Origin of the sequence: Brotomerdimonas butyrica (assembly GCF_025567305.1) — a bacterium.
GTDB classification, from domain to species: Bacteria; Bacillota; Clostridia; order Peptostreptococcales; family Anaerovoracaceae; genus Lentihominibacter; species Lentihominibacter butyricus.
On record NZ_JAOQJP010000009.1, the window covers coordinates 57,672 to 115,342 of the forward strand.

The 57,671-nt window shown below is 47.8% G+C and carries 52 protein-coding genes, 7 tRNA genes and 1 pseudogene (2 of these 60 cut by a window edge); 52 read left to right on the plus strand and 8 right to left on the minus strand.

Features of this window, described 5'->3' with window-relative positions; genetic code table 11:
- From OCV59_RS07540 to OCV59_RS07560, 5 genes are all read left to right on the plus strand, one after another.
- Nucleotides 1–84, plus strand: the 3' end of a protein-coding gene (locus tag OCV59_RS07540) for a cysteine desulfurase family protein (protein WP_147593883.1). It extends 1,080 nt beyond the left edge of the window; the window shows 84 of its 1,164 coding nt (coding positions 1,081–1,164); the start codon falls outside the window, past its left edge; the stop codon is at nucleotides 82–84.
- A gap of 72 nt (nucleotides 85–156) precedes the next feature.
- A complete protein-coding gene (gene thiI, locus OCV59_RS07545; protein ID WP_147593884.1) occupies nucleotides 157–1,341 on the plus strand; it encodes a tRNA uracil 4-sulfurtransferase ThiI in 1,185 nt (394 codons plus the stop codon).
- 101 nt (nucleotides 1,342–1,442) lie between these two features.
- Complete coding sequence (locus OCV59_RS07550) at nucleotides 1,443–1,808, plus strand: STAS domain-containing protein (protein WP_262584216.1); 366 nt, start codon at nucleotides 1,443–1,445, stop codon at nucleotides 1,806–1,808.
- Nucleotides 1,809–1,811: 3 nt separating this feature from the next.
- Nucleotides 1,812–2,258 (plus strand): anti-sigma F factor, encoded by a 447-nt coding sequence (spoIIAB, locus tag OCV59_RS07555; protein WP_147593886.1) that lies wholly within the window; start codon nucleotides 1,812–1,814, stop codon nucleotides 2,256–2,258.
- Complete coding sequence (locus OCV59_RS07560; protein WP_147593887.1) at nucleotides 2,248–2,988, plus strand: sigma-70 family RNA polymerase sigma factor; 741 nt, start codon at nucleotides 2,248–2,250, stop codon at nucleotides 2,986–2,988. Before spoIIAB ends, OCV59_RS07560 begins: the two co-directional genes overlap by 11 nt.
- A 433-nt stretch (nucleotides 2,989–3,421) precedes the next feature.
- On the opposite strand, the gene OCV59_RS07565 is transcribed toward OCV59_RS07560, so the two are convergent.
- Nucleotides 3,422–3,498, minus strand: a tRNA-Arg gene (locus OCV59_RS07565).
- 1,382 nt (nucleotides 3,499–4,880) lie between these two features.
- Between OCV59_RS07565 and OCV59_RS07570 the strand changes: the two genes are divergently transcribed.
- The 7 genes from OCV59_RS07570 to OCV59_RS07600 all read left to right on the plus strand — a co-directional run bounded on the left by OCV59_RS07570 (nucleotide 4,881) and on the right by OCV59_RS07600 (nucleotide 10,836).
- The gene (locus tag OCV59_RS07570) at nucleotides 4,881–5,408 is read left to right on the plus strand and encodes a CarD family transcriptional regulator (RefSeq protein ID WP_262584217.1); all 528 of its coding nucleotides are present in this window, start codon (nucleotides 4,881–4,883) and stop codon (nucleotides 5,406–5,408) included.
- A gap of 137 nt (nucleotides 5,409–5,545) precedes the next feature.
- The gene (locus OCV59_RS07575; protein WP_147593890.1) at nucleotides 5,546–6,067 is read left to right on the plus strand and encodes a hypothetical protein; all 522 of its coding nucleotides are present in this window, start codon (nucleotides 5,546–5,548) and stop codon (nucleotides 6,065–6,067) included.
- Between the two features lie 172 nt (nucleotides 6,068–6,239).
- Nucleotides 6,240–6,671, plus strand: a complete 432-nt coding sequence (locus OCV59_RS07580; protein ID WP_262584218.1) for a transcriptional repressor — start codon at nucleotides 6,240–6,242, stop codon at nucleotides 6,669–6,671.
- 367 nt (nucleotides 6,672–7,038) lie between these two features.
- A complete protein-coding gene (locus tag OCV59_RS07585; RefSeq protein WP_147593891.1) occupies nucleotides 7,039–7,344 on the plus strand; it encodes a DUF6110 family protein in 306 nt (101 codons plus the stop codon).
- Nucleotides 7,345–7,416: 72 nt separating this feature from the next.
- The gene (locus tag OCV59_RS07590) at nucleotides 7,417–9,492 is read left to right on the plus strand and encodes a heavy metal translocating P-type ATPase (protein WP_147593892.1); all 2,076 of its coding nucleotides are present in this window, start codon (nucleotides 7,417–7,419) and stop codon (nucleotides 9,490–9,492) included.
- A 327-nt stretch (nucleotides 9,493–9,819) separates the two neighbouring features.
- Nucleotides 9,820–10,371: a DUF3793 family protein gene (locus OCV59_RS07595; protein ID WP_147593893.1), complete on the plus strand. Its 552-nt coding sequence runs from the start codon at nucleotides 9,820–9,822 to the stop codon at nucleotides 10,369–10,371.
- Nucleotides 10,372–10,413: 42 nt separating this feature from the next.
- Nucleotides 10,414–10,836 carry a flavodoxin gene (locus OCV59_RS07600; protein WP_147593894.1) on the plus strand — a complete coding sequence of 141 codons (423 nt, stop codon included), beginning with the start codon at nucleotides 10,414–10,416 and terminating at the stop codon, nucleotides 10,834–10,836.
- On the opposite strand, the gene feoB is transcribed toward OCV59_RS07600, so the two are convergent.
- Nucleotides 10,833–12,638 (minus strand): ferrous iron transporter B, encoded by a 1,806-nt coding sequence (feoB, locus tag OCV59_RS07605; RefSeq protein ID WP_147593895.1) that lies wholly within the window; start codon nucleotides 12,636–12,638, stop codon nucleotides 10,833–10,835. The genes OCV59_RS07600 and feoB overlap by 4 nt on opposite strands.
- Nucleotides 12,639–12,802: 164 nt before the next feature.
- Nucleotides 12,803–13,051: a ferrous iron transport protein A gene (locus OCV59_RS07610; protein WP_147593896.1), complete on the minus strand. Its 249-nt coding sequence runs from the start codon at nucleotides 13,049–13,051 to the stop codon at nucleotides 12,803–12,805.
- 159 nt (nucleotides 13,052–13,210) lie between these two features.
- Here OCV59_RS07610 and OCV59_RS07615 point away from each other — a divergent pair.
- From OCV59_RS07615 to bsh, 15 genes are all read left to right on the plus strand, one after another.
- Nucleotides 13,211–13,287: transfer RNA gene (locus OCV59_RS07615), tRNA-Met, on the plus strand.
- 9 nt (nucleotides 13,288–13,296) lie between these two features.
- Nucleotides 13,297–13,372, plus strand: a tRNA-Val gene (locus tag OCV59_RS07620).
- 3 nt (nucleotides 13,373–13,375) lie between these two features.
- Nucleotides 13,376–13,452, plus strand: a tRNA-Asp gene (locus OCV59_RS07625).
- Nucleotides 13,453–13,480: 28 nt separating this feature from the next.
- Nucleotides 13,481–13,555 (plus strand) — tRNA-Cys (locus OCV59_RS07630).
- Nucleotides 13,556–13,588: 33 nt separating this feature from the next.
- Nucleotides 13,589–13,664 (plus strand) — tRNA-His (locus OCV59_RS07635).
- A 34-nt stretch (nucleotides 13,665–13,698) separates the two neighbouring features.
- Nucleotides 13,699–13,773 (plus strand) — tRNA-Gln (locus OCV59_RS07640).
- A 376-nt stretch (nucleotides 13,774–14,149) separates the two neighbouring features.
- Nucleotides 14,150–14,422, plus strand: coding sequence for a DUF6809 family protein (locus tag OCV59_RS07645; protein WP_147593897.1), 273 nt, complete (start codon nucleotides 14,150–14,152; stop codon nucleotides 14,420–14,422).
- A gap of 319 nt (nucleotides 14,423–14,741) precedes the next feature.
- The gene (locus OCV59_RS07650; protein WP_147593898.1) at nucleotides 14,742–15,260 is read left to right on the plus strand and encodes a ClbS/DfsB family four-helix bundle protein; all 519 of its coding nucleotides are present in this window, start codon (nucleotides 14,742–14,744) and stop codon (nucleotides 15,258–15,260) included.
- 313 nt (nucleotides 15,261–15,573) lie between these two features.
- Nucleotides 15,574–16,170 carry a transcriptional repressor LexA gene (gene lexA, locus OCV59_RS07655; protein WP_147593899.1) on the plus strand — a complete coding sequence of 199 codons (597 nt, stop codon included), beginning with the start codon at nucleotides 15,574–15,576 and terminating at the stop codon, nucleotides 16,168–16,170.
- A 245-nt stretch (nucleotides 16,171–16,415) separates the two neighbouring features.
- Nucleotides 16,416–16,997: a TetR/AcrR family transcriptional regulator gene (locus tag OCV59_RS07660; RefSeq protein WP_147593900.1), complete on the plus strand. Its 582-nt coding sequence runs from the start codon at nucleotides 16,416–16,418 to the stop codon at nucleotides 16,995–16,997.
- A complete protein-coding gene (hypB, locus tag OCV59_RS07665) occupies nucleotides 16,990–17,661 on the plus strand; it encodes a hydrogenase nickel incorporation protein HypB (RefSeq protein WP_147593901.1) in 672 nt (223 codons plus the stop codon). Before OCV59_RS07660 ends, hypB begins: the two co-directional genes overlap by 8 nt.
- Nucleotides 17,662–17,675: 14 nt before the next feature.
- A complete protein-coding gene (locus tag OCV59_RS07670; protein WP_147593902.1) occupies nucleotides 17,676–20,468 on the plus strand; it encodes an FAD-dependent oxidoreductase in 2,793 nt (930 codons plus the stop codon).
- Nucleotides 20,469–20,492: 24 nt separating this feature from the next.
- Complete coding sequence (locus tag OCV59_RS07675) at nucleotides 20,493–20,837, plus strand: hydrogenase maturation nickel metallochaperone HypA (protein WP_147593903.1); 345 nt, start codon at nucleotides 20,493–20,495, stop codon at nucleotides 20,835–20,837.
- Nucleotides 20,838–20,848: 11 nt separating this feature from the next.
- Nucleotides 20,849–21,883, plus strand: coding sequence for a DUF5692 family protein (locus OCV59_RS07680; protein WP_147593904.1), 1,035 nt, complete (start codon nucleotides 20,849–20,851; stop codon nucleotides 21,881–21,883).
- Between the two features lie 352 nt (nucleotides 21,884–22,235).
- On the plus strand, nucleotides 22,236–23,225 hold the full coding sequence (gene bsh, locus OCV59_RS07685; RefSeq protein ID WP_147593905.1) for a choloylglycine hydrolase: 990 nt from the start codon (nucleotides 22,236–22,238) through the stop codon (nucleotides 23,223–23,225).
- An 83-nt stretch (nucleotides 23,226–23,308) separates the two neighbouring features.
- Here bsh and OCV59_RS07690 read toward each other — a convergent pair.
- Nucleotides 23,309–23,422, minus strand: a pseudogene (locus OCV59_RS07690) (aminomethyltransferase beta-barrel domain-containing protein); the annotation flags it as partial.
- Between the two features lie 280 nt (nucleotides 23,423–23,702).
- Here OCV59_RS07690 and OCV59_RS07695 point away from each other — a divergent pair.
- The 7 genes from OCV59_RS07695 (at nucleotide 23,703) to OCV59_RS07725 (ending at nucleotide 32,195) form a co-directional block, all read left to right on the plus strand.
- The gene (locus OCV59_RS07695) at nucleotides 23,703–24,140 is read left to right on the plus strand and encodes an RrF2 family transcriptional regulator (protein WP_147593907.1); all 438 of its coding nucleotides are present in this window, start codon (nucleotides 23,703–23,705) and stop codon (nucleotides 24,138–24,140) included.
- 202 nt (nucleotides 24,141–24,342) lie between these two features.
- The gene (locus tag OCV59_RS07700; protein ID WP_147593908.1) at nucleotides 24,343–26,010 is read left to right on the plus strand and encodes a [Fe-Fe] hydrogenase large subunit C-terminal domain-containing protein; all 1,668 of its coding nucleotides are present in this window, start codon (nucleotides 24,343–24,345) and stop codon (nucleotides 26,008–26,010) included.
- Complete coding sequence (locus tag OCV59_RS07705; RefSeq protein ID WP_147593909.1) at nucleotides 26,003–27,190, plus strand: SpoIIE family protein phosphatase; 1,188 nt, start codon at nucleotides 26,003–26,005, stop codon at nucleotides 27,188–27,190. Before OCV59_RS07700 ends, OCV59_RS07705 begins: the two co-directional genes overlap by 8 nt.
- Nucleotides 27,191–27,649: 459 nt before the next feature.
- Nucleotides 27,650–28,939, plus strand: a complete 1,290-nt coding sequence (locus OCV59_RS07710; RefSeq protein WP_147593910.1) for an O-acetylhomoserine aminocarboxypropyltransferase/cysteine synthase family protein — start codon at nucleotides 27,650–27,652, stop codon at nucleotides 28,937–28,939.
- Between the two features lie 37 nt (nucleotides 28,940–28,976).
- Nucleotides 28,977–29,909 carry a cysteine synthase A gene (gene cysK / locus OCV59_RS07715; RefSeq protein WP_147593911.1) on the plus strand — a complete coding sequence of 311 codons (933 nt, stop codon included), beginning with the start codon at nucleotides 28,977–28,979 and terminating at the stop codon, nucleotides 29,907–29,909.
- A gap of 208 nt (nucleotides 29,910–30,117) precedes the next feature.
- Complete coding sequence (locus tag OCV59_RS07720) at nucleotides 30,118–31,500, plus strand: Mur ligase family protein (RefSeq protein ID WP_262584219.1); 1,383 nt, start codon at nucleotides 30,118–30,120, stop codon at nucleotides 31,498–31,500.
- A complete protein-coding gene (locus OCV59_RS07725; protein ID WP_147593913.1) occupies nucleotides 31,497–32,195 on the plus strand; it encodes a hypothetical protein in 699 nt (232 codons plus the stop codon). Before OCV59_RS07720 ends, OCV59_RS07725 begins: the two co-directional genes overlap by 4 nt.
- A 76-nt stretch (nucleotides 32,196–32,271) precedes the next feature.
- Here the strand turns inward: OCV59_RS07725 and OCV59_RS07730 are convergent, their stop codons facing one another.
- The gene (locus tag OCV59_RS07730) at nucleotides 32,272–33,261 is read right to left on the minus strand and encodes a sugar-transfer associated ATP-grasp domain-containing protein (RefSeq protein WP_147593914.1); all 990 of its coding nucleotides are present in this window, start codon (nucleotides 33,259–33,261) and stop codon (nucleotides 32,272–32,274) included.
- Between the two features lie 366 nt (nucleotides 33,262–33,627).
- On the opposite strand from OCV59_RS07730, the gene OCV59_RS07735 reads away from it, so the two are divergent.
- The 3 genes from OCV59_RS07735 (at nucleotide 33,628) to pyk (ending at nucleotide 37,288) form a co-directional block, all read left to right on the plus strand.
- Complete coding sequence (locus tag OCV59_RS07735; protein WP_262584220.1) at nucleotides 33,628–35,010, plus strand: Mur ligase family protein; 1,383 nt, start codon at nucleotides 33,628–33,630, stop codon at nucleotides 35,008–35,010.
- Complete coding sequence (locus OCV59_RS07740) at nucleotides 35,007–35,753, plus strand: hypothetical protein (protein ID WP_147593916.1); 747 nt, start codon at nucleotides 35,007–35,009, stop codon at nucleotides 35,751–35,753. Before OCV59_RS07735 ends, OCV59_RS07740 begins: the two co-directional genes overlap by 4 nt.
- Nucleotides 35,754–35,863: 110 nt before the next feature.
- On the plus strand, nucleotides 35,864–37,288 hold the full coding sequence (gene pyk / locus OCV59_RS07745) for a pyruvate kinase (RefSeq protein ID WP_147593917.1): 1,425 nt from the start codon (nucleotides 35,864–35,866) through the stop codon (nucleotides 37,286–37,288).
- A gap of 87 nt (nucleotides 37,289–37,375) precedes the next feature.
- Here pyk and spoVG read toward each other — a convergent pair whose 3' ends face one another.
- Together spoVG and purR are read right to left on the minus strand one after the other, a co-directional pair.
- Entirely contained in the window at nucleotides 37,376–37,669 is a 294-nt protein-coding gene (gene spoVG, locus OCV59_RS07750) for a septation regulator SpoVG (RefSeq protein ID WP_147593918.1), read from the minus strand.
- A gap of 90 nt (nucleotides 37,670–37,759) precedes the next feature.
- A complete protein-coding gene (purR, locus tag OCV59_RS07755; protein ID WP_147593919.1) occupies nucleotides 37,760–38,569 on the minus strand; it encodes a pur operon repressor in 810 nt (269 codons plus the stop codon).
- A 161-nt stretch (nucleotides 38,570–38,730) separates the two neighbouring features.
- Between purR and murC the strand changes: the two genes are divergently transcribed.
- From murC to OCV59_RS07820, 13 genes are all read left to right on the plus strand, one after another.
- A complete protein-coding gene (murC, locus tag OCV59_RS07760) occupies nucleotides 38,731–40,119 on the plus strand; it encodes a UDP-N-acetylmuramate--L-alanine ligase (RefSeq protein ID WP_147593920.1) in 1,389 nt (462 codons plus the stop codon).
- A 12-nt stretch (nucleotides 40,120–40,131) separates the two neighbouring features.
- Nucleotides 40,132–40,824 carry a DapH/DapD/GlmU-related protein gene (locus OCV59_RS07765; protein ID WP_147593921.1) on the plus strand — a complete coding sequence of 231 codons (693 nt, stop codon included), beginning with the start codon at nucleotides 40,132–40,134 and terminating at the stop codon, nucleotides 40,822–40,824.
- Nucleotides 40,825–40,861: 37 nt separating this feature from the next.
- Nucleotides 40,862–41,812 carry a ribose-phosphate diphosphokinase gene (locus OCV59_RS07770; RefSeq protein WP_147593922.1) on the plus strand — a complete coding sequence of 317 codons (951 nt, stop codon included), beginning with the start codon at nucleotides 40,862–40,864 and terminating at the stop codon, nucleotides 41,810–41,812.
- A 46-nt stretch (nucleotides 41,813–41,858) separates the two neighbouring features.
- Entirely contained in the window at nucleotides 41,859–42,449 is a 591-nt protein-coding gene (gene pth, locus OCV59_RS07775; protein WP_147593923.1) for an aminoacyl-tRNA hydrolase, read from the plus strand.
- Between the two features lie 43 nt (nucleotides 42,450–42,492).
- Nucleotides 42,493–45,906, plus strand: a complete 3,414-nt coding sequence (mfd, locus tag OCV59_RS07780) for a transcription-repair coupling factor (RefSeq protein ID WP_147593924.1) — start codon at nucleotides 42,493–42,495, stop codon at nucleotides 45,904–45,906.
- 86 nt (nucleotides 45,907–45,992) lie between these two features.
- A complete protein-coding gene (gene dapB, locus OCV59_RS07785) occupies nucleotides 45,993–46,745 on the plus strand; it encodes a 4-hydroxy-tetrahydrodipicolinate reductase (RefSeq protein ID WP_147593954.1) in 753 nt (250 codons plus the stop codon).
- Nucleotides 46,746–46,803: 58 nt separating this feature from the next.
- Nucleotides 46,804–47,277, plus strand: a complete 474-nt coding sequence (locus OCV59_RS07790; protein WP_147593925.1) for a PaaI family thioesterase — start codon at nucleotides 46,804–46,806, stop codon at nucleotides 47,275–47,277.
- 176 nt (nucleotides 47,278–47,453) lie between these two features.
- Nucleotides 47,454–48,557, plus strand: coding sequence for a glutamine-hydrolyzing carbamoyl-phosphate synthase small subunit (gene carA / locus OCV59_RS07795; protein WP_147593955.1), 1,104 nt, complete (start codon nucleotides 47,454–47,456; stop codon nucleotides 48,555–48,557).
- A complete protein-coding gene (carB, locus tag OCV59_RS07800) occupies nucleotides 48,550–51,750 on the plus strand; it encodes a carbamoyl-phosphate synthase (glutamine-hydrolyzing) large subunit (protein WP_147593926.1) in 3,201 nt (1,066 codons plus the stop codon). The genes carA and carB overlap by 8 nt, the downstream gene beginning before the upstream one ends.
- 129 nt (nucleotides 51,751–51,879) lie before the next feature.
- On the plus strand, nucleotides 51,880–52,068 hold the full coding sequence (locus OCV59_RS07805; RefSeq protein WP_147593927.1) for a hypothetical protein: 189 nt from the start codon (nucleotides 51,880–51,882) through the stop codon (nucleotides 52,066–52,068).
- Between the two features lie 124 nt (nucleotides 52,069–52,192).
- Nucleotides 52,193–53,827 carry an amidohydrolase gene (locus tag OCV59_RS07810; protein ID WP_147593928.1) on the plus strand — a complete coding sequence of 545 codons (1,635 nt, stop codon included), beginning with the start codon at nucleotides 52,193–52,195 and terminating at the stop codon, nucleotides 53,825–53,827.
- Between the two features lie 85 nt (nucleotides 53,828–53,912).
- A complete protein-coding gene (locus tag OCV59_RS07815; RefSeq protein ID WP_262584222.1) occupies nucleotides 53,913–55,286 on the plus strand; it encodes a Na+/H+ antiporter NhaC family protein in 1,374 nt (457 codons plus the stop codon).
- Between the two features lie 240 nt (nucleotides 55,287–55,526).
- Nucleotides 55,527–56,360 carry a TerC/Alx family metal homeostasis membrane protein gene (locus tag OCV59_RS07820; protein WP_262584223.1) on the plus strand — a complete coding sequence of 278 codons (834 nt, stop codon included), beginning with the start codon at nucleotides 55,527–55,529 and terminating at the stop codon, nucleotides 56,358–56,360.
- Nucleotides 56,361–56,508: 148 nt separating this feature from the next.
- On the opposite strand, the gene OCV59_RS07825 is transcribed toward OCV59_RS07820, so the two are convergent.
- Nucleotides 56,509–57,057: a metallophosphoesterase gene (locus OCV59_RS07825; protein WP_147593931.1), complete on the minus strand. Its 549-nt coding sequence runs from the start codon at nucleotides 57,055–57,057 to the stop codon at nucleotides 56,509–56,511.
- A gap of 92 nt (nucleotides 57,058–57,149) precedes the next feature.
- Between OCV59_RS07825 and OCV59_RS07830 the strand changes: the two genes are divergently transcribed.
- Together OCV59_RS07830 and OCV59_RS07835 are read left to right on the plus strand one after the other, a co-directional pair.
- On the plus strand, nucleotides 57,150–57,578 hold the full coding sequence (locus OCV59_RS07830) for a radical SAM protein (protein WP_147593932.1): 429 nt from the start codon (nucleotides 57,150–57,152) through the stop codon (nucleotides 57,576–57,578).
- 10 nt (nucleotides 57,579–57,588) lie between these two features.
- On the plus strand, nucleotides 57,589–57,671 hold the 5' end (the start) of the coding sequence (locus OCV59_RS07835; RefSeq protein WP_147593933.1) for a Fic family protein. Its footprint extends 661 nt past the window's final position; only the first 83 of its 744 coding nucleotides appear in the window; its start codon is at nucleotides 57,589–57,591; its stop codon lies off the right edge, out of view.

A 57,671-nucleotide genomic window follows, 5' to 3' on the forward strand; every position in this document is an offset into this window, starting at 1 on the left:
AATTCGATAGAAGAGATCGACATTGCAGCGGATAAAGTCGCTGCTGCGGTGAAACGCTTCCGCAGGCTGGGCAGCTTCAGATAGAAGAGACGTGAAAGCGCAGCCGGCCGGCCGGCCGCTAACGTGAGGATATCAATAGTAAAGGTGGTCAGATAAGTGAATAATGAACATATTTTTATAGTCAGATGCGGCGAAGTAGCACTGAAGGGAATGAATAAACCCTATTTCGAAAGGATGCTTGTTGAACGTATCAAGAAGCTTCTCAAAAAATTCGACGGCGTGAGCGTAAAGCGCCACGAAGGTCTTATCTTCGTGAGAGCAGACAAAAGCCTCGACAAGCAGGCGATAATAAAGGAGATCTCGAAGGTGTTCGGAGTAGCGTCCATCAGCCCTGCGGTGGAGTGCGAAAGCACGATGGAAGCTATCGGAAAGGCTGCAGTCGAGTACATGCTGGAGGCTATCGACGAGCGCGGTATCAAGACGTTCAAGGTGGAAGCGAAGAGAGCCGACAAGAACTTTCCTGTAAAGTCGCCGGATATCGGCAGGCTGATAGGCGCAGAAGTACTCAAGGGCTGCAAGGTGCTGAAAGTCGACGTACATCACCCGGACTGCCTGCTTTTCGTAGATGTGAGACGTGAAAAATCATATATATATCAGGACAAGATCGCAGGATTCGGCGGACTGCCGCTCGGAACGAACGGTAAGGGACTTTCGCTGCTTTCAGGAGGTATAGATTCGCCGGTCGCTACATGGATGATGGCAAAGCGCGGGATGATGATAGAAGCCGTGCATTTCCATTCATATCCGTATACGAGCCAGAGAGCGCAGGAAAAGGTCGAAGACCTGGCAGCAATCGTTGCCACTTACTGCGGCAGGTTCAAGATGCATGTGATAAACCTGCTGCCGATACAGGAGCAGATAGTGCAGAACTGTCCAGAAGAGGAAACGACGATACTCGTCAGACGTTTCATGATGAGGGTCGCTCAGAAGATCGCGGAGAATACAGGCTGCGGCATGCTGATAACGGGAGAAAACCTCGGTCAGGTGGCAAGCCAGACGGCAGAGGCGCTCGTTGTTACGGATTCATGCGTGACGATGCCGGTCATGAGACCGCTGATCGCGATGGACAAAGTCGACATCATGGACAAGGCTCAGGAGATAGGTACGTACGAAACGTCTATCCAGCCTTATGAAGACTGCTGCACAGTATTCCTGCCGAAGCACCCTGTGACAAAGCCTAAGCTCGACAGGATCCTTGCGTCGGAAAGCAGGCTTGACTGCGAGGCGCTCATAGATGCTGCGGTGGCCTCTGAAGAAATCATCGATATTTTTCCGCGATAGCCGACAAAATTAGTGGAAATCAGATATTTTCTCTTAAGGACAACCTCCTTATGCAAAGATTATAATTGTTGTATGATCTTTTGCATAAAGGAGGTTTTTTAGTGGAAGTGATTTTTAGGATTTCCGGAAAAGTGCTGATATCCTGCATCCGAGGAGATGTGGATCATCACAGTGCGCTGCCTCTCAGGCAGGCGATAGATAAATCGATGAAAGCTTTTGACTGCAGCGATCTTGTAATGGATTTCAGTGGTGTCGACTTTATGGACAGTTCGGGTATAGGGGTAGTGCTGGGACGCTATAAAAAGCTGCACAAAAACGGCCGCAGGGTGTGTATCGCGGGGTGCAGTGAATACGTGAGAAAGCTGCTGGATATGGCAGGCGTTTTTTCTCTCGTGCCCGAGGCTGCAGATTTTGATGCGGCAGTCGCACTGATAAACGGGCAGGAACAAATGAGCATGGAGGTTTGATGTATGAACAATGTGATGAAAACAGAGTTTAGCGCGCTTGCGGAAAACGAGGCCTTTGCCAGAGCCCTGGCGGCGGCTTTCGTGATGCCTCTGGATCCTACGGTCGAGGAGCTGACGGAGATAAAGACTGCAGTATCCGAAGCCGTGAGCAACAGTATCATACACGGATACAGAGACTGCGAGGACAGGACTGCGGCTAAGGTTTCCATGGAGTGTGCGATGTATGACGGCGGCAAAATCGTGATAACGGTCGAGGATCAGGGCATAGGGATAAAAGATGTGAAACAGGCGATGGAGCCGATGTTTTCCACGGGTGACAGTGAGGAACGATCGGGAATGGGATTCACTGTGATGGAGAGTTTTACCGACAAGCTGAAAGTGAGATCGGAAGAAGGCAGGGGGACTACCGTGATCATGATAAAATATCTGGATGTAGTAAGTGGCATATAAATACACTCCGGCAGCAAAAGAGGATACATACAGGCTTATTGCAAAGGCGCAGAGTGGCGACCGCGCGGCGCGCGAGCAGGTCGTCGCGCAGAATATAGGTCTTGTAAAGAATCTGGCTCTCAAGTACACGTCGGCATATTATGAGACGGAAGATCTCATACAGGTCGGTTTTGTCGGTCTCGTAAAGGCGATAGACCGGTTCGATCCGGAATTCGGCGTGATGTTTTCGACCTATGCGGTCCCCATGATATTAGGTGAGATAAAACGGTTTTTGAGAGATGACGGGAAGATAAAGCTGAGCCGGCAGCTGAAGACTGAAATGAGGAACCTGAAGGCTTTCCAGCAGGAATATTACAACAGATACGGGAAAAGCCCGAAGATCAGTTATCTTGCGCAGAAAATGGGCATTTCAAGGGAACGTGTTATGGAGGTGCTGGAAGCGATCGATTCGCTTTCGAGCATCGAAAGCCTGGATAATGAGCTGATACCGGAAGGCATGCATGGCGGGAACTACGTGGATGAGGAGCAGCAGAATGTGGAACTGCTGGATCTGAAAGCAGCTATCAGAGACCTGGCGGACAGGGAGCGTCAGATAATAGTGCTGCGATATTTTCGCGATATGACGCAGCAGCAGATCGCGTCCGTGCTGGGGATATCGCAGGTGCAGGTGTCAAGGATCGAGAAAAAAGTCCTCGGCCGCATGCGCGAAAAAATGCAGAAAATAGAGTGATATGCATGCAAATCAAAAACACTCACCTTTCGATGAGTGTTTTTGATTTGGCGCGCCATGAGGGACTTTCCCGTATGCTACGCATCCGGCCTTCTGCACATGCTACGCATGTTTGGAGACGCTGCTGTTCGAATGTCCATTGGACATTCTCTCTGATGCAGCAGCCCTTTCGGGTTCGAGTCCCTGCTCGTTTGACATATACACAAATAAAAATAGTTCCTCTTTCGAAGAACTATTTTTATTGGCGCGCCATGAGGGACTTTTCCGTATGCTGTGCATCCGGCCTCCTGCACATGCTTCGCATGTTTGGAGACGCTGCTGTTCTAATGTCCAGCGGACATTCTCACGACGCAGCGGCCCTTTCGGGTTCGAGTCCCTACTGATTTGATATGCTTGCAATAAAAATAGCTCTTCTGTCGAAGAACTATTTTATTGGCGCGCCATGAGGGACTCGAACCCCCAACCTTCGCATTCGTAGTGCGCGACTCTATCCAATTGAGCTAATGGCGCTTGCTAAATTAACAATAATGATTATACACTATTTGATTGTGCTGTGTCAAAGCATATTTCTGCTTTTTATCAGTTTATCACTCTCAGTGCCATGAATGGAGACCCGATCTTTTTTTGTTTTCTTGCAGGGCGATAAGTGTATGCTGGATATGAGAATGCACGTGAAATACGATAAACCTGACGTATCTGCTTTGTCCTAAGGAGTGCCTTTTTTTCCTGTGATGTGCTCTAAGTCGATGACAAATGTCGCGACATCATCCCAGGAAGACTGCATGTATTTACGGCCGCCTTCCCTGAAGCTGCTTGACTGGGCGTTCAGAAACGATGTGTATATCATTGAAGATGATTATGACAGCGAGCTTCGGTATCATACCGCACCGGTGTCGGGGGATATAAGCTGCTTTTGTTTGGATCCCTGGTGGGCACATATTTGTGTAGAAAAAGGATTTTTCGGGCGTGGATACACATCAGTATGATTTTTTGTGCAAATTAGAGTGAAAATGCTTTTTATCTACACAAGGATTTTGCCGTAAAAGCAAAAAATTACGATTTACAGGCGATTTTGCGGCAAAAATCACAATTTATGGAAAATCGTTGTGCATTATTTTTTTACCTTCACATTGATCTGCACTTTTTATAGATCGTTTGTGTATGATTATCGCTCATGCTCAAATCTTACACAACTGCGCAATAGCAATACGGATACTTCGGGAGAAGATAATTTTATGAGATCGGCCGATTGGCCATATAAATATTTTATGAACACAATGCTGCGAGAGCAGCCATACTCAAGTGGATTTCTCGGTTCTGATAAAGATGTTGATATGGAGAAGAACACTAAAAAATAAAAGTTTTTTGTGCATTCGCATAAAAAACACAAAACTATCATAAAAAATCGATGACAAACAGCAAGATTGGTGATACTATGTATATAAACAAGAACAAAAGTAGCAGAGAGAAAAGAGGGATATACTATGGAAAGTGCTACAAAAACTATTGCTAACGGAGTTGACTCGGTCAAAAAGACTATAAGAGAGTGCGCAGATATGATAAATGAACTGGTGCACATGGGTCAGCTGTAGCAGGATACTTGTGACAGTATAATAACGAAAGAAAAAACAAATATTAAATTATTTTTCGGCAGGTCAAAAGCCTGCCGTTTTTCATTGCGTGAAACCGGATAAAACTTCGTTTTTTAGTAAAACTTAAACCCGGGAGTCTCCGTGGTGAAGGCCTTTCCATAAAGTCAGAAAAAAGCCGCGATTTGAAAAAATACTGATTTTTTGCTATAATATATAAGGTGCATCGCCTGTAAGCGTTGCAAATGCAGGGCTGTGATGCATGGTTTTATCGCCTGTCATAATGTGGAAGAAGGTGTTTTGATGGATGACAGTAGGTTTTCAAGGGGCGATTATGTGGTATACGGTACCAGCGGGATCTGTATGATAGAAGATATCAGGCTGATGAAGTTTGCGATGGACAGTGAGAAGAGCACTTATTATGTGCTCAAACCTGAGAGCAGCGATTCGTCGGTCGTGTATGTTCCGGCAAAAAATGAAAAACTCATGAGCAAGATGCGTGAGGTGATGACTAAGGATGAGATAGATTCGCTTCTCCTCGGGATGAAAGACAAGGAGATCGGATGGGAAAAAGACAGACGTATACGTTCGGAGATTTTTCACGATATCCTGGTGAAAGGCGTCACTCAGAAGCTTTTGCTGATGATCCGCTGCTTATACATGAAAAAAAGGGAACTCATACCTTTAGGTAAAAAGCTGCCGACGACGGATGAAAATACGCTCAAGTCAGCGGAAAAGCTTGTCGAAGAGGAATTCTCGCATGTTCTGGGTATACCCGGGACTGAAGTGAGCGGATATATCAGGTCGCTGCTGAATGTTTCGGAGCATTAAGTAAATGCGCAGATCCTGCGGAAAAAACTGAGAAGATGTAAATGCAGGACGTTATGTGCCGGATGTTGTATCACGGTAGCCGTTGCTGCGGGCTGGCAGTTAAAGTATCCTTTTCTCAGGAGAGGGGGGAAGGATACATGGACAAGATCTCAGTTATATTGATTTCCGGTATAGTCGCACTTGTATTGACAAGTGCGATCATCATATACGATACGTGGGTATCTGATGATATCAGCACGATCAGCGCAGAGACACTGACGGAGGAGTCGCAGGATGAAGAACTGATTTTCGGCGATGATACCTCTGTCAGGAACAATTCTCTGAAAAAGCTGTGGATACGGGCAAAACCGGTTTTTGACGAAAACAGCGATCCTGATGCGTATACGATAATTTCGGCCGCTGTCGACTGCGGCAAATGGAGCATAGGTGCAGAAAACTGGTACTATTATGAGCGCCCGATAGAATTCGCGCAGGAGACAGAACCGCTTGTGGACAAACTCCTTTACAACGGCGAAGAGATATCAGCCGGAAGAGGAGGATTCAGGATAAAAGTCGAAGCGGTCGATGAAGAGTGGTTCGTGGCAAAGCCGGACAGCGGATCAGAAGCGTTTGAGTTTTTCGAGGAAAGCATGGCGATACCGGACGGTGAGCTGCTATGAGATATAAAAACGCATATTCCTGCGATTTGCATCAACGTGCGTAAAGAACAGTGAACTTTTACATGATGAGTCACCAACTTTTCTTGTTGACAAAAAAAGATAATTAGTATAAACTAACTAGTGAAGAAATATATTTTGCATTAAAGAAATTTTAAATGAGAGAAATATGTTTATGGAATATACTAGAACTCAGATGCGCAAGGAACTGATACTGCGCAAACTGAAGGACAAAGGATTCAGGATAACGAAACAGAGACTTATCCTGCTGGATATAATACTGAGTGAAAAGTGCACGTGCTGTAAAGAAATATACTACAGAGCGGTAGAGCAGGACCCGGGCATAGGAGTGTCCACGGTTTACAGGCTCGTGAATTCTCTGGAGGAGATAGGCGCGATAAGTCGCAGCGACATTTACAAGATAAGATGTGATTCCGATGGAGAAAGAGCTGCTGATTATACAGTGGAGCTCGACGACGGGACGTGCCGCAGTTTTTCAGAAAAATCGTTCAATGCGATACTGCTGGCAGGACTGAAAGCCGGCGGTTTTGTAAATGAACAGAAAATCGAAAAAGTATCATTGAGCAGCCAGGCCAGTGCAAGCTGAGCCGGCTGTTTTTACGTAGGAAATATCGCTTTCGATATTTTCGGAATATCAACAAAAGTTTCATATGAAAATATTTGGCGAAGCCACTTTTGCTCTATAAAGATCCCGTGCGTCCATAGGTTGGGCGTCTGCATACATTGAAAACAGCATGAAAAAATTGTCGAAAAATGAAAAAAAATATCAACAGTAAAAGATTAGAAAACTATAACCGGGGGGTGCGTGATATAATACGCTCATACAAAAGAGGTGCAATGACGGGAAAGGAGGCTCTTGAATGAAACAACACAAATTTTGGGCATGGGCGATGGTGACCTGCCTGGCAATGACGATCTATACCGGTTATAAACACAAATAGGAGGAATAAACTATGAAGGCTTTAAAGAAAGTTGATGCTAAAAAATCAGGAATTTTTGCAGCAGGAGTACTGTTTGGAACCGCAGGGATCAAGGTACTGACAAGCAAGGATGCTAAAAAAGTTTATACATGCTGTACAGCAGCAGTGCTCAGAGCTAAGGACTGCATCATGAACGTAGCAGCAAAGGCGCAGGACAACGCAGGTGATATATATGCGGAAGCGCAGCAGATAAATGAGAAGAGAGCGGAAGCTGAATGCGTATGCGGTGATGAATGCGGCTGCCAGGAAGCTGAAGCGGCAGCAGAGACTGCAGAATAGTAAATAAGCAGGAAAAACCGGCACCTGTGGGAAACCACAGGTGTTTTACAAGTGTGACAGAGAGAAAATGATATGAAATTTAGAATAAAACATGAAATAGAAGGACGTATCCGCATAGAAGCCGTGCAGAACAGGATGACCTTTGAACAGGCGGATACGCTGCAGTATTATCTTGACGATCTGCCGTTTGTAAAATCTGCAAGTGTGCAGGAGCGCACACAGAGTGTTACGGTCTGCTATGACGGCGACAGAGAACAGGTGCTGGAGGCACTCAAAGCTTTCAGCTACGAAGATGTAAAGGTGCCGGAAGCATATTTTCAGAGTTCAGGCAGAAAACTCAACCGGGAATACTGGGAGAAGCTCGTGAGCCATGTCACATGGCGAGGGATACAGGTGTTTTTCATACCGTATCCGATAAGAGGCATCATCACAGCTGTGAAATCCGTGAAGTACATAAAACTCGGCATCATGACTCTGGCTAAGAGAAAAATAGAAGTTCCAGTACTCGATGCGACGGCGATAGCAGTATCGATGATCCGCGGAGATCTCAAGACGGCAGGCAGCATAATGTTCCTGCTGGGTATAGGTGAGATACTCGAAGAGTGGACTCACAAGAAATCCGTTGACGATCTGGCAAGAAGCATGTCGCTCAATGTAGGGAACGTATGGCTCTGCCGCGATGGTGAGGAAGATATCATGGTCCCATCTTCAGATGTAGAAGAAGGCGACCTTGTCAGAGTTTATATGGGTACGGTAGTGCCTTTTGACGGTACTGTAGTAAGCGGAGAAGCTATGGTGAACCAGGCTTCGCTTACGGGTGAATCGCTCGCGGTAAGGAGAGCCGAGGGCGCATCTGTTTACGCGGGAACCATCATCGAAGAAGGAGAGCTTGTTATCCGTGTAAACGAAACGAGCGGCGGCAGCAAGTACGAGAAGATAGCTGCCATGATAGAAGAAACTGAAAAACTGAAGTCATCTGTTGAGGGAAAGGCAGCACATCTGGCTGACAAGCTGGTGCCGTACACGCTGCTGGGAACCGTACTCGTATGGGCTCTCACCAGAAATGTGACGAAGGCTCTTTCGGTGCTGATGGTCGATTTTTCGTGTGCGCTCAAGCTGGCGATGCCGATCTCTGTGCTTTCCGCGATGAGAGAAGCAGGAAACCACAATATCACTGTAAAGGGCGGCAAGTATATGGAAGCCATGGCTGAGGCTGATACCATAATATTCGACAAGACGGGAACTCTTACGAAAGCCAGACCTGTAGTTGCAGATGTCATTTCTTTCGGCGACAGAGAGCCGGATGAACTGCTTCGCATAGCTGCATGTCTTGAGGAGCATTTTCCTCATTCGATGGCGAAGGCGGTAGTCAATGCAGCGAAGGAGAAAGGCCTGGAGCACGAAGAGCTCCATTCGGATGTCGAGTATATAGTAGCGCACGGTATATCTACGATGATAAACGGCAAGAAGGCTATAATCGGAAGCTACCACTTCATATTCGATGATGAAGAGTGCATCGTCGATGAACGATTTGAAGGGCGCTTTGATTCGCTTTCATCAGAATACTCGCATCTTTACATGGCGATAGAAGGAAAGCTCGAAGCTGTCATCTGCATACATGATCCTCTTCGCGAAGAGGCTGCGGAGACCATCAGAAACCTGAAAGCCGCAGGCATAAAGAAAGTCGTTATGATGACGGGAGACAGCGACAAGACAGCCAGAGCGATAGCTGCGAAGGCAGGAGTGGATGAGTATTACGCTGAAGTCCTTCCTGAAGACAAAGCGAGATTTGTAGAGCAGGAAAAGCAGAACGGAAGCAAAGTGATAATGATCGGAGACGGTATCAACGATTCACCTGCGCTTTCAGCTGCGGACGTAGGCATCGCGATAAGCGACGGCGCCGAGATCGCAAGAGAGATCGCAGATATCACGATCGCTGCGGATGATCTTGGTGAGATAGTAGTGCTCAAGGAGCTCAGTGTCAAGCTGATGGAAAGGATACACAGGAACTACAGAAGGATCGTCGGCATCAACGGCGGGCTGATCCTGCTGGGAGTGAGCGGTGTCGTACAGCCTACGACGTCGGCTCTGATACATAACATTTCCACATTGGGGATAAGTCTCAAGAGCATGGAAAATCTGCTGTAATGCTGTTGCAGCACTTCTGCAGCGGCCTGTATGTCGTGCTGCATGCGTGGCGCCGGCTGCGGAGAGAATAAATAAGAAAAAATATGGATATATCCGGGATATACGTCCTGAGTGTCAGTGAGATCTGATACCGGCAGCGTATATTCCGGATATTTGTTTGTTGAGAAAATTGATCGTTTATGGATGTTGACAGTCCAAATGAGTTAGTGTATACTAATCGCATGAAGTTAGGAAAAACTAACCTAACGATGATCCGGATGATCCGGATGAAACGGCGCAGGTACAGTCGGGATTATCTCGAAGGTTACTGATGAAATGAGGTGCACTATGCTTGAAATGTCACTTATAAAGCACTGCTCTCCGACACTGGCTTCTCTTAAAACGGCGAATCTGTTCAGCTACAGCTATTCGACGGAAAGAGACCTGAGGAAGAGCATCAGATACTGGAATAAGCAGATGTCATGCAAAGGCATACGTCTTACGGTCATGAAAAAGAAAGATCATAGAGCGCTGATTTATGTGTGTCGTGTTTCGAAGCTTGAAAGTGTACTGGCAGGCGCAGACGTGGCAGCCTTCCTTAAAAAATACGGATATGACGGCATGGGTGTGGACGGCGCACTGAGACGTCTGAAAAAGAGACTGCGCAGTAGCGGGGAGTTCCCTCATGAGATCGGAATATTCCTGGGTTATCCGCTCGAGGATGTGACGGGCTTTATAGAGAACGAAGGAAAGGGGTTCGTTGAAGTAGGGTTCTGGAAGGTCTACGGAGATAAGGAAAATGCAGAAAAGACATTTTGCAAATACAGGAAATGCACGGATATATACACGCGTTTGTGGGAATGTGGAAAGAGTGTCTGGCAGCTCACAGTAGCGGCCTGATATAAATCAAGAAATCAAAAATACTAGGAGGTATAGAGTAAAATGAGTAAAGTAGCAGTAGTTTATTGGAGCGGTACAGGTAATACAAAAACTATGGCGGCGGCAGTCGCTGAAGGTGCAAGAGAAAAGGGCGCAGAAGTAAGCCTTCTGACAAGCGCAGAATTCAACGGAGATATGGTGGGAGACTATGACGCGATCGCTTTCGGATGCCCTTCGATGGGAGACGAAGTTCTGGAAGAAAGTGAATTCGAGCCTATGTTCGATACCTGCAAACCGAAACTCGGCGGCAAGAAGATCGCGCTGTTCGGATCATACGGCTGGGGAGACGGCGAATGGATGAGAAACTGGGATGAAGAATGCTCGAATCTCGGTGCAGATATGGCATGCGACTACGTGATCTGCAATGAAACACCTGATGATGACGGCATCGCAGACTGCAAAGCCCTCGGCGCTGCATTAGTTTAAAACAGTATATTTATAACCATACACAGCATTATGCCGGTGAGAGTCGGCAGCAGAAAGGCGCAGGCGGTCCATTTGAGGCTGCCTGTTTCTTTTTTTACCGTGAGACATGTGGTGCCGCACGGGAAGTGAAAAAGGCACAGTATCGCCACGCACAGGGCTGTCCGGAAGGTCCAGCCGCATCCTGCGAGTATGTCCTGGAGCTGTGATAGGCTGCTGTAGTCTGTCAGTACGCCTGACGACATGTAGCTCATCAGCATCACGGGTATCACGATCTCATTTGCGGGAAATCCGAGGATAAAAGCCATGACGATCACGCCGTCAACTCCGATGAGCCTGCCGAACGGATCGAGAAAATCCGTGCAGTGGTCGAGGATCGAAACGCTGCCGATCTTTATATTGGCGAGGATCCATATCACGATACCGAACGGTGCGGCGACGGCGATAGCTCTGCCGAGAACGAAGACTGTCCTGTCTCTGATGGATCGTATTATCACGCTGCCGGCCTTCGGCACTCTGTACGGAGGCAGTTCAAGTATGAATGAGGACGGTATCCCTTTCAATATCGTTGAGGAAAGCAGCTTTGACATCAGCAGAGTGACGATTATCCCGAGCAGTATGAAGCCTGTCAGAACGGCGCCGGCTGCCAGCGTGCGCACGGGTGAAGCGGCGGGTATGAAAAAGATCAGGATCATGGCCATCAGAGTTGGGAATCTGCCGTTGCAGGGGACAAAGCTGTTGGTGAGTATGGCGATGAGACGTTCTCTGGGTGATTCTATGATCCGGCAGCCTGTGACTCCGCAGGCATTGCATCCAAAACCCATGCACATCGTCAGCGACTGCTTTCCATGAGCGCCGCAACGCCTGAATGCTTCGTCGAGATTGAACGCGACTCTCGGCAGATAACCGAAGTCCTCCAGGAGGGTGAACAGCGGGAAAAAGATCGCCATAGGCGGAAGCATCACTGCGATCACCCAGGTGACAGTCTTGTAAAGGCCGTCCATCGTGACTGCCGTGAAAAGTCCAGGCATTTCTGCATTTGACATCATGAGCCGGAGCTTCGAGTCAAGCGCGCTGAAAAGCGCCGTCAGGGCTTCTGACGGGTAGTTCGCGCCGACCATGGTGATCCAGAAGATCAGCAGCAGGAGAAGAAGCATCACAGGGATGCCGGCTGTTTTTGACGTGAGTATCCTGTCTAGCTTACGGTCAAAGCTGCACGGTTCTTTTTTCCGGAAGCTCACGCACTGTCTGTAGATACTGCTTATGTCCACAGGATGGCTGCTGTCTGCGGGCCTTTCTGATGCAAAGCTGCCGGGGGCGAAGCTGTAAAGTACTTCGATGAGTTCGTCGAGCCCTTCTTCTGAGCGTGCGGATGCAGGGATTACGGGGATCCCGAGAAGCTCCTGCAGTTTTCCGATGTCGGGAATGATGCCTTTTTTTCGGGCTTCATCCATCAGGTTCACGCAAAGCACGGCGTCGTGTGTGATATCGAGGATGTCTTTTACGAGCAGGAGGTTCCGTTCCAGGCATGTGGCGTCGGCGACGATAAGTATTATGTCGGCTTTTCCGGATCTTATGTATTCGCCGGTCACGGCCTCGTCGGGCGACAGCGAGTCGAGGGAATATGCTCCGGGCAGATCGATGAAGTCAAAGGTGGCATCCTTGTATTTCATGTTCCCGGCTGCGTTCGTGACGGTTTTTCCGGGCCAGTTGCCGGTGTGCTGGTGCATTCCCGTGAGTGCGTTGAAAACAGTGCTTTTGCCCACGTTGGGGTTGCCGGCCAGCGCTATCGTTTTGTTTTTCATAAAAACACCTCCCTGGAAAGTATATGAAAGCTTTTGCAGAGAGGTGAATGTACGATGCCCCTGATCGGCTGAACTTTACATGTGCTGTTTGCGATGTCTGTTGAGTGTGGTTGAGTGTGGCGTGCCGGCCATGTTCGATGATCCGGGTCAGGATGTCTGTCGTATCAGTGATTATCGGCAGGCACCACGCTGATGTTTTCTGAGGTTTCCTTTCTGAGAGCTATGACTGTTCCCATGATCTCATAAGCGGAAAGTGTGCCGGCAGGGCTGCTGAAAAGTTTTTTTATCTTTGAACCGGGGAATATCCCGTACCCCCGAAGTCCGGAAACGGCGGATGATATATGATCAACGGAATGTATCATGTATTCGCTGTCATAAACTGCATCGGAAAGTGATATTATTGTGAAATTCATGGTTGACCTCCGCATGAAAATAGTGTAATATTATACGTGCTCGACTGTATATGAAATGTATTAAAAACTTATTAATAATATCATATAAAAAGTCTTGACAAGAAGTTCTTAAAATGATAAGATATTTCTCGCAGCGATTGAGAGTTTGCTGCAAGGTGTGGCGGTGTAGCTTAGTTGGCTAGAGCGTCCGGTTCATACCCGGAAGGTCGGTGGTTCGACTCCACTCGCCGCTACCATATTAATAAGGGCGCTTAGCTCAGCTGGGAGAGCACCTGCCTTACAAGCAGGGGGTCATAGGTTCGAGCCCTATAGCGCCCACCAAATGGTCCGGTAGTTCAGTTGGTTAGAATGCCAGCCTGTCACGCTGGAGGTCGACGGTTCGAGCCCGTTCCGGATCGCCAAATTTTATTGGGAGGCAACTCCCCTTGAGGCGACATAGCCAAGTGGTAAGGCAGAGGTCTGCAAAACCTTTATTCCCCGGTTCAAATCCGGGTGTCGCCTCCAAATCAAAAGAACAAATCCTTTGTTCATCATATGGTGGGTATAGTCAAGTGGTTAAGACAGCGGGTTGTGGCTCCGTTATGCGTGGGTTCGAATCCCACTATCCACCCCATTTGATCTTATAGATCAGGCTTACAATTGAATGTTGGGGTATCGCCAAGCGGTAAGGCAATGGATTCTGATTCCATCATGCGCAGGTTCGAATCCTGCTACCCTAGCCAATTAAAAGACTCGAAGCGAAAGCTTCGGGTCTTTTGCTGTTTCAAGGGGTCCAAGTGATTGCAACGTTTTCGGCGATTTTACGCCAGTGCATGTGAGTGCAGTCAGGTGCACTCAGTTGCCAATAAATACGGTTTATGTCCAACGCGGCTGGACATGGCGAGCCTGTGCGGAGTATGCATGAAGAAGATACTGAGGGAGCTGAAAGAAGCTGTGAAAGCAAACAAAGTACTCTCTTTTCTGAGTGGTGAGCATGAGAAAAGAGAATAAGGGTGATCTAATATATAGTCCGGTGCAAAAGCCGGATATTACATACTGGCAGCTTCTATGAAAAGAATGTATGTTCGATACATATACAGAACACAGGAGGAACAACAGATGAAAGAATCGATCATACGTGAACTTTACGAAGACTCATTATCAAGGTCAGAACTGATCATGCCGGAAGGGATCAGGTATCAGACCTGCAGTGAAAGAAAAGAAGAAGCAGAGCAGCAGCTCAAAGAAACGCTTTCAGCTCCACAAAGAGAACTCTTCGAAAAATTCCTGACAGCACAGCATGACGTTCGGAGCATAGAAGATGAGGAGACATACAGACAGGGGGTATCGCTGGGAGTAAGGATAACGGCAGAAGCATTTGTGGCAGAATAAATAGCGGATAGAAGAGCTTATTGTGATATAATATATACGATCCTGAATTTGCAGATATCGCTGGATGATACAAATGAGATGGGCGGATCATTCGAAAATATATTAGCCAAAAGTGAAAAACGATCAAATATGGACAATATCCGTTACTTCTTTAGAAGATGATTTTGTTCAGAGACAAGCAGATGAGGAGATAGAAAGTTTTTTAAAATCGGAGTGCATAGGGGGATTGAAGCTGTGATTCTTGGAGTAGTTCTCTGCATTAATAGAGAAAAGAGAATGAACAACATCGAGGACACACCGTGATTTAAGGAGAAAGATAATGAGAACATACGAAAATAAAGATGAATTAAAAAGAGAGATAAATAAAAGTTTTGAAAAATATATTTCTGAATTTGATGATATCCCGGAATCCTTAAAAGATGTAAGCGTTGAGGAAGTCGACAGGACTCCTGCAGAAAATCTTGCTTATCAGGTAGGCTGGACAACTTTAGTTCTTAAGTGGGAAGAAGATGAAAGAAACGGACTTCAAGTAAAAACGCCTTCAGATGATTTTAAATGGAATCAGCTTGGCGATTTATATCAATGGTTCAATGATATCTACGCTCATCTGTCTCTTCAGGAGCTGAAAGAAATATTGAATGATAATATCGATTCCATTTATGCAATGATCGATTCTCTGAGCGAGGAAGAATTATTCAAACCACATATGAGAAAATGGGCTGATGAAGCGACTAAAACAGCAGTCTGGGAAGTATATAAGTTCATTCATGTCAACACAGTTGCTCCTTTCGGAACATTTAGAACAAAAATCAGGAAATGGAAAAAGATCGCACTATAACTTACCGTTTGTGCGTTACATGAAGAATAATTTCAAAATGGGTTTCCAGGTATCTGATATATGGCTGCATCAATTTTGATTTGCCGGATCGGCGGATACCTGCGATGATCTTGATATCAAAGATCGTATCTTTTACAGGATCAAAGACGCCTCAAATGGGATCATTACAAAACCAGATATAATCAACATAATACAGGCTGGGAAATCAGTTCCTCAGCTTTTTTGTTTTTTGAACTTTTTATTTCACGGCGGCTGATTTAATGTATAATGAACATATCGAAAGCGAGTTGCTTTTGATAGAAAAGGAGGAGATATGAGAACAAAAGATCCTGAACTTATGAAACAGATCCTGGAATATATCGAGGACTATTACATCGATCACAATGCTTCTCCGTCAACGACACAGATAGCGGAGCAGATGGGGATCGCCAGAGGGACCGTACATAAATATCTTGTCGAGATGGACGAGCGAGGGATGCTTTCCTATCAGGGCAGGAATATCACGACAGAGAGGACGGAGAAGATGCATACATCGACTTTCAGGGCGGCAGTCGTGGGAGATATATCATGTGGTCTTCCCGATATCGCAGAAGAGCATATCGAAGAGTATGTATCTCTTCCGGAGTCAATGTTCGGAAGCGGCGAATTCTATATCTTTCGTATACGGGATGAGTCCATGATCGAAGCGGGTGTAGATCCCGGTGACCTGGTAGTGATCCGCAGGCAGGAGACTGCTGAGAATGGACAGATCGCAGTTGTGCTTGTAGATGAAGAAGCGACGATGAAGAGATTCTATATAGAGGATGACAGAGTAAGACTGCATCCTGAAAACAGTGAAATTGAAGATTTTTATGTGGATAACTGTATCATCCAGGGTGTTGCCGTAAAGGTGATAAAGGATTTGAGATAGAGCTTTTTTGAGTACAGGAGCAGATTTGCAGTGAACTTTAAAAACAACCGGAAGACAGTAAGCTGTCGGCAGCTAAGATGGCAGAAAAGTCAGGTGTTGCAGGGCGAAACATAAAAACCCTGATAAAATATAAAATCTAAAAGAATTTTGTTGACGGTGTGACGTTTCGGTGATAATATCAAGAAAACGGGAAACCTGAATTGCTTTTTGGGTTTCCGACGGGTTTTGTAAAGAAGAATACTTATATGGAAAATGATATGACGACAGAATTGAAAGAACGGATCATAGATGTTGCCATCGAGGAATTCACACTGATGGGACTTAAATTTACTATGAACGATATTGCCCGTAAACTGGGAATAAGCAAGAAAACGATATACACGATCTTTGACAGTAAACGGGATGTGCTTGTCGGGATAGCTGACAGATATTCTGACGATTTCAGGAGCATGCAGGAAGAGATCGAACGTAATCCGGATCTGGATGCTGAACAGAAATTCGAAAGGATCCTTCTGGCACTTCCTGAGAAGTATTACAATATCGGTCTCAATCGTATATATGAGCTTTCGTTCAAGTATCCTAGGCAGTACGACTATCTTATGGCATCAGTCAATATGGGATGGCAGATTGCAGAGAATTATCTCAGGGAAGGGATCAGGAACGGAGCGTTCGATGATGTTTCGATCCCGGTGTTCATGTCAATGGTCAAGGGCACAGTAAGCTGTTTTATGCGGACAAGTGTGCTATATGATAATGACATGACATATGAACAGGGAAAACTCGAAATGGTGAGAATACTGATGAAAGGAATAAAGTCAGATGAGTGAGGTTCGGATCATTGAAATCAAAGAAAGTGTTTTTGCAGATAACGACAGGTATGCTGATGAGTTGAGAAGCAGACTCAGAGCGGATAAGGTTTTTCTTATGAATCTCATGTCTTCGCCGGGATCTGGAAAGACGACGCTTTTGAAAGGAACGATAGGTTTGCTTAAGGACAGACTGAAGATCGGTGTGATGGAAGCTGATATCGACTCCGATGTTGATGCGAAAGCCATTGCAGAAACAGGAGTCAAGGCGATCCAGCTCCATACCGGCGGGATGTGCCACCTTGATGCTGAGATGACAAGGCAGGGTCTTAATGCACTTGGTACAGATGATCTTGATCTTGCGATCCTGGAGAATGTTGGCAATCTTGTATGTCCTGCAGAGTTTGATACAGGAGCTTCTGCTAATGTCATGATACTCTCTGTTCCTGAGGGTCATGACAAACCGCTTAAATATCCGCTGATGTTTGAAATATGCGATGCAGTGCTTATAAACAAGGTCGATGTGCTGCCATATTTTGATTTTGATATGGAGCTTGTAGAGGAATATATCCATATGAGAAATCCTGATGCGGTGATTTTTCCTGTTAGTGCCAGGACTGGCGAGGGAATGGATGCATGGACTGACTGGCTTGAGGACAGAGTCAATGATTGGAATGATAAATAGAGGAGGAGAGAATCATGAGCAGAGAACTGGACAGGGAGTTATTCCCGGACTATGAGTATCCTGAATATACGCCGGATCATAACGAACCGTTCCGTGAGCCGATCGCGAAGCTTGGTAAGCTGATCACTGACAGAGTTCCACAGAAGCTCGGGCTCAGGAAGATCACGAGAGATGACCCTGAATACTGGGGGCTTGCAAGTGTGCTTTCGGACGAGGAAGCTGAGCTCGCACTGAAGCTTGGAGTCAGAAAGCCTAAGACGCTTCCTGAAATCGTTGAGCTCAGTGGTCTTGGGGAAGCAAAGTGCGAAGCTATGCTTGAGGAGATGGCACGCAAGGGACTTCTCGAATATAACTGGGAGAACGACAGGCACGAGAAACAGTACGTTCTGCCGATGTACGTACCGGGCTGTGCGGAATTCTTTAACATGAATGCAGAGCTTCTCGACTCGAATCCTGAGATAGGTATCTTCTTTGAGCACATGTCGCGTCTGCCTCTTGGCAAGATCACACCTTTTGTACCGGAAGGCGGTGCAGGCATAGGGATGCATGTGATACCTGTCGAGAAGGCGATAGAGATGGAGAATGAGTCTGTCGATCTTGAGCATATATCATACTGGCTCGACAAGTACGAGGGAAAATACGCTGCGAGTCCATGTTCTTGCAGACGTTCAAGAATGAAGTTCGATGAGGGATGCGCAGACGATCCAGAAGGCTGGTGCATCGCTGTCGGTGACATGGCTGACTACGTAGTTGAGACACAGAAGGGCGGACGCTATATCACAAGGGAGGAAACACTGGAGATCCTGAAACAGGCAGAAGATAACGGATTCGTGCATCAGATCACAAATATCGACGGAAAGAACAAAATCTTTGCGATCTGTAACTGCAACGTGAATGTGTGCTATGCGCTTCGTACTTCGCAGCTTTTTAATACTCCTAATATGTCTCGTTCAGCATATATAGCGAAGGTCGACAAGAGCAGCTGTGTTGCCTGCGGAAAGTGCGTTGAGAGCTGCCCGGCCGGTGCTGTAAAGCTCGGACAGAAGCTTTGCGACAAGGAAGGCTGCGAGATCAGATATCCGAAGCATCCGCTTCCAGGCGATATGCCTTGGGGCGAGCACATGTGGACACACAATTATAGAGATGTGAACAGGATCAATTGCTACGACACGGGCACGGCTCCATGCAAGACTGCATGTCCTGCCCATATCGCAGTACAGGGCTACCTGCAGCTGGCCGGAGAGGGGCGTTACGATGAAGCCCTTGCTCTCATCAAGAAGGACAATCCGCTTCCTGCGGTATGTGGACATGTCTGTAACAGAAGATGTGAGGATGCGTGTACAAGAGGAACTATCGATGAAGCTGTTGCGATCGATGAGGTAAAAAGATTCATTGCGGAAAGAGATCTAAGTTTAGATACAAGATATATCCCTGAGCCGATCGTTCCATCGCTTCGCGGAGGTTTCGATGAAAAGATCGCTATCATAGGTGCGGGGCCGGCGGGTCTGAGCTGTGCGTATTTCCTTGCCATGACAGGATATAAGCCGACGATCTTTGAGAAAAATGACGAACCGGGCGGGATGCTTCGATACGGGATACCATCATATAAGCTCGAGAAAAAACTTCTGGATGCAGAGATCGATGTGATTCGCGAGATGGGTGTCGAGATAAAATGTGGTGTTGAGATCGGTAAGGAACTCACGATCGAAGAGCTTAGGGAGCAGGGCTACAAGGGCTTCTACATTGCGATCGGATGCCAGAAGGGAAGGATGCCGGGCGTTCCCGGACAGGATGCAGTTGGCGCTTACACAGCTGTTGATTTCCTTAGAGAGGCGAGTGAGCGTGAAGACTTTGATTTTGAGGGTGATGTTGTCGTTGTCGGTGGAGGAAATGTAGCTATCGATGCTGCAAGGGTAGGCAGCAGATGTACAGACAACAAAATTTCGATGTTCTGTCTCGAGCAGAGAGACGAGATGCCTGCAAGCAGGGACGAGATTTCGGAGGCTCTAGAGGAAGGGATCGAGCTGAACCCTGGCTGGGGAATGAAAGAGATCCTCGAGGAGAACGGACACGTTTCAGGCGTTGTATTCAAAAGGTGCATAAGAGTATTTAACGACGAAGGCGGATTCTCGCCGGAATACGATGAGAATGACACAGTAACAGTGTCGTGTCGCCACGTTGTTTTCTCAGTAGGACAGATGGCCGACTGGGGTGGGACCCTTGAGAACATGAACATCGAGCTTAAGCCTAATGGGAATGCGATGGCAAACAGGCTGACATATCAGACATCTGAGGCTGATATTTTCGTCGGAGGAGATATATATACAGGTCCGAAATTTGCGATCGATGCGATCGCAGCCGGAAGAGAGGGTGCGGTATCACTTCACAGATATGTACACGATCATTGTACTCTTACGATAGGGAGAAACCGTCGCGACTTTATAGAGCTAAACAAGGATAATATCAGAGTCGATACATATGATGACTCGAAGCGTCAGATCCCGCCGGGGGCGGATGCGGCAATGCAGGCAGAGACTTTCAGAGACCTGTCTCACAGTCTCACAGAGGAGCAGGTCAAGGCAGAGACTTCGAGATGCCTGTCATGCGGTGCATCGGTAGTCGATCCTAACAAATGCATAGGCTGTGGAGTCTGCACAACGAAATGCGTATTTGACGCGATCCACCTTAACAGAGAGCTCCCGGGCGCATCGGTAATGCACTCATCAGAGGAGAAGCTTAAATATATCCTTCCTAATATGCTTAAGCAGAACATCAAAGTCAAGTTCAGGAAAAAGCCAAGAGATTAGGTTTCGTAGAAAAGGAGAGTCATAATGCATGAGCTTGGAGTAACATTTCATATCCTGGATCACGTTGAGGGCGTCGCTGCTGCAAACAATGTGACCAGAGTCAGTAAAGTCGTGCTTGAGCTTGGTGAGGTCTCGACCGTGATCGGGTCATATCTTCACAGCTGCTGGAAGTGGGCTGCGTCCAAAAGACCACTTTTCGAAGACTGTGAACTTGAGGTGGAGAAGCTCTCGGCCATAACATTCTGTGAGAACTGCGGGAAGACCTATGGAACGGTGGAGTATGGAAAGATTTGTCCGTACTGTGGGAGTGAGAAGACATTTCTGCTGCAGGGCAATGAATTCAATATAAAAGAAATAGAGGTAGAATAGGAGGAAAAGTTATGTTTTTTGATATTTATGGAGAGACAGCCGGATGGCAGCTTCTGGGCTGGCTGATGGTATTTGTCGGTCTTGTTGTAATGAATGAGATCGCAAGACGCTCAAAGGCAGGCGGAATTGCGTGTTTTGTGGTATTGCCTGCTGCTCTGACAGTGTACTTCATCGCGATTTATATCGGCGCTGCCAAAGGTGCTGAATGGGCACTTGATAACGATACCTATGTACATATGAACAGCTGGTTCCATTATGCCAAGCTGTACGCTGCAACTGCAGGCTGCGTAGGCTTCATGATCCTCAAGTATCACTGGGGAAAGCTCGGTAAATCACATGCTTTCAAAGTATTCCCTTTTGTGATCGTAGCTATCAATATTCTGATCGCTGTTGCCTCTGACTTTGAGTCAGCAATCCGTGCAGGTTCACTTGCAGGCGGATGGTGGCTGTCATCAGAAGGTGTATGGCTTTATGGCGGATGGTGGAATGTCCTTAACGGGATAGCCGGGCTGTTCAACATATTCTGTATGACAGGCTGGTGGGGGATATACTCATCAAAGAACAGGCAGGATATGCTCTGGCCTGATATGATCTGGGTTTTTATACTGGCATATGATATATGGAACTTTGAGTACACATATCTCAATCTGCCGACACATTCATGGTACTGTGGTCTTGCACTTCTGCTCGCTCCGACTTTTGCTGCGGCACTGTGGAACAAGGGTGGATGGATCCAGAATCGTGCTAATACTCTGGCACTGTGGTGCATGTTTGCTCAGGTATTTCCGCTCTTCCAGGATGCAAGCAGATTCACGACTGTTACATCTGTATACGGTGAGGGCGGCATTGCTGCAGCAATGGGTGAAAGTATGCCTGTTGCAGCAGATCCGCTGGCACAGGGTCTTATCGCAGTTCTGTCGATAGCTGTAAATGTGTTCGCATTTGCATATATTCTCAGGAGAGCGAAGTCTCAGAACAAGAATCCTTGGAAGAATGAAATCTTTACGGATACCAGAGATTACATCGAGGCAATGGAACGTGCATAATGACTGATCTGATAACTTAAAAATGATGAATCAAGACAAAAGCTCCTGCCGGAAGCACAGATGCTGCTGCGGCAGGAGTTTTGTGTTTCAAGGGATCTCCATGATGGCAATGCTTCCGGACATGTACAATGCAGCCGGACATAAAAATATGAATGATACATAGCCGCATGATATGCATGAAGAATGATTCAATATAACAGGCAGAAATTCCAGAGTTTTTTATATTTAAATAAAAACGTTTATTTTTTGTTTGTTTTGATATAATAAAGATACCAAAACAGGAATGGAGGTTCAGCAGATAAAAGAGAACCCTTATTTTACAGAGGATTTTAATGAAAAGAGAGATAACGATATGTGTACAGCATCAACTTACAAAACAAAAGATTTTTATATAGGGAGAACTCTGGACTACGAGTTCTCTTACGGTGAGGAGGTGACCGTGACGCCTAGAAACTGCGAATTCGACTTCAGGCATGCAGGGAAGCTGGAGTCACACTACGCGATCATCGGGATGGCATTCGTTGCGGACGGATATCCTCTTTATTACGATGGAGTGAATGAAAAGGGCCTGGGAATGGCAGGGCTCAATTTTGTCGGCAATGCGGCATATGAAGATGCTGTTCCTGTCGGCGAGACCGATGATGTCCAGGTGGCGCAGTTTGAGTTTGTTCCGTGGATACTTGGTCAGTGCGGATCGGTCGCGGAGGCAAGAGTAAGGATTGCCGGAATGAGACTTACAGGCACACCGTTCAGCGATCAGTTTCCCCCGGCGCAGCTGCACTGGATGATAGCCGATAAGAATGAATGCATCGTGGTGGAATCCACGGAGGATGGACTGAATGTGTATGATGACCCTGTCGGAGTGCTCACGAACAACCCGCCGTTTCCTGTGCAGCTTTTTGCACTGAACAACTATGCAGGCGTTTCTCGAAAGCAGCCGGAAAATACCTTTGCAGGAACACTGAAGCTAGATGCATACAGCAGAGGAATGGGTGCGATGGGGATACCGGGAGATCTTTCGAGCCAGTCGAGATTCGTAAAGGCGGCATTCACTAAGCTGAGCTCGGTATCAGGAGACAGCGAAAAAGAGAGTGTGAGTCAGTTCTTTCATATCCTGGGGTCAGTCGACCAGCAGCGCGGATGCTGCGAAGTGGGCGACGGCAAATATGAGATAACCATATATACGTCGTGCTGCAACGCTGATAAAGGAATCTATTACTATACGACATACGATAATCATCAGATAACAGCAGTGGATATGCATGCGGAGGATCTGGATTCAGATCAGCTTATCCGATACCCGATAATAACAGACGGGGAAGTCAGATGGCATAATAAATGAAAGAGTAAAGCGGGACGGTTCATATGATCATACATATGAGAACGTCCCGCTTCGTTTTTCGCCATAGCACCGATATTCAATATTCAGCATATAGTCCCGCCGCCCACGACGGTGTCGCCGTCATAGAGGACGAGCGCCTGGCCTTTGGTCACTGCCCGTTGCGGTTCATCGAACTCAGCCTTTATAGTGTTCTCATCTGTCTGTACGGAGGCGTTATCGGCATATATGATGTTTTCAGCCTTTAGACCTTGCATAATTTTCTCCTTTGTGGTTAAATATATACAAAACATATGTGTTTAATAAGGTAAGAATAACAAGGAGCTGCACATGTGTCAAGGAATCATATGAAAGTTCGAGCTGACAGGGTTTTATTACCGATGTATCACGGGCATCATATACTTATTGCAGGTCACTATAAACTCATCAGCTTGATAAACTACTTTACATATAATATAATAGGGAATAGGAGGTGCTGTTATGAAAGTATCAACAAAAGGTCGCTATGCGCTCAGAGTCATGCTTGACCTGGCGATAAACAATACAGGTGAATATATTCCGCTTAAAGAAGTTTCGAGGAGACAGGGCATAACGCTCAAATATCTGGAGCAGATAATACCGCAGCTCAAAAAAGCCGGATTTCTCAGGAGCACGCGCGGAAACAGCGGCGGATACAGGCTGGCTAAGGAGCCTCGGGAGTACGTGGTAGGCGATATACTCCGCACGATGGAGGGAAGCCTGGCTCCGGTATCATGTCTTGAGGACGAGGAAAATCTGTGTGAGATGAGCGATGTGTGTACTACGCTCAGTTTCTGGCAGGGACTTGAGAAAGTGATAACCGACTATGTCGACAGTGTGACGCTTCAGGATCTGCTGGATCACCATAATTCCATGCTGGGCAGCGATTATTCGATATAGACCGGAAAGGACATTGCGCGGGCAGTGTTCTTTTTTTATGCTGTAAAGAAAAACAGTCACTGATCCCAGGGCTTTTTTTGAAAAAATCATGCCATCGTGCAAAGGGCGGGTTTTTGCGGTTGTAATTCAAATGCACGTCTGATAACATGATTTTAAGACTTGATATCAGATATGTCAGAAGGCGAGAAGAAGAGGAGTTCATATGAGAGAAATACTCGGATTGAAAAAGACAAACTGCAAGAGCTGTCACAAATGCATCAGAAACTGCGCTGTAAAGTCCATAAGATTCACAGCGGGACAGGCGCATATCGTGGAAGACGAATGCATACTGTGCGGGCGCTGTTTTGCCGTCTGTCCGCAGGATGCGAAAGTCATCGCAAGCGATATGGAAAAAGTCAGGATCATGCTGCAGACGGGCACCGTTTACGCGAGCATCGCTCCGTCTTTTGCAGCCAGCTACCCCGGAGTCGGCATAGATGCGCTGGAAGACGCGCTGAAAAAGCTGGGATTTGCGGGAGCGGAAGAGACTGCGGTAGGCGCTACCATAGTGAAAAAAGAATACGAGAGGATACTGGATGAGGAAAAGCCTAACATCCTCGTGTCTTCGTGCTGTTCCAGCATAAATCTGATGCTGAGAAAATATTATCCGGAGGCACTGTTCACGCTGGCGCCGGTGATCACGCCGATGCAGGCGCACTGCAGAGATATAAAGCGCAGACATCCTGAAGCGAAGACCGTTTTCATAGGGCCGTGCATTTCCAAGAAATCAGAGGCGGCAGAAGAGGATGCGGTAGATGCGGTCCTGATGTTCGACGAGTTCAACAGATGGCTCAGGGAAGAAGGGATAGAGCTCGGCAGGCGAGAGGATATCAGAAAAGGCGGTCGGGCGAGGGTGTTCCCGACTGCTGGGGGTATTATCGAGACGATGGATAAAAATCCGGAGTATACATATGTTGCCGTGGACGGAGTGAAAAAGTGCATGGACGTTCTCGACGAAATAAAGGAGGGAAGACTGCACAACTGCTTTATAGAAATGTCCGCGTGTGAGGGAAGCTGTGCAGACGGGCCGATTCTGGACAAGATGAAGAACACACCTGCGCAGAATTACCTGCAGGTCGTGCGTTATGCGGAAAAAGAGGATTTTGCAGTAGAAAAGTATGCGAAGGAAGAGATAGCAGCCGTTTACGAACCTTCCGAGCTTGAAGCGGAGCAGCCGTCAGAGGCGGAGATAAAAGCGATGCTTTTAAAGATGAACAAGCTGTCGAAGGAAGACGAGCTGAACTGCGGCTCATGCGGATACTGCACGTGCAGAGAAAAAGCCATCGCGATAATCCAGGGGAAAGCTGAGATCTCGATGTGCCTGCCGTACATGCTGAGCCAGATGGAAAATCTGTCTGATTCTGTAGTGGCGAATTTCCCGGATGCGATACTGGTGCTCAATGACGAGCTGGAGATCCAGAAGATCAATCCGAAGGCGAAGAAGATCCTGCGCATCCGTGATGAAAGTGATGTCATGGGTGAGCATATCGGCAGGCTGCTCGATCCGGAGCCGTTTGAAATGGTGATGCTCAAAAAGAAGGATCTCATGTATGAGCAGCTGTATCTAGCCGAGTACGAATGCTACGTGGAACAGACGATAATATACAACCGCGAGGGCCACCAGTTCATCTGCATTTTGTGCGATATAACTGCAGACATGGCGCTTAGAGAGAAGAAGCTTGCGAATCAGAACCAGGCGTTCGAGATCGCAAACGATATGGCGAAAAAGCAGCTCAAGATCGTTCAGAGCATCGCGTCGCTGCTGGGAGAGACGACTGCTGATACGCTTATCGCACTGGAGCACCTGAAGGAGACGATTGCTGATGATTGAGACGATTTATGCAGATATAGGATACGCGAGCCTGACAAAAGACGGTCAGATGATATGCGGTGACCATGTTGAAAAGGTGCAGTGCGAGGACGGGTCGATCGTGGCGGTGCTTGCCGACGGGCTCGGCAGCGGAGTGAAAGCCTGTATACTGTCGACGCTGACAGCGACGATAATCTCGAGGATGATCGCGGAAAATCTGCCGATCGCGAACTGCGTGAATGCTGTTGCCGAGGCGCTGCCTGTGTGCTCCGTCAGGCACCTGGCATACTCGACATTTACGGTGCTGCACATATCGACGTCAGGCATGCTCAGTATATTCCAGTACGACAATCCGTCGACGATACTGCTCAGAGACGGCGCCGAGGTTGAGATACCGTTTTCTTCGACCGTGATAGACGACAAGACGATAGAATCGGCGAAGATACAGCTTCAGAAGGATGACGTCGTGATCGCGATCAGCGACGGCGTGGAAAACGCAGGTGTTGCTTTCGGCGGAGCCAGCTATGAGAACAAGTGGGGCCGCGCTGCGATCGTCGACTATATGGAGCCTTTTAGCGTGGTAGGGTTTTCTGCGAAGACGATCAACACGATCCTGCTCGACGAGTGTTTCAAACGTTACGTGGCAGAGCCTGGCGACGATACGACAGCGCTGACGCTTTGCATAAAAGAACGGGAGCAGGTGAACGTCCTGGTAGGGCCGCCTGCAAATGTCGCAGACACGCACAAGATGATGTCGCTGTTCTTTTCTAAAAAGGGCAGACATGTGGTCTGCGGGGGAACTACGGCAAAGATCGCGGCAGACTATCTGGGAAAGAAGATCGTCGATGATCCTTACATACAGAACGATCCGGATATTCCGGCAATGGGAAAGATCGAAGGCGTGGATCTGACTACTGAAGGCGTGCTGACGCTGAGCAGGGTGCTGGAATACGCAGAAGATTACCTGCAGGACAACAGGACGTATGTGCAGTGGTGCTACAGCAGAGACAGTGCGTCGCTGATGGCGCGCATGCTGTTTGAAGAGGCGACAGATATCAATATTTTCGTGGGGAGTGCGGTCAACCCGGCTCACCAGGGAGCTGAAAAATCGATATCGTTCGCGACAAAAATGAAAATAATCAATGATCTGAAAGACCGGCTTGAAGATATGGGCAAGCAGGTCAGGAGTACTTATTTCTGAGTTTTGCAGGCAGGCTGTGCGGCATGGTTTATGCGCATGAGCCTGCCGTTTCTGTATTTTAGATGTCGGCGTGTAAAGCAGCCGCGTACTGCCTTTTACAAGGGTACGGGCAAGGTGCCGGAGGTGCGCCCCCACCCGGGGATAAAAGCGGATACCAAATAACTTTAAAAAATTTTAAAATACCTATTGACAGATCGGAAAAGAAGTGATATCTTAAATCCATACTAAACAGATAGGAATACACGAAAAACTGAAAAACGTTAAAATTCAGATGTTTCGCAGAAGGGAGGCGACATATTCAATGAGTATCAGTTTCATAGTGCATGTAAGGAGAGATGACCGAATGTGTCGCTGTTGAACACGAGTAAGTCTTTAAATCAAAACACAGAACATCCGGGAAAGACCCGGAACAGAAAACGAAATCTAACATCATTAAATAGAAAGAAAGAGGAAAATAAAATGGCAGATAGAAATTTAAAGTTTGAGACAAGACAGTTACACGTTGGACAGGAGCAGGCAGATCCTACAACAGATGCGAGAGCAGTTCCGATCTATGCGACAACATCTTACGTTTTCCATGATTCACAGCATGCGGCAGACCGCTTCGGTCTCAGAGACGCAGGCAACATATACGGCAGACTGACAAATCCTACGCAGGACATTTTCGAACAGAGGATCGCATCGCTCGAAGGCGGCGTTGCAGCACTGGCAACGGCATCCGGGGCAGCAGCGATCACTTACACGATACAGGCACTGGCAAGACAGGGAGAGCACATCGTAGCAGCGAAGACGATATACGGCGGTACTTACAACCTGCTGGCGCATACACTCGAACTTCAGGGGATCACGACTACATTCGTTGATCCGGCAGAAGACGGTGCGTTCGAAGCGGCAATACAGCCTAACACAAAAGCGATATTCATCGAGAGCTTAGGCAATCCGAACTCGAACATCATCGACATCGAAGCGCTGGCTGAGACTGCACACAAGCACAACATTCCGTTAGTTGTGGATTCGACATTCGCTACACCTTACCTGCTCAGACCGCTCGAACACGGCGCAGACATCGTAGTCCACTCGGCAACAAAGTTCATCGGAGGACATGGTACTGCGATCGGCGGTGTGATCATAGACGGAGGAAGCTTCGACTGGAAAGCATCAGGTGCATATCCTTGGATCTCAGAACCGAATCCTAGCTACCACGGAATCTCGTTCGCAGAAGCGGCAGGTCCTGCAGCATTCGTGACATACATCAGAGCTATCCTGCTCAGAGACACAGGAGCAACACTTTCACCGTTCCACGCATTCATCTTCCTGCAGGGACTTGAAACACTTTCACTCAGAGTTGAGAGACACGTTGAGAACGCACTGAAGATAGTACAGTTCCTCGACAAGCATCCGCAGGTAGAGGCAGTACACCATCCATCGCTCGAAAACGATCCTAGCCACGCTTTATATGAGAAGTACTTCCCTAACGGAGGCGGTTCGATATTCACATTCGAGATAAAGGGCGATGCGAAGACAGCTCAGAAATTCATAGATAATCTCGCTATATTCTCACTGCTTGCAAATGTTGCAGACGTGAAGTCGCTGGCTATCCACCCTGCAAGCACTACGCACTCGCAGCTGACAGGCGAGGAGCTCGAAGAGCAGGGAATCAAAGAGAACACTATCAGACTTTCGATAGGTATCGAACACATAGACGATCTTATCGCAGCACTTGAAGATGCATTTGAAGCTGTAAAGTAAGCGGGAACGCGAATAATGGAAAGAAGGTTGAACCAAAATGGCAAATATAAATAAAGGTATACTGAATCTTATAGGAAACACTCCACTCGTAGAGGTAACAAATATCGAGAAAAATCATGATCTGGACGCGACCGTTCTCGTGAAGCTGGAATATCTGAATCCGGCAGGCAGTGTAAAGGACAGGATTGCCAAGGCGATGATTGAAGGCGCTGAAGCAAAGGGCATCCTGAAGGAAGGTTCTGTGATAATCGAGCCGACATCGGGAAATACAGGTATCGGTCTGGCTGCGATCGCTACAGCCAAGGGGTATCGTGCGATACTCACGATGCCTGAGACGATGAGTGTGGAAAGAAGAAACATACTCAAGGCTTACGGTGCAGAGATCGTGCTGACAGAAGGCGCAAAAGGCATGAAAGGAGCTATTGCAAAGGCTGAGGAGCTTGCAAAAGAGATAGAAAACAGTTTCATCCCGGGACAGTTCGTAAATCCTGCAAACCCGAAGGTGCACAGAGAGACTACAGGTCCTGAGATCTGGAACGATACAGACGGCAAGGTGGACATCTTCGTTGCCGGAGTAGGTACAGGCGGCACGCTTACAGGAGTCGGCGAATATCTGAAGTCACAGAACCCTGATGTAAAGATCGTGGCTGTGGAACCGTCGACATCGCCGGTACTTTCCGAAGGAAAAGCCGGAGTGCACAAGATCCAGGGAATCGGAGCAGGTTTCGTACCTGATGTACTGAACACAGGTATCTACGATGAGATAATCAGGATCGATAACGACGATGCTTTCGATACAGGAAAAGAGATCGCAAGAACAGAAGGAATACTCGTAGGTATCTCATCCGGGGCAGCTCTGAATGCAGCGCTGCAGCTGGCAAAGCGTCCTGAGAACAAGGGGAAGACGATCGTTGCACTGCTTCCTGACAGCGGAGACAGATACTATACGACGCCGCTCTTTGGAGAATAGAGAATAAACGAGACAAGTAATACAGTCAACCTCAATAAATACAATATATAGTAACAATGGGCTGATCGCACCGGCAAAACATCCTCCGGTGCGGCCGGTCTTTTTTGTACAGATGCGATTGGTCTTTTTAGGGTGTGGAATTATCTTCGCAAACGTGGTACAATAAAAAAGCTTATTTGCGATGAATACGACATACGGAGGACAATATATGTTTAGATTTTATATCGCTTTATGGATCTCAAAAATAGTAGCGTTCATTTTCAAAAAGAGAGGAAACGAACGTGACGACTGGCCGGGCCTTCTGGCATACAAGATCTGCCCGCAGTTCCTGAAATATATAAACAAGCCCAAGCTTGTGATCGCGATAACGGGAACGAACGGCAAGACGACGACGTCAGCGCTGATCAACAACAAGCTGGTCGCAGACGGCTACAGAGTCAGCTTCAACGACTGGGGCGCGAACCTGCAGGCCGGATACGGTCTCAACCTGATGAGATGTGTGGACTTTCTCAACAGACCTGTCAAGATGGATGCTGCGGTGCTAGAGGCTGACGAGAAGACTCTCGATGATACGATGACTCTTATAGAGCCGCACTATATACTCGTGACGAACATCTGCAAGGACTCGCTTAGAAGAAACGGACACCCTGAATTCATTTTCGATCACGTGGAGAGGACATTCAATGTTCTCGGGGACAAGACTGTGGCGATCCTTAACGCGAACGACCCTATAAGCTCACAGCTTGCTGCACATTCAGGCGCCAGACGAGTGTTTTACGGTATGGCAGATATCGGAGCGGATCCGTTTGAGAATACTGTAAAAGATATATCGGTTTGTCCTGAATGTGGACATGATATACATTATCATTACAGACTTTACAGACATATCGGCGATTTTTACTGTGACTCATGTGATTTCAGGACACCTGATGCAAAATATTTTGCTGAGGCTGTCGATTATGACACTAAGGAAATGACAGTGCGGGAGGAAGGTGAGGCTACCGCATATCCTCTCATATCAGATACTGTGTTCAATGCGTTCAACGTGCTGTCATACATCGCGCTGATGAGAGAGCTGGGCTTTGCAAAACAGGAGCTCGTCGATTTCCTGAAGACTCAGCGCGTGACGAAGATAAGAGAAACGAGCGTGAAATTCAACGGTATAGAATATCTGACGTATGCGGCAAAGAGCCAGAATGTCAGCGCAGCGTCGACCGTGTTCGAATATATGGCAAAGGAACCGTCGATAAAGGAAGTAGTGCTGCTGCTCGACGAGGTGCAGGACAGGAATCACCCGTCGGAGACTGTGACATGGCTGTACGAGACGGACTATGAATTCCTGAACAGCCCTAATATAAAGAAGATAATAGTCGGCGGTCATATGTATCTCAACCATAAGCTGAGACTGCTGCTTGCCGGCATAGATGAGAGCAGGATCGTGTGCGTCGAGGATGAGGCTGACATAGTGGATCACGTTGACAGAAGCGGCATAGAAAAAGTGTATGTGCTGTTCGAGATAGACTATGTGACTAAAGCGAGAAACATGAGAGACAGGATCGTTGAGAGAGCAAAGGAGGAGGCGGCAAAATGAAAAAGGTAGAATTACTCTTTCCGGAACTCTGTAATATTTACGGGGAAAGCTACAATGTGGAATATCTGAGGCGGTGCAGCGACGAGATCGAAGTCATAAACACCAACCACATGGATACGCCGGCTTTCGTAAACGAGGATGTCGACATGATATATCTTGGATGCACGACGGAGAGGAAGCAGGAGCAGATCATAGGGATACTGAGTCAGTATCGCGACAGGATCATCGAACTGATCGATAAAGGCGTGATATTCCTGGCAACGGGCAATGCGGTCGAGATATTCGGAAATTATATCGAAGATGCAGGCAGGAAGATAGATGCTCTCGGTATATTCGATTTCTACTCTGTGAGATACATGAGAAGAGACCGTCACAACTCCCAGTTCATCGGCACATTTGATGATATCACGGTGCTGGGCCACAGAAGCCAGTTCTCGTTTGCCTACGGAGATTTTGATGATAATTTCATAGACATACAGAAGGGCATCGGTATGAATCCTGATACGAAAAAAGAAGGTGTCCGCAGAAACAACTTCTACGGGACTTACTCGCTCGGGCCTTTCCTGATACTCAACCCGCTGTTTGCAAAGAAGCTCATGAGGATCATGGGTATTGATGATACACTGTGCTTTGAGAAAGAGATCGTTGAAGCTTATGAGTACAGACTCACAGAGCTGAACAGAACGATGGAATGATATAGATGCAAATGAAAAAGCTGCCGTTATGCGTGATGCATGGCAGCTTTTATAATGTCGTTTTTTAGTTATATATCTAGTCCATCACGGATTCGAATATATGTCTGCAGCCTTTGTGGTCAGGATGATGCTCTGCGAACACGTAGAACACGTGACCCGGATATTCGTTGCCTTCGATCAGGCATGGGCCGTTTTCGGAAACTGCTATGTCCCAGCCTACATAACGAACCTGAGGAACGACGAGTGCAGCTTCGAGAGCCATTTCTTTTATCTTTTCCCACTGCGGCACCTTGAATCCGATTATCGATGTGTGTGTGATCGGGTGTATGTCGTATGCGATATTCTCACCGTCGACTGCAGGGTACATGAGAGTGCCCGTTTCCAGATCGACCGGCGTCAGCATGCCGCCGTTGCAGAAGTTGTCGACGATCCCGTCTCTTCCTATTCGCACGTATGCTGCCAGCAGAGTAGCCTTTCCGTCCTTGAGGAAAGTGATCGCTCTTATGGTGTTTACACTGCTTGGATTGAGAGCAGACATCTCTTCGACCTGTATGATACGCTCTTCTGCGAGGTACGGCATCTTGTCGAGGCTCGCATCGAATGATTCCATAGATGCCGGGAGCTTTGCGACTCCATCGCCGTGAGTACCGTCGACAGGCTTCAGGATGAAATCCTCCTTGCCCTTTATGAATTCCGCAAATTCGTCGCGCTGGTCTGCGCTTTTCACGAACAGCCAGTCACGGCCGAGGTATTTGCTGAATTTTTCATTGAAATCCACCTTGTTTATGAAATAGTGGACATAGTCGAAGTCGTTGTACTTTACGACGTACTGGTTGTTCACGCCTCTCGTCACGACGTCACGTCGTTCTTCCGCATTCAGCGTATCCATCCTCGCATTGAGGTAATCGATGTATCCGGCCTGATATTTCAGACCGCAGTATATGATATCGAAGAAAAGTGCCACGCTGTTTTTTCCTGACACCTTATGGACTTTTTTTACTGTATCGAACAGTTGCTTATAATTCATGCCGAATATACGGCCGATAAGAAATCTGAGCTTTTTCATATTGTATTTAACACTGCCTTCCTTTTTTTGAATTACCTATAATATTACCATAATTTATAAAAAAAACAAAGCATTTGAGTGTTTTGCACAAATTCAGGGAAGCGTTTCGGTAAATACTAGATACAGCGGCCTGGTTTGATATGGCATAAAAAGGTGAAACATGGTATAATATCCGGGTTGCAGATGGAGTGATATAAGACCTCCCCCTGCGGGGATAATCTCAATGTCAACATACGTTGACAAATAAATGAAACACCACAAGGGTGTAACCTTAATGTCAGCTTTCAGCTGACAAATAAATGAAACCCCCTGCGGGGATAACCTTAATGTCAGCTTTCAGCTGACAAATAAATGAAAGGATTCTTTATGGGAAAACTAAGATTTCTGGCTGCGTTATGGGCGGCCAAGCTTTCGATCGTGGCATTGAAGATCACGAGGCATAACGGTACTAATTTCCCGGGTGTGCTGGCGCTCAGGATATGCCCGGATTTTATGAAATATATAGGAAAGCCTGAAAAGGTGATAGCGGTGACCGGGACGAACGGCAAGACGACTGTCAGCAATATGATCGTCGATGCCTTCGCTCAGGAGGGGATATCAGCAGTAAACAACAGGATGGGCTCGAATATCAACAGCGGCATAGCTACAAGCCTCATACAGAACTGCGGACTGTCGGGAAAATGTAAAAAGTCTCTCGGGCTGTTCGAGATCGACGAGCGCTCAGCGAGAAGGATATTCCCGTATATGGAGCCGGAATACATGATCGTGACGAATCTGTCCAGAGACTCGATAATGAGAAACGGACATCCGGAATATATCTCGGATATACTGACGAAATACATGCCGAAGAAGACGAAGCTGATACTGAATGCGGACGATCTGCTCTGTTCAGGTGTTGCGCCTGACAATTACAGAGCGTATTTCGGAATCGAAAAAATGCCGGGCGATATAACAGAGTGCATAAATCTGATAAACGATATACAGATCTGCCCTGAATGTCACCACAAGCTCAAGTACGAATATCTCAGATACAGCCATATCGGCAAGGCATACTGTCCTGAGTGCGGCTTTACAGCTCCTGAATACGACTATGCGGGGTGCAATGTAGATCTGGAAAAGATGACGCTCGACATCAGAGACAGGAACGGCAAGGCGACGTACAGGCTGCTCAACGACAGCGCATACAACATATACAACGTCGTGTCGATGGTCGCGCTTTTCCTTGAAATGGGCTATTCTCGCGAAAAGGTGCAGTCTTTCCTCGAAAACATGAGTATAGTGGGAAGCCGTTATGATGAAGTAAAGGTCGGCGAATACACGATATGCAGGATGCTCGCGAAAGAGAAAAACGCATTCGCAAGCTCGAGAGTATTCGACTACATTTCGCATACGAAAGGAAAGAAAGAGATCATACTGATGAACTGCTGCCAGGGAGACGCGATACACTGGTCGGAAAACACCTGCTGGATGTACGACTGCGATTTTGAATTCCTGAACGATGAGAATATCGAAAACATCATCATCTGCGGGCCGAGAGTGAAGGACTACAGGCTGAGACTGCTCCTCGCAGGCGTTCCGGAGGAAAAGATCTCGTACACGGATGATGAGCTCGATACTCCGGACAAGCTGAAGCTGAACGGAGAGAGCTATATATATGTTCTTTACGGAACGGATTCGATCGCGCTGGGATCGAAGGTGGCAGCTAAAGTGAAGAAGACCATAGAGGAAAAAGGAGGAAAAAACAGATGAAAATAGAAGTCCTTTTCCCGGAAATATGCAATCTGTACGGTGAACTTGAGAATATAGGATATCTTAAAAAATCGATGCCGGATATCGAGGTCGTGGAGACGGCCATCACGGACGAACCGCTGTTTGTGACAGAGGAGCCGGATCTCATATACATGGGCACGATGACGGAAAGCGCACAGCTTCTCGTGATAGACAAGCTGTCAGCTTATATAGAGCGTATCGAAGAGCTCATAGGCCGCGGCGTGAATTTCCTGATCACCGGGAACGCGCTGGAGGTCTTTGGAAAGAGGATCGAGGATGTCGACGGCACAGTCGTTGAATGTATGGGTTTCTTTGACTTCGTGACTAAGAGAGATATGATGAACAGATACAATTCGCTGTATCTCGGAGAGTTCAAGGGGCAGACCGGTGATGTGGCTGCGATGATGAAGATAGTCGGCTACAAGAGCCAGTTCACTCATTCGTACTGGGAAGAAGGTAAGGTCAAGGCTGATCCGCTTTTCATCACGGACAGAGGTCCGGGACTGAATCCTGATATAAGCGGAGAAGGTATACATGCCAATAATTTTATGGCTACGTACGTCATAGGACCGCTGCTGGTGCTCAACCCGCCTTTTGCAAAATATGTGCTGAGGCAGTGCGGGGCAGCTGATCCGGAGCTGGCTTTTGAGGAAGCTGCAATGGATGCCTATGAGGCGAGAGTGGCCGAGTATTCAGACCCGGGAACAGGATTTTATTACTGATCCTGATGAGTCGGGACTGTTTAAGATAATGGAAACAGCGGCCGCATGTCAGCATATAGAGCGACAGTGCGGCCTCAGATATATACAGGCAGAAAAGGAAGGTGGATTTTATGCTTAAAAAGACTAAGATCGTATGTACTCTGGGACCTGCGAGCAAGGATGAAAAAACAATGAAGGCAATGCTGGAAGCGGGCATGAATGTGGCGCGGCTGAATTTTTCTCATGGAACGCATGAGGGCCACAGAAAGACCATCGAAACCTTCAGGAAAGTACGAGACGAACTCGGAGTGCCTGCTGCGGTACTTCTCGATACAAAGGGACCGGAAATAAGAGTCGGCGATTTTGAAAACGGCAGCGAGATGCTGGAGGCCGGCGACACGTTCGTTCTGACGTCAGAAAAATGTATGGGGACCGCACAGCGCGCAGACACCACCTACAAGGCGCTGCCGACACAGGTGGAAGCCGGGACGGTCATACTGATCGATGACGGCCGTATCAGAATGGAAGTGACGGACACTACGGATACAGACGTCATCTGCAGAGTGATCTCCGGCGGGAAGATCAGCAACAGAAAAGGCGTCAATATACCTAATAAATCGCTCGATCTCGAATACATCAGTGAAGCGGACAGAAGCGACATACTGTTCGGTATCGAGATGGACGTGGACTACGTGGCGGCGTCGTTCGTTCGAAGCGGCGATGACGTACGCGCGCTCAGGAAGCTGCTCAATGACAACGGCGGGGAAAAGATAAAGATCATTTCGAAGATAGAAAATACCGAAGGCATAGCGAACTTTGCAGAGATCCTGGATCTGTCCGATGGGATAATGGTGGCTCGCGGCGACATGGGCGTGGAAGTCGATTTTGAAAAGCTGCCCGGTATACAGAAGAAATTCATCAAGGAATGCTGCAGGGCAGGCAAGCCTGTAATAACGGCAACGCAGATGCTCGAGTCGATGACGACGAGCACGTCGCCTACGAGAGCGGAGATAACAGATGTGGCAAATGCGGTGTTCGACGGGACGTCGGCTGTGATGCTTTCGGGGGAAAGCGCTGCGGGGATGTTCCCGGTAGAGACTGTGCAGGCCATGGCAAAGATCGTCCACCAGGCGGAGATAGATGCTGAGGAAGTGAACCAGTACAAGTTCCTGGAAGTCGAATCGGATGAAAAGGATATCGCGAATGCGATAGGACATGCGGCGTGCACTACGGCAAAAGATATAAAGGCAAAGGCTATAATCGCGGTGACGACATCGGGATATACCGCTGAAATGATGTCGAAGTACAAGCCTGTCGAGAAGATAATCGCGGCTACCCCTGTAGAGAAGACTTATCATCAGCAGTCACTGACTCGCGGCGTCTTCCCGGTGCTTACGGATTTCAGCAGCGACTGGGATGCGCTGATGGTGGATGCTGCACGGGAAGCTGAGAAGTATGGATTCGTGGAAAAAGGCGATACCGTGGTTTTCAGCGCGGGAATGCCGCTGCAGGTATCAGGCACGACAAATCTTATCATGGTAAAGGTGATCGGATAGGCAGAAACAAAATAAAGACCCGGTGCGTTGATGCATCAGGTCTTTTTTGTCATCAGTTATAATTTTATACCCGGAAATACAGGGCACCTAGAGGTCAGCGGCAGCTGCATCTTCAACAGCTTTCTGAGCTAAAACTTTGTCGTATTCTGCGAATATGGCATCTCTGATCTTGTTCCTTGTTTCTGAAACAAGAGGATGGGCGATATCTCTGAAGTCTCCTTCTCCCATTTTTCTGCTGGGCATAGCAATGAACAGACCGTTCTGGCCCTCGATGATCTTGATATCGTGTACAACAAATTCATCGTCAAATGTAATCGAGACTACTGCCTTCATTTTACTTTCATCGTTGATTTTTCGGATTCTTACGTCAGTAATGTTCATGTGTAGTTACCGCCTTTCATGCCGTTGTATTATGTTTTGATTTTAACGATAGTATTATATAATAGAATAATCATATAAACAAGCATTATTTTAAAAAATCTGACAATTAGGAATTACCTCCACAAACTTGTTATTTTCATCTACATCTCCGAGATATACGATAGGAAAATAATCACTGACTTTTTTCTTCTCAGGTTTGGTGTTTACGATAGCTACCCCGATCCCCACGACTTCGATATCCACCTCTGACAGTATTTCGACGATGCCCTTTATGCTGCCGCCGCCGCGCATGAAGTCATCGATGATGAGCGCCTTGGAACCGGGGGCTGCAGCTCTTTTGGAAATAGACATTTTCTGAAGTCTTTCCGACGAGCCGGGAAAATAATTGATGCTGACCGTAGCACCTTCCGATATCTTCGTTTCTCTTCTGACAACTACGACGGGCAGGTTGAGAAGCTGTGCGGTCATGAATGCCACAGGGATGCCTTTCGTTTCTATCGTAGCAACATAGTTCGCTCCGGACTCTCTGAATTTTTTTGCAAAGATGCGCGCCATGTCTTTTACGATAGCAGGATCGTACATTATGTCTGAAGTATACAGGAAACCTCCGCCGAGGATGCGGCCGTCTTCCCTGAGCAGATCACAGAGATGCTGCTGCACTTCCGCAGCCCGTTCCGGCGAAATGTCCGGCACGTATTTGACTCCGCCTGCGGCGCCGGGTATCGTTTCGATATATCCGTAACCGGTAGCTTCGACAGCTTCCTTTGCAGCGCTGATATCCTCGCTGATGCTTGATTTTGCTGCAGAGAACCTGTCGCAGAAATATTTAAGATTAAAGACGCGCTCCGGTGATTCGGTCAGTATCTGGCAGATAGCTCCGACTCTGTGACTCCTTTTCATATACACCTCCAGAATGTGAACACACAAATAAAACGAACTATTATTGAAAATATAATAATATCATTCGCATTTGTTGTCAAATGTGTTTTTTTGCAAATAAGGCGCATTTTTAAAGCCAAATATGATATAATCGTTTTATCTATAACTGAGGAGGCGCAGGAATGATTAATTTGCCTGATTATAAGAAGATCCACTGCATCGGGATCGGTGGTATCGGACTATCTGCGATAGCGGAGATACTCCTGTCAAGAGGATATGAGGTTTCCGGATCAGATATGAGAGAAAGTGAAATGACAGAAAGGCTCATCGAACAGGGAGCCAGAATATATTTAGGCCATAGAGCGAAAAATGTAGACGATGTGGATCTCGTGATCTACTCTTCGGCGATAGGGAGGGACAATCCTGAACTTGCCAGAGCCGATGAACGCGGGATACCCGCGATAACGAGAGCACAGGCACTCGGAGTGCTGATGGACGAGTACAGGAACAGCATAGCTGTTTCGGGAACACACGGCAAGACTACAACGACTTCTATGGTTTCTTTGATTTTAAAGGAAGCACAGAAAGAGCCTACTATCCTGGTCGGTGGAAATCTCGCAGAGATAGACGGCAATGTTTATATAGGAGAGAACGAGTATTTCGTTACGGAAGCATGCGAGTACATGGACAGCTTCCTTAACCTCAAGCCGAAGATCGAGATAATCCTGAACATAGATTCAGACCATCTCGACTATTTCAAGGATGTCGAGCATATAGCAAGCTCTTTTGACAAGTTCGCGAAACTCGTGCCTTCGGACGGAGCGGTCATCGCATATGACGCAAACCCGTTTGTAAAGAGCGTGATCGAAGGACTTCCGAATGCCGTAACGTTCGGACTCGGCGAAAGCTGCGACTATTTTGCATCTGACATAGACTTTGACAATGAAGGCATGCCGAGATTCACAGTCAACCATGGAGGGAAGGAGCTGTGCCGCATAGCGCTGTCGGTACCGGGAGAACACAATGTGCTGAATGCGCTGTCTGCTTTTGCATGCGGGCATATCCTGGGTGTCGATGTTGACAGCATGGTCAGGACTCTCGAAAACTTCAACGGTATACAGAGACGTTTCGATGTTCTCGGCAAGACCGCGAACAATATAAAGATCATAGACGACTATGCTCATCATCCGACGGAGATAAAGGCTACGCTGTCAGCGGTGAAGAAGATGAAGCACAATCATATGTGGTGTCTGTTCCAGCCGCACACATATACGAGAACGATGGCGCTGCTGGATGACTTTGCGACTTCATTCACAGATGCGGACAAGGTCGTGCTCGCAGAGATATATGCGGCAAGAGAGAAGAACATATACAAGATAAGCTCGAAGAGCCTGATGAACAGGATAAAGGAAGAGGATCCGGCGAAGGACGTTTATTTCTTCAGCGACTTTGAGGAAATCGCGAACTTCGTATACAACAATGCGGAACCGGGAGATCTGGTCATAACGATGGGTGCCGGAGACATATATAAAGTCGGAGAGATGATCCTCGAAAAAGACAAGAGGTTTTAAGGAGAGAGCTTTATGGATATAAAAGAATACGAAAAACTTGAGAGACAGCGTATAAGCAGAAATCTGGACTATCTGGAAGCCGGCGTCAGGTTCATAGATATCAGGACCGCATATATAGAAGAAGGCGTGACGATAGGGGCCGGGACTGTGATATATCCCTGCGTAGTTATCGAAGGCGATGTGACGATCGGTGAAAACTGCACGATCGGACAGAACAGCAGGATAAAGGATTCCGTGATCGGAGACGACACGTCGATCCAGAGCTCTGTGATACTGGAAAGCAAAGTCGGCAGCGGTACTTCAGTGGGACCGTTTGCATATCTCAGACCGAACAGTGAAGTCGGAGACGGCTGCAAGGTGGGAGATTTCGTAGAGATAAAGAATTCAAAGCTTGGTGACGGCGCGAAAGCGGCGCACCTTACATATGTGGGAGATTCCGACGTCGGCGAGCGCGTGAATCTCGGATGCGGAGTCGTGTTCGTGAACTACGACGGAAGCAGAAAATACCGTTCAGTCGTCGAGGACGGAGCATTCATCGGCTGCAACGTGAACCTGGTTTCACCTGTGCACGTTGGAAAAGACGCATACATAGCGGCAGGCAGCACGATAACAGAAGACGTACCGGATGGTGCGCTTTACGTAGCCAGAGCCAAAGGCAGGACGCTGGAAGGCTGGGTAGAGAAAAAAGGCATCTTAAAAAAATAAACATCAGTTGAACAGAAAGTTGAGGTAGGAGAAACAAATGAAAAACAGTGCATTTTCAAACTACAAGGTATTTGCAGGCAACTCTCACTTGGAGCTTGCAGAAGAGATCACATCGATAATGGGAAAACCTCTTGGAAGAGCTACTGTAAACAAATTCAGTGACGGAGAGATATCTGTTAATCTGTGGGAATCGGTAAGAGGCGTTGACTGCTATATAGTACAGTCGACATGCGATCCGGTAAACGACAATCTCATGGAGCTTCTTATCATGATAGATGCAATGAAGCGCGCATCTGCAGGAAGGATCAATGCAGTTATCCCTTACTACGGATATGCGAGACAGGACAGAAAAGCAAAGGCCAGAGATCCGATCACAGCAAAGCTGGTTGCAAACCTTCTGATGGCGGCAGGTGCAGACAGAGTGCTGACTATGGATCTGCATGCAGCTCAGATACAGGGTTACTTCGACATCCCTGTGGATCACCTCGTAGGCATGCCTATACTGACTAAGCATTTCATGGAAGAAAACATGGACAACGTGGTAGTCGTTTCTCCTGACCACGGAAGCGTTACTAGAGCAAGAAACATGGCTCAGCCGCTCAATGCTCCTATCGCTATAGTTGACAAGAGAAGACCTGAGCCTAACAAGAGCGAGATAATGAACATCATCGGAGATATCGAAGGCAAGAACTGCATACTCGTCGATGATATGATAGATACAGCAGGAACTATAACGAATGCGGCAAATGCGCTCAAGGAAATGGGCGCTGCAAGCGTAAGAGCATGTGCTACACATGCAGTGCTTTCAGGCCCGGCAATAGAGAGGATAGAAAACTCGGCTATAGAAGAGCTGATCCTCCTCAACACACTGCCGATCCCTGAAGAAAAGAAGATAGAAAAGATGAAGATGCTTTCTGTTGCACCGCTGTTCGCAGAGGCGATGACAAGAGTATTTACAAACGATTCGATAAGCAAACTCTTCGACTAGTTTTATGCCGGAAGATGCGGCGGACAGATGAAAGGAACGGACGTTAATGTTTGTTATTGCAGGACTGGGGAATCCCGGAAAAAAATATGAAAATACGCGGCACAATATGGGGTTTCTCGTCGTGGACCGCATAGCTGAGAAATGCGGCATAAGTGTAAACAGGATGAAGCACAGGGCTCTGGTCGGAGAGGGAAGGATCTCCGGCCGGAAGGCCCTTCTTGTGAAGCCTCAGACCTACATGAACCTCAGCGGCGAATCGGTCAGAGAAGTAGTGGATTATTACGATGTGGATCTTGAAGACGTCATAGTGATATATGATGACTTCGATCTCGAGACAGGCTCGATACGCGTGAGGAAAAAAGGCAGCGCCGGAAGTCATAACGGAATGAAATCGGTGATCTCGCATCTCGGATCCGGAGATTTCCCGAGAGTGAGGATCGGCATCGGCAAGAGCGGCGGGCTCGACTGGAAGGATTTCGTGATAGGCAAGGTCGCAAGTCAGGAAAAGGACGTTATCGCGGAGGCTGTCGACAAGGCGGCAGACGCGGTGCTCTGCATACTTGAAAAGGGTATAGACAGAGCTATGAATGAATATAATGTAAAAGCAAAGGCGCCGGCACGCGACAAGGCGGAATAGGCGATGCGGGCGCCGGTGTGCGTTTATCAGTGTGAGGGATCAAGTGGCAGAAAAGGGAATGATCAACATTACAGGTGCAGCTGAAGGTTGCGTCGCACCGATCATATCAGATTTAATCAATGAGAAAAAAGGTCAGAGTCTTATTGTTGTTTCTACTTTTAACAGAGCGAAACGACTGGCAGCGGACCTTTCTTTTTTTAATACGCGCAATATCTACATACTGCCGCAGGAGGAAGAGACTTTCCTGCAGTATGAAGCGAGAAGCAATGATGATCTGCTGGAACGCATGAAAGTGCTGCGCGCTGTCACTGCAGGCGAGGAATGCATAGTGATCGCTCCCGTTACGGGTGCGGTGAAAAAGCTGCCGCCCAGAGAGATATTCGAAGAGAATGTACTCAGGCTGAAGCTCGGGGAAGACGCAGATCCCGAAGAGATAAAAAGGCGTCTGACTCTGATGGGATACGAGCGGGTCTCAATGATAGAAAGCCGCGGAGAATACAGCATCAGAGGCGGAATAATAGACATCTTCACGCCGGACAGTGACGATCCGTACAGAGTGGAGCTGTTCGACACGGAAGTAGACTCGATAAGGACATTCGACAGCCTCACGCAGCGCTCGATAGAGGCGCTCAGCGATATATCGGTATATCCGTGTTCTCATATAGCAAAGGATCACGAAGTGTTCGAGGCTGCCGGAAAGAGGATCACCAGAGCGTATGACAGGCGCATAAAGGCTCTCGAAAAGAAAGAGGGCAGCAGCGAGACCGTATACAACCTCAAACAGCGAAAGCAGCAGCTTCTGGAATACACGGAGAGCATGATAAACCTGCAGTACATGGAAAAGTTCATAAATTATTTTTATGACGAGACAATGTACATCTGGGACTACATGGACGATCCGCAGCTTTTCATAGACGATCCTGCCAGGATCCTCGAGACACTGGAGGCATATGAAAAAGAACGTGCGGACGATATAGACGCGATACTTGCGGCAGGCAGAGGCATCGGAGAGGATTTCGCATCGATGTCCGGCCAGGCCGATTATTTCAGGCTCTATGAAAAGGAAGGCTATATATTGACGCCGTTCGTCAGCACGATAAAAAAGGCGCCGTTCCTCAAAGAGCTGATAAATGTGGAATGCAGGCAGGCTCCTGTCTTCAACGGCAGGATGGATATCCTCAAAACCGAGCTGGAAAACTATGCTGCGCGAGGGTACACCGTTACGATCGTCTGTAGCAGCGACGAGCGGATGAAAAGCGTGCAGGAGTTCCTGACACATGAAAATCTGACAGGAAAGGCGTCGGTCAGAAAAGGTGTACTGACGGCAGGCATGGAGCTCTGTGACAGGAAAGAGTGCTATATCTGGGAAGGCGATATTTTCGGCGGCAGCCGCAGGAAGAAAAAACGCTCGAAACGCTCAGCAGGCTCTCAGATCAAGAGCTTCTCGGACGTGCAGGAAGGCGACTATGTAGTTCATGAAAGCCACGGTATCGGCAAGTTCATGGGCATAGAGCAGCTGGTCGTCCAGGGGGTGAAGAAGGATTACCTCAAAGTAAAGTATGCAGGTGAGGACTCGCTTTACATCCCGGTGGATCAGCTGGGGATGCTCCAGAAGTACGTCGGAGGAGATGGCGTGACGCCAAGACTGAACAAGCTTTCCGGCAGCGAGTGGAAGCAGACCAAGGCGAGAGCGCAGAAAGCCGTGAACGATATGGCTGAGGAACTGATACGCGTGTCGGCAGCGAGGATGAACGAAAAAGGCTATGCCTTCTCGGAGGATACGGTCTGGCAGCATGAATTCGAGGACAGCTTCCCGTATGCCGAGACCGATGACCAGCTCAGATGCGTGGATGAGATAAAAGGCGACATGGAAAAGGATTCGCCGATGGACAGACTGCTGTGCGGAGACGTCGGATTCGGCAAGACCGAAGTTGCCGCCAGGGCTCTTTTCAAATGCGTGGCTGACGGAAAACAGGCGGCGGTGCTCGTGCCGACGACGCTTCTGGCGAACCAGCACTACTACACGATGAAAGATCGCTTTGAAAAATTCCCGTTCAAGGTCGAGATGATGTCGAGGTTCAAGAGCGCAGCACAGCAGAAACGCATAATAGAAGGCCTTGAGAACGGCAGCGTCGACATGGTGATAGGAACGCACAGACTGCTGTCTGAAGATGTAAAGTTCAAGGATCTCGGTCTGCTGGTGATAGATGAGGAGCAGAGATTCGGCGTGAAGCACAAGGAAAGGCTCAAGCAGCTGAAGACTAATGTGGACGTGCTGACGCTGTCGGCTACCCCGATACCGAGGACGCTGCACATGTCTCTGTCAGGTGTTAAGGACATGAGCGTCATCGAGGAGCCGCCTGAAGACAGATATCCTGTCCAGACATATGTTATGGAGCAGGACGATTTCGTGATAAGAGAAGCGATAGAAAAGGAGCTGGCAAGAGGCGGTCAGGTATACGTGCTGTACAACCGCGTTGAGTCGATAAACCGTGTCGCCAGCGATATCGAAGCGCTGGTGCCGGATGCCGATGTAGTCGTCGGACATGGCAAGATGCGTGAAAAGCAGCTTGAGAATATAATAATAGATTTTTCGGAAGGCGAATACAATGTGCTGGTCGCAACGACGATCATAGAATCGGGGATAGATATACCGAACGTGAACACGATGATCGTGCTGGATGCAGACAGGTTCGGACTGGCGCAGCTCCATCAGCTGAGAGGCAGAGTGGGGCGTTCAGGCAGGATGGCGTATGCATATCTGATGTATACGAAAGACAGGAATCTGAGCGAGATCGCGGAAAAGCGCCTGCGTGCTATCAGGGAGTTCACGGAGTTCGGGTCCGGGTTCAGGATCGCGATGAAAGACCTCGAACTGCGCGGCGCCGGAAACATACTTGGCACAGAACAGTCCGGGCACATGCTCAGCATAGGGTATGAGCTCTACTGCAAGATGCTGGAAGAAGCCGTCGATGCTGCAAAAGGCAAGGAAACGCTGCCGCAGGCGGAAGAGACGGCGTTCAGTCTGGCGATACCGGCGGTGATACCGAAACGATATATAGAAAACGAAGTGCTGAGACTGCAGATGTACAAGAAGATAGCGATGATCGAAAGCGACGAGGACGAGGCGGAGATAGTCGATGAGCTTCTCGACAGATTCGGAGACATACCGAAGGATACCATGAACCTCGTCAAGATATCGAAGATAAGAGCGATGGCAGGCAGGCTGGGAGTGAAGGAAATAACCCAGCAGGGCTACAAGATCATTTTCGGACTGTGGGAAAACGTCAAGCTGACAGAGCCTGTCATGGCGGCACTTGTTGCGAAGTACGGTGCAAAGATGATGATAAACGGAGGCAAAGAGCCGTTCATACGGCTGACGATAAACAAAGAGGAGCCGGTGAAGGCGATAGAACAGTTCCTGCAGACCGCTGTGAACGAACAGAAGCCGAACTGAGTTTTCGTCAGGAAGGCCGCCCGGAATGCTCAGAACGATCGGAGCGCCGGAAGGCGGCAGAGATTGCAGACAGGAGGGATATGGAAATGGTAAAAGCAGTGATAACAGCACCAAGAGGCAGTATGGGGAGCCTGATAGTGCGCGCAGCTCATGACAGGGACGGTATAGAGATCGTCGGCGGTGTCGGCGCGCCGGGACGAGAGTATATCGGCACTGATATAGGACTTGCCGCAGGTCTCGGTACTGAGGCGGGAGCGCTGGTATACGATGACATAGAGAAGATAATAGGAGAATGCGACCTGGTGATAGACTTTTCGACAGTCGAGCTTTCGATGAAGGTGCTTGAAAGCTGCAGGTGGCATGGAAAGGCATTCATTTGCGGAACGACAGGCTTTACTGATGAGCAGACGAAGCAGATACTGGAAGCAGCGGAAGTCATACCGGTGATGAAAGCGTCAAATACTTCATACGTCGTGAATGTGATGAAAGAACTGCTGGGACAGGCTGCTGCAAAGCTGGGAGACAAGTGCAGGATAGAGATAATCGACATGCACAGCGAGACAAAGAAAGACGCACCGAGCGGCACGGCGATAGAGTTTGCGGAGGAGATGGCGGCAAAGTCGCCGGACAAGTCGTACGATGATATAACATTCCATTCGGTGAGAGCAGGCAACACGCCGAGCACGCATACGGTCATATTCGGATGTATGGGTGAAAAGCTGGAAATATCACACGATGCGTATGACTGGAACTGCTATGCCTCGGGAGCATGTGACGCTGCACTTTTCATGGAAGGAAAAGCACCGGGAAGCTATACGATGGAGGATGTTATCAGGTGAAACCGCCTGTGATATATGATACATAGAAAATGCAGGATATTCAGGAAGGAGGCGTGTAATGCCGGAGAAAAAAACAGCCGGGCAGCTGAGGCTGGAAGCCTTTGTAGAAAAGACACTGCGAGAAAACAACGAGGACCAGAAAGACCGGATAAACGGGATGATGCGATCAGAAGCAGCGGGCTGCTCATTCGAGGACCGCACGATAACATTTGCATTTCCTGTACAGCCGTGGCAGGCAAACCGCGTCGGCGATATGCACGGCGGAATGATATGCACGGCATTCGATCTGACGATAGCTGCGCTTGCCAGGTTTTATGCAGAAGAAAACTTTGCACCGACGATAAGTCTTGATGTAAAATATATACGTCCCGTAAAGGTAGGCGATACGCTCCTCGTGACGGCTAAGGCGATCGCGGCAGGCAGAAGGATAACCCAGCTGACGTGCGAGGCATACAGCGGGAGGACCGGAAAGCTGGCAGCATCGGGAGCTTCGGTGTATATGAACGTGGATACCTCGAAGGAGCACAGCTGAAAAGGCAGGCCCCGGCGGAACGGGAATGACATGCTGGTGTATATTTCAAAAAAAACGATGAATAATGTTGCATAAACATTTATAACAGTGTATAATTATTTACTGATGGCAGAAATGCTGTGGATCTAGTGTGTAAGGAGATAAGGCATAGGATTATGATTAAGACGATTGAAAAAATGGAAGGTTTGATCTACCTGGAAGACGGGACCGTGTTCAAGGGTCACGGATTCGGATTCAGGGGAACAGCTGTCGGAGAACTCGTATTCAATACATCGATGACAGGATATCAGAAAATACTCACTGACCCGTCGTACAAGGGCCAGATAATAAACATGACATATCCGCTGATCGGAAATTACGGCATAAGCAGGATCGATAACGAATCGGAGAAAGTGCACGCTTTCGGAGTTGTCGTAAAGGATCTGTGCGATGCGCCGTCGAACAGCAACAGCATAATGACGATAGATGAATGGCTCAGGAACATGGAGGTCCCGGGAGTGTTCGGAGTCGATACAAGACAGATAACCAAGAAGATAAGAAACAAGGGAACAGTCAAGTGCGTGATAAGCACAGAAGGCATCTCGATCAGCGAAGCTGCCAGGAGATGTGCGGAGGCAGAGCTCAGAGGCGACTGGATGAAAGAAGTCGGCGTCAAAGAGAAAGTAGAGCTGAAGAGCCTTGCAGACTCGGATGAAAAACCGTTCAGCGTCGCTGTGATGGACTTCGGTGTAAAGGGCAACATACTGACATGCCTGCGCGAAAGAAACTGCGACCTTACGATATATCCTTACGGAACATCGGCCGAGACTATACTGGCAGGAAAGCCGGACGGCATATTCCTGACGAACGGCCCCGGAGATCCGGAGGAAGCAGCAGAGGCCATAGAAGAAGTGAAGAAGCTGATCAGTGCGAATGAGGCACCTATGTTCGGCATATGCATGGGCCACCAGGTGCTCGCGCTCGCATTCGGAGGAAAGACATACAAACTCAAGTACGGACACCGCGGAGGCAACCACGGTGTGTTCGACAAGAATACGAAGCGCTCGTACATAACATCGCAGAACCACGGATTCGCCGTTCAGTATGAAAGCATAATCCTCAAGGGAATGGAGATCACACACCTCAATCTCAACGACGGAACGGTAGAGGGTATAGAGCACAGAGACCTGCCTGTATTTTCAGTGCAGTTCCACCCGGAAGCATCACCCGGACCAAACGATACGGGATATCTTTTCGATAAATTCATAAACATGATGAAAGGGGACAGAATCAATGCCTAAGAAGCCATATCTGAAAAAAATACTTATCATCGGTTCCGGCCCGATCGTTATAGGACAGGCTGCGGAATTCGACTATGCGGGAACTCAGGCATGCAAGGCCATCAGGGAAGAAGGCATAGAGACTATACTGGTAAACAGCAACCCTGCAACGATCATGACAGACAAGGGGATCGCAGACAAGGTCTACATGGAGCCGCTCACTGAAGAAGCTCTCGAACAGATCCTTGCAAAGGAGAGACCTGACGGCATACTGGCAGGATTCGGCGGACAGACAGGGCTGAACCTGGCTATGGAGCTGGAAAGCAAGGGCATCCTCGAAAAGTACGGCGTGGCTCTGCTGGGTGTAAATAAAGAAAGCATCAAAAGAGCAGAAGACAGAGAAGAATTCAAGACGCTGATGCAGGATATAGGCGAACCTATACCGAGCAGTGTCATTGCGACATCGATGGATGAATGCTATGATTTCGTTGAAAAAGAAGGATTCCCTGTTATCATAAGACCTGCGTATACGCTCGGTGGAACAGGCGGCGGTATCGCGGAAAACAAGAAGGAGCTGGAGCTTCTTTGCGTCAAGGGAATGGAAAACAGCGCGATCGGTCAGATCCTGCTCGAAAAGTCGGTTGCAGGCTGGAAGGAGATCGAGTATGAAGTCATCAGAGACAGCCGTGACAACTGCATCATAATATGCAGCATGGAAAACCTTGACCCTGTAGGAGTGCATACAGGCGACAGTATCGTAGTCGCACCTACCCAGACTCTCAGAGACGCTGAGTATCAGATGCTCAGAGATGCTTCGATAAAGATCATAAGAAACCTCGAGATCGAAGGCGGATGCAACGTGCAGTTCGCACTCGATCCTGACACGGGAAAATACATAGTAATAGAGGTAAACCCTCGAGTAAGCCGTTCGTCAGCACTCGCATCGAAGGCTGCAGGATATCCGATCGCAAAGATAGCAGCGAAGATCGCCATCGGATACAACCTGGACGAGCTCTCGAACTACGTTACACAGACGACGAGCGCGTGCTTTGAGCCTACGCTCGACTACGTTGTCGTAAAGTTCCCGAAATGGCCTTTCGACAAGTTCAGGACAGCATCGAGAAAGCTCGGCACACAGATGAAGGCTACGGGCGAGGTAATGTCCATAGACAGGACATTCGAGAGCGCGCTGCTCAAGGCGCTCACATCGATCGAGATCAAGTGCGACGGTCTGCACATACCGTTCGTTTCAGGTCTGAACGATGCTGACCTCGTGGAAAAGCTCAAGGCGTGCGATGACGAGAGGATATTCTGCATCGCGGAAGTCATGAGAAGAGAGCTGATGACAGTCGAGGATCTTTACAATCTGACGAAGATAGACAGATGGTTCCTCAACAAGATCAGAGGAATAATCGATCTGGAGAACAGACTGCAGACAGAGCCGCTGACCAAGGAAATGGTATACGAGGCAGAGTCGAGAGGCTTCACTGATACGGATATCATCACTCTTTCGGGAACGACAAGAGACGTTCTGCAGGATATACGAGTATATAACGATATCTATCCTGTATACAAGATGGTAGATACCTGTGGCGGAGAGTTCGATGCGCTGACGCCTTACTACTATTCATGCTACGATGAAGAGGATGAGAGCGTAAGGAGCCACGAGAAAAAGATACTGGTAATAGGTTCAGGTCCGATAAGGATAGGACAGGGTATCGAGTTCGACTACTGCTGCGTACAGGGCGTATGGGCCATCAAGGAACTCGGATACGAAGCGATAATCATGAACAACAACCCTGAGACAGTAAGTACCGACTTCGATACATCGGACAAGCTGTACTTCGAGTCGCTGCATATAGACAACGTTATGAACGTTATCAAGAGAGAGCGTCCTCAGGGAGTTATCATACAGTTCGGCGGACAGACATCGCTGAACCTCGCTGAAAAACTCAGCAGCCGAAGCATAAACATACTAGGAACATCATACAGCAATATTGACCTGGCTGAGGACAGAGAAAAATTCTGCGAACTCCTTGACGAGCTCGGCATAGCAGTGCCTGAAGGTGTTGCTGTAACGAGCGAGGAAGACGCATTCGCAGCAGTCAGAAAGCTCGGGTATCCGCTCGTGGTAAGACCGTCATATGTAATAGGCGGACGTGCTATGCAGGTCGTATACAACGATGTAGAGCTCAAGAGATATCTGAAGGAAGCCGTATCGCTTTCGACAGAGCATCCTGTTCTGATAGACCAGTATATCCAGGGCAAGGAGATCGAAGTCGATGCTATAGCAGACGGCGAAGACATCCTGATCCCGGGCATCATGGAGCACGTGGAAAGGGCAGGCGTACACTCCGGAGACAGTATTTCGGTATATCCGAACTATTCGCTTTCAGAGGAAGTGGAAAAGACTCTCGAAGACTACACGAAGAGGATCTCGAAGGCCCTCAATGTGGTGGGTCTTGTGAACATCCAGTACGCATATGACGGAAAGAAGATCTACGTCATAGAAGTGAACCCTAGAGCGTCGCGTACAGTGCCTATCCTGAGCAAGGTGACAAGAGTTCCTATGGTAAAGCTTGCAGTTGCAGCTATGCTGGGCCATAAGCTCAGAGACAGCGAATACGGCACAGGCCTTTACAAAAAGACTGAAGAGTACGCCGTAAAGGTTCCGGTGTTCTCGAGTGCAAAACTTACCGACATGGACATCGCTCTCGGACCTGAAATGAAGTCGACAGGCGAAGTGCTCGGAATAGACAAAGATCTGGACAAGGCGATCTACAAGGGTTTCCTCGGTGCAGGAATGAGCATACCGACGAACGGAAACGTTTTCGTGACGCTCAAGGAGTCTGAGCAGAACACATATACGGCAGACATCCTGAGGGACTATGCAGAGGCAGGATTCCGTCTCTATGCGACTGATGACACGATAGAATTCATCATGGCGCATGACATACCTGTAGAGCCGATGGATTACGATACGGCGCAGAAGTGGATCATGAACCATGACAGTGAGAGCGACGAGAAGATCGCTCTCGTAATAAACATTCCTGTAGTTGCGAACCGAAAGGAAAGAGAAAGCTTCCCGGTAAGACGAAAGGCTATCGAGAGAGGCATCTCGGTAATGACATGCATGGATACGGCGCGCGTGTTCCTGAAGGCTGTGAAGCTCAAGCAGCAGGATGCAGTGCTCGACTATGAACCGCTTGACTGATGCAGCAGGCCGACAGGATATCGGTGAAAAAACAATTTTCGAATTATACTGGAAATCAACATAATTCTCTGGTATTATTAATAAGTTACCAGCAGAAAAGGTAACAGCGTTAATTGGAGGAACATAACAATGATGATACTTTTCTTAGCACTGATATTCGGAATAATTGTTGCGGCACTTCTCGTGTTCTCGATCATAAGAAACAGGAATGCCGGTAAAAGCAAGATCGTCAATATATTGAAACTGGTAATCCTGGCTGAAGCGGTCGCATACATAGTCGTCTTTATCATAGTGATAATCAAGACGATGGCGGCGTGACGACGATTCGCATGACGTATCGGATTCAACTGCAAGATCGAATTTCGCTCAGCGCTGCAAAGCGCTGCAGCGAAATTTTTTGTGAGCAGAATGGATAGTGTATCATATATGGAAGGAGTTTGAAATGATAGCAGATAAAGTTCTCAAAAGTAATGTCATATATACCGGTGTAAGCAATGAAATAATCAGCGGAGGTGTTGCAGTCTCCGGAAACAGGATAATCGCTGTGGCCGGTGATGATGAGATAGACGGATATATAGGAAAAGATACTGAAGTATATGAATACAGGGATAAGCTGATAATGCCGGGGATCATAGACAATCATGTACATGTCACTATGGGCGCAATGATGCATGATAATGATCTGAGCCTGGAAGGTACGAAATCAGCAGAGGAATGTGCTGCGATGGTAAAAGATTATCTCGAAAAAAATCCGGAAACGAGTCTGCTGGTAGCCTCGGGCTGGATGGTCTCTGCATGGGACAACAATGAACTGCCGCGCAAGGAGATGCTGGACGAGATATCCACAGAGATCCCTATCTGTCTCAGTACAGCTGACGGATGGCTCTGCTGGGTAAATTCCAGGGCACTGGAGATGTTCGGATACACCAAAGAAAGCATAACTAAAGAAAAAGAGATTTACGTGAGGAAAGACGAAAATGGAGAGCTCACAGGTATGCTGTATCATATGGGTTCGGATCCTGTATTTTTCATGCTGCTCAATATAGACAAGACTCAGGCAAAGAAACTGATCAAGCATTCACTGGGGATATACAGCAGTTTCGGCATCACTGCTGCAGGAGATGTTTCAAATGAACTTGAGATAGAAAAAGAGCCCAAAGGTTTTGAACTTTACAGAGAAATGGAACAGGCAGGCGACCTGGACGTCAGGATGTACGTATATCCTTCGATAGGAAAGACGGGAGATTTCAGCCGTGCGAAGGAACTGATGGAGGAATACAGCGATGGCTATGTCATCATGCCGGGACTCAAAGCATATGGTGACGGAGTCATAGACGCTCATACGGGAGTACTCAATGCACCGTACAATGATAAGCCGGAAGATCCGGAGTTCAATGCTACACCGATATTCACACAGGAAGCCTTGAGCGATATCATAACAAAAGCCAATGCTGAAGGCTATCCGGTAAGGATACACTGCACAGGAGACGGAAGTACGAGAATGGCACTGAATGCATTCGAGGCTTCGATAAAAGCAAACGGCAGACATGGTCTCAGAAATGGTATAGAACATGTAGAACTCGTAGAAGATGAAGATTATCCGAGATTTGCAGAGCTTGATGTCATGGCAAACAAGCAGCCAGCACATTATTATCTCTGCACTGAGAAATTCATGCTGGATGCGCTTGGAGAGAGAAGATGGTTCAGGAGTCAGCCTCTGAAATCATTTTACGATGCCGGAGCAAAGGTGTCTCTCAGTACGGATTTTCCGATCGTTGAGATCGATCCGTTCCACAATATGTACGTAGCCGTTACAAGACTGGATCTTGAAGGCAATGAAATAGGCGCGGATATCAATGAAAAAATAGATATTTTTGATGCGCTCCATGGCTACACATATATGGGAGCATATGGCATGGGCGTTGAAGATAAAACAGGTTCGCTTGAACCTGGCAAGCTGGCTGATATAGCAGTCATAAACGGGAGGATTTTCGATGAGGAGCCGGAAAAGCTTCTTGACAGGAAAGCAGTCCTTACGATGATGGATGGACGTATAGTTTATGAAGACAGGCAGTAAGCATGTCAAAAATGATGATAGATGTCGCAGGCATTTTTAAGATGTTAATATGAATCACTGTTTTAAGAGAGGAGAAAGATTTTTTATGGAGTATGGAATTTTATGTGTGCTTCCGGTAATAACGATACTGGTTATCGCTGTTACTACGAAGCGTACGCTGTTTGCCATGACATGCGGGCTGGCAATGGCGGCAATGATCCTGGGGAAAGGCCCGAAAGGCTTTGCAGGTTCATTCTTCGACAACATTTATGCCGCATTCAGCAATGAATCGCTTCAGTGGCTGCTCATCGTTATCGCATTGTTCGGCATACTGATAATGTTGTATGAGAAGACAGGTGCAGTAACAGATTTCGGATACTGGGCGGGAAAATTTATCAAGACCAGGAAGACGGCTCTGTTCGGAACCTTTATCCTGGGTGTTGTGATATTCATTGATGACTATCTCAACAACCTGGCTGTAGGTACGACGATGAAAGGGATAACGGACAAGCTGGGTATACCAAGACAGCAGCTGGCATATGTAGTGAATACGGTGGCAGCTCCTGTGTGTCTGCTGATACCGCTCTCATCATGGGCTGTATATTTCGCAGCACTGATGGGAGATCAGGGTGTCGAGATCAACGGTTCTTCGATGGCTGCATATATCCATGGTCTGCCGCTGGCATTTTATGCGTGGTTCGCAGTCATCATATGTATCCTCCAGATCCTGGGTGTTATACCTAAGATCGGACCTATGAAGAAGGCATATGAAAGGTACGAGACGCTGGGAGATGTATTCCCTGAGGGAACTGATCCCGAGCTTGTTGAAAGTGCAAAGAATGAAAGCAGCGATCCGGAAGAAAACAGGAAAGCTCATCCGTGGAATTTCCTCATACCGCTGATCGTCATGATCATAGTGGCACTGCTGGCTGACGTTCTTATGGGATCAGCCGCAGGAGTTGCAGTAGCGTTCATACTTTATCTGATAGAGAAGAAAATGAGCTTCAAGGATCTGCTGACTGCATGCTTTGACGGTGTTATGTCGATGGGATTCGTGTTTGTTCTGTCAGTACTTGCTTTTTCGGTGCAGAATGCAAATATAGATCTTGGACTGGCAGATTATGTAATATCCATAACTGAACCTGTCATGAAAGGCGGGTTCCTGCCGGCAGTCGTATTCATCGTATGCGGTATATATGCTTATGCTACAGGATGCTTCTGGGATCTGGCTGCGATCATAATACCTATCGTTATACCTCTTGCAAATGCAATGGGTGTAGACCCGATCGTTACATCAGCTGCAGTATTCTCAGGCGCTGCATTCGGAAGCAATACATGCCTTTACGGCGACGGCGTCATCATGTGTGCACAGGGCTGTCAGATCAAGAGCCTCGACCTCATGACAACGACTCTGCCATATGCTTGTATGGCCGGAGTAGCGACTGTTATATGCTATCTGATAGTAGGATTCGCTATGTAATATCATGAATAAAGATCCCGCTTGGCACATTGTGATATGCTACGGTGATGCTGCAGCGGGATTTTTTGTGCGCGCAGTGCATATACAATGTAAAAGGTGCAGCGGTCTTTATCGATGACCGGTTGTGTGGTAAAATATCTGCATATACAAAACAGACGGTACGCCGCAAATCGTGCAGGCTGCCTGACTGCCATGGATCATAATGGCATGTATACCAGGAATAAAAAGGATGGTACGAAATTGAACGAGATAAGACATTCCGTAAAGTGGGTGGGATTCTGGATAGGGATGGCAGCGATATGTTGCGGCATCATATGGGCGATGCTGGGAAGCAAAAGCGGCCTTGAGTTCGCGGCGGGATATCTGATAGAGCTCAGCCTGAGCGTAGACAATCTGTTCGTGTTCATGTCGATATTCCTGTCGTTCGGCATACGCGAAAAGGTGCAGCACAGAGTCCTGAACTGGGGTATCATCGGAGCGATAGTACTGCGTTTTCTGTTCATATTCTTCGGACTGAAAATAGTCAATTCATTTTCATGGATACTTTACATATTCGGGGCGATACTGATAATAAACGGCATAAAGATGATGATCGGAAAGGAAGAAGAAAAAGATCCTTCGGACAGCAGGATAATAAAAGGCGTAAGCAGAGTCCTGCCGATGACGGATCATTTCGAGGGCGACAGGTTCATGGTGAAAAAGAACGGACGCCATCTGTTCACTCCGCTGTTCGCAGTGCTGTGTCTGGTCGAGTGCTCAGACATAATATTCGCGATAGATTCGGTACCGGCAGTGTTCTCGGTATCGACAAATCTGCTGATAGTGTATTCATCCAACATATTCGCGATACTGGGACTCAGACAGATGTACTTCGTGCTGGAGCATCTGCAGGAACGCTTTAGGTATGTAAAATACGGGGTCGGCATAATCCTGATGTTCACGGGAGTGAAGCTGGGTGCACTGATCTTCGATTTTAACATATCGACGACTGTATCGATCTGCGTGATCTTCTTTGTGATAGTGTTCAGCGTGATAATGTCCGTGATCATATCAGGAAAAGACGGGAAGAGATAGATCATATAGGCGGCAGGGACCGCAGCACTTATAAAGCTTATAAGCTGAAAAACAGGCATATCAAGCATAAAAAGCACAAAAAAATCCTGCATCCTGCAGGATCATAAGCAAAGGCGCAGCTGCAGCCTTTGCGTGGATATATGAATGATCAGAAACGGTCGCAGTAGTTCATCAGATTTCTCAGAAAACCTGACTGCGGCGGTTTTTTATTTCCCATGATGGTTGAATAATACACGATGGAAGCGTCAAAACTGTCTGCAGACGTCCTGATGATGGCGTACGAACCGTCGCTGCCGTCTCTCGGCTGTGTGAGACTGCCGGGATTGATGAAGCGTATGCCGTTGCTCTCATCGGTCATCGCTTTGTGAGTGTGCCCGAAAACCACGGCTCTGCAGTCGTTTTCCATAGCCTTGTACATGAGCCCGTTGAGCTGGTAGTTGACGTTTTCCATGTGGCCGTGCGTGAGCAGGATATTGCCGCATTCCACAGGGATCACCCTGAAGTCGGAACTGCTGTAACCGCCGTCGCAGTTGCCTTTCACGCCTATTACAGGAACGCCGAGCTCAGCCTGCAGCTTTTCCGCATCCGCGATGAAGTCGCCTGCGTGCAGGATCATATCTATATCCGTCAGCTTAGGCCATATATCGCGTACTTTATTGAGTTTTCCGTGCGTATCGCTGATTGCTAAAATTTTCATAAATAGAGTGTAACACAATTAAGTGTCATTGACTAGGCTGTAATTTTAAAGTAAAATGAAAAAAGAAAAAACAAGAAAGAAACGGTAAGATCATGTCAGAAAACAAGAATACTATAATAACAGACGGCCAGGATCTGGCAGAAAGAGCAGAAGAACTCAAAAAGTCAGGAGTGACAGACGTCACGGTCGTAGTGAATACTTTCAACTATACCAGATACAAGCAGTCGAACGACGGAAAGTCACTGGAACCTGTGATCGAAGGCATAAACAGCGCTGTCGGCAAAGGGCTGGGAATAAGGCTGAACGTCGGGATCAAAGAAGGATTCAATGATGATGAGATACTGGATTTCCTGCAGCTCACGTTCCAGCACAAATATGATATAGTTTTCCTTCCGACTATAAGCTATGATCTGATAAAGAGCAAGATGCCGGCTCTCAAGAAAATCGACAAAGATTTCGGTGACGTGGAAATGTACAAGTACCCGAGTGCGGTCGGCCGTATCGGATTTTTGAAGGAGTAGGAGCAGGCGTATGCATGAAAAGCTCAACAGCATGAGACGTGAACTGACGGAGATACTGAGAAGCGACAGGCTGCTCAAGTCCGCTGTCAGGGA

What these genes read in the sequence shown, in the direction of transcription:
- spoIIAB (WP_147593886.1), top strand. Translation starts at nt 1,812, where the DNA reads ATGAACAATGTGATGAAAACAGAGTTTAGCGCGCTTGCGGAAAACGAG.
- OCV59_RS07570 (WP_262584217.1), top strand. Translation starts at nt 4,881, where the DNA reads ATGGATGACAGTAGGTTTTCAAGGGGCGATTATGTGGTATACGGTACC.
- OCV59_RS07575 (WP_147593890.1), top strand. Translation starts at nt 5,546, where the DNA reads ATGGACAAGATCTCAGTTATATTGATTTCCGGTATAGTCGCACTTGTA.
- OCV59_RS07580 (WP_262584218.1), top strand. Translation starts at nt 6,240, where the DNA reads ATGGAATATACTAGAACTCAGATGCGCAAGGAACTGATACTGCGCAAA.
- OCV59_RS07585 (WP_147593891.1), top strand. Translation starts at nt 7,039, where the DNA reads ATGAAGGCTTTAAAGAAAGTTGATGCTAAAAAATCAGGAATTTTTGCA.
- OCV59_RS07590 (WP_147593892.1), top strand. Translation starts at nt 7,417, where the DNA reads ATGAAATTTAGAATAAAACATGAAATAGAAGGACGTATCCGCATAGAA.
- OCV59_RS07595 (WP_147593893.1), top strand. Translation starts at nt 9,820, where the DNA reads ATGCTTGAAATGTCACTTATAAAGCACTGCTCTCCGACACTGGCTTCT.
- OCV59_RS07600 (WP_147593894.1), top strand. Translation starts at nt 10,414, where the DNA reads ATGAGTAAAGTAGCAGTAGTTTATTGGAGCGGTACAGGTAATACAAAA.
- feoB (WP_147593895.1), bottom strand. Translation starts at nt 12,638, where the DNA reads ATGAAAAACAAAACGATAGCGCTGGCCGGCAACCCCAACGTGGGCAAA.
- OCV59_RS07610 (WP_147593896.1), bottom strand. Translation starts at nt 13,051, where the DNA reads ATGAATTTCACAATAATATCACTTTCCGATGCAGTTTATGACAGCGAA.
- OCV59_RS07645 (WP_147593897.1), top strand. Translation starts at nt 14,150, where the DNA reads ATGAAAGAATCGATCATACGTGAACTTTACGAAGACTCATTATCAAGG.
- OCV59_RS07650 (WP_147593898.1), top strand. Translation starts at nt 14,742, where the DNA reads ATGAGAACATACGAAAATAAAGATGAATTAAAAAGAGAGATAAATAAA.
- lexA (WP_147593899.1), top strand. Translation starts at nt 15,574, where the DNA reads ATGAGAACAAAAGATCCTGAACTTATGAAACAGATCCTGGAATATATC.
- OCV59_RS07660 (WP_147593900.1), top strand. Translation starts at nt 16,416, where the DNA reads ATGGAAAATGATATGACGACAGAATTGAAAGAACGGATCATAGATGTT.
- hypB (WP_147593901.1), top strand. Translation starts at nt 16,990, where the DNA reads ATGAGTGAGGTTCGGATCATTGAAATCAAAGAAAGTGTTTTTGCAGAT.
- OCV59_RS07670 (WP_147593902.1), top strand. Translation starts at nt 17,676, where the DNA reads ATGAGCAGAGAACTGGACAGGGAGTTATTCCCGGACTATGAGTATCCT.
- OCV59_RS07675 (WP_147593903.1), top strand. Translation starts at nt 20,493, where the DNA reads ATGCATGAGCTTGGAGTAACATTTCATATCCTGGATCACGTTGAGGGC.
- OCV59_RS07680 (WP_147593904.1), top strand. Translation starts at nt 20,849, where the DNA reads ATGTTTTTTGATATTTATGGAGAGACAGCCGGATGGCAGCTTCTGGGC.
- bsh (WP_147593905.1), top strand. Translation starts at nt 22,236, where the DNA reads ATGTGTACAGCATCAACTTACAAAACAAAAGATTTTTATATAGGGAGA.
- OCV59_RS07695 (WP_147593907.1), top strand. Translation starts at nt 23,703, where the DNA reads ATGAAAGTATCAACAAAAGGTCGCTATGCGCTCAGAGTCATGCTTGAC.
- OCV59_RS07700 (WP_147593908.1), top strand. Translation starts at nt 24,343, where the DNA reads ATGAGAGAAATACTCGGATTGAAAAAGACAAACTGCAAGAGCTGTCAC.
- OCV59_RS07705 (WP_147593909.1), top strand. Translation starts at nt 26,003, where the DNA reads ATGATTGAGACGATTTATGCAGATATAGGATACGCGAGCCTGACAAAA.
- OCV59_RS07710 (WP_147593910.1), top strand. Translation starts at nt 27,650, where the DNA reads ATGGCAGATAGAAATTTAAAGTTTGAGACAAGACAGTTACACGTTGGA.
- cysK (WP_147593911.1), top strand. Translation starts at nt 28,977, where the DNA reads ATGGCAAATATAAATAAAGGTATACTGAATCTTATAGGAAACACTCCA.
- OCV59_RS07720 (WP_262584219.1), top strand. Translation starts at nt 30,118, where the DNA reads ATGTTTAGATTTTATATCGCTTTATGGATCTCAAAAATAGTAGCGTTC.
- OCV59_RS07725 (WP_147593913.1), top strand. Translation starts at nt 31,497, where the DNA reads ATGAAAAAGGTAGAATTACTCTTTCCGGAACTCTGTAATATTTACGGG.
- OCV59_RS07730 (WP_147593914.1), bottom strand. Translation starts at nt 33,261, where the DNA reads ATGAAAAAGCTCAGATTTCTTATCGGCCGTATATTCGGCATGAATTAT.
- OCV59_RS07735 (WP_262584220.1), top strand. Translation starts at nt 33,628, where the DNA reads ATGGGAAAACTAAGATTTCTGGCTGCGTTATGGGCGGCCAAGCTTTCG.
- OCV59_RS07740 (WP_147593916.1), top strand. Translation starts at nt 35,007, where the DNA reads ATGAAAATAGAAGTCCTTTTCCCGGAAATATGCAATCTGTACGGTGAA.
- pyk (WP_147593917.1), top strand. Translation starts at nt 35,864, where the DNA reads ATGCTTAAAAAGACTAAGATCGTATGTACTCTGGGACCTGCGAGCAAG.
- spoVG (WP_147593918.1), bottom strand. Translation starts at nt 37,669, where the DNA reads ATGAACATTACTGACGTAAGAATCCGAAAAATCAACGATGAAAGTAAA.
- purR (WP_147593919.1), bottom strand. Translation starts at nt 38,569, where the DNA reads ATGAAAAGGAGTCACAGAGTCGGAGCTATCTGCCAGATACTGACCGAA.
- murC (WP_147593920.1), top strand. Translation starts at nt 38,731, where the DNA reads ATGATTAATTTGCCTGATTATAAGAAGATCCACTGCATCGGGATCGGT.
- OCV59_RS07765 (WP_147593921.1), top strand. Translation starts at nt 40,132, where the DNA reads ATGGATATAAAAGAATACGAAAAACTTGAGAGACAGCGTATAAGCAGA.
- OCV59_RS07770 (WP_147593922.1), top strand. Translation starts at nt 40,862, where the DNA reads ATGAAAAACAGTGCATTTTCAAACTACAAGGTATTTGCAGGCAACTCT.
- pth (WP_147593923.1), top strand. Translation starts at nt 41,859, where the DNA reads ATGTTTGTTATTGCAGGACTGGGGAATCCCGGAAAAAAATATGAAAAT.
- dapB (WP_147593954.1), top strand. Translation starts at nt 45,993, where the DNA reads ATGGTAAAAGCAGTGATAACAGCACCAAGAGGCAGTATGGGGAGCCTG.
- OCV59_RS07790 (WP_147593925.1), top strand. Translation starts at nt 46,804, where the DNA reads ATGCCGGAGAAAAAAACAGCCGGGCAGCTGAGGCTGGAAGCCTTTGTA.
- carA (WP_147593955.1), top strand. Translation starts at nt 47,454, where the DNA reads ATGGAAGGTTTGATCTACCTGGAAGACGGGACCGTGTTCAAGGGTCAC.
- carB (WP_147593926.1), top strand. Translation starts at nt 48,550, where the DNA reads ATGCCTAAGAAGCCATATCTGAAAAAAATACTTATCATCGGTTCCGGC.
- OCV59_RS07805 (WP_147593927.1), top strand. Translation starts at nt 51,880, where the DNA reads ATGATGATACTTTTCTTAGCACTGATATTCGGAATAATTGTTGCGGCA.
- OCV59_RS07810 (WP_147593928.1), top strand. Translation starts at nt 52,193, where the DNA reads ATGATAGCAGATAAAGTTCTCAAAAGTAATGTCATATATACCGGTGTA.
- OCV59_RS07815 (WP_262584222.1), top strand. Translation starts at nt 53,913, where the DNA reads ATGGAGTATGGAATTTTATGTGTGCTTCCGGTAATAACGATACTGGTT.
- OCV59_RS07825 (WP_147593931.1), bottom strand. Translation starts at nt 57,057, where the DNA reads ATGAAAATTTTAGCAATCAGCGATACGCACGGAAAACTCAATAAAGTA.
- OCV59_RS07830 (WP_147593932.1), top strand. Translation starts at nt 57,150, where the DNA reads ATGTCAGAAAACAAGAATACTATAATAACAGACGGCCAGGATCTGGCA.